52 protein-coding genes and 2 tRNA genes (2 of these 54 only partly in view) are annotated in these 57,206 nt (G+C 58.6%); 16 read left to right on the top strand and 38 right to left on the bottom strand.

Features of this window, described 5'->3' with window-relative positions:
- The 11 genes from ACFOOP_RS10795 to ACFOOP_RS10745 form a co-directional block, all read right to left on the bottom strand.
- Positions 1-1,438: the 5' portion of a winged helix-turn-helix domain-containing protein gene (locus ACFOOP_RS10795; protein ID WP_379880964.1), read on the bottom strand. Its footprint begins 1,160 nt before the window's first position; the window shows 1,438 of its 2,598 coding nt (coding positions 1-1,438); it begins with the start codon at positions 1,436-1,438; its stop codon lies beyond the left edge, outside the window.
- A 112-nt stretch (positions 1,439-1,550) separates the two neighbouring features.
- A complete protein-coding gene (locus ACFOOP_RS10790; RefSeq protein ID WP_379880963.1) occupies positions 1,551-2,042 on the bottom strand; it encodes an Lrp/AsnC family transcriptional regulator in 492 nt (163 codons plus the stop codon).
- Positions 2,043-2,161: 119 nt separating this feature from the next.
- Entirely contained in the window at positions 2,162-3,829 is a 1,668-nt protein-coding gene (locus ACFOOP_RS10785) for a carboxylesterase/lipase family protein (protein ID WP_379880962.1), read from the bottom strand.
- Positions 3,830-3,840: 11 nt separating this feature from the next.
- Positions 3,841-5,166, bottom strand: a complete 1,326-nt coding sequence (locus tag ACFOOP_RS10780; protein WP_379880961.1) for a hypothetical protein — start codon at positions 5,164-5,166, stop codon at positions 3,841-3,843.
- A complete protein-coding gene (locus ACFOOP_RS10775) occupies positions 5,159-6,826 on the bottom strand; it encodes an MFS transporter (protein WP_379880960.1) in 1,668 nt (555 codons plus the stop codon). The genes ACFOOP_RS10780 and ACFOOP_RS10775 overlap by 8 nt, the downstream gene beginning before the upstream one ends.
- Positions 6,827-6,943: 117 nt before the next feature.
- Positions 6,944-7,846 (bottom strand): SDR family NAD(P)-dependent oxidoreductase, encoded by a 903-nt coding sequence (locus ACFOOP_RS10770; protein WP_379880958.1) that lies wholly within the window; start codon positions 7,844-7,846, stop codon positions 6,944-6,946.
- A 68-nt stretch (positions 7,847-7,914) separates the two neighbouring features.
- Positions 7,915-8,610, bottom strand: a complete 696-nt coding sequence (locus ACFOOP_RS10765; RefSeq protein WP_379880957.1) for a TetR/AcrR family transcriptional regulator — start codon at positions 8,608-8,610, stop codon at positions 7,915-7,917.
- A 60-nt stretch (positions 8,611-8,670) separates the two neighbouring features.
- Positions 8,671-10,260: a long-chain-fatty-acid--CoA ligase gene (locus ACFOOP_RS10760; RefSeq protein WP_379881554.1), complete on the bottom strand. Its 1,590-nt coding sequence runs from the start codon at positions 10,258-10,260 to the stop codon at positions 8,671-8,673.
- A complete protein-coding gene (locus ACFOOP_RS10755; protein WP_379880955.1) occupies positions 10,257-11,909 on the bottom strand; it encodes a carboxylesterase/lipase family protein in 1,653 nt (550 codons plus the stop codon). Before ACFOOP_RS10755 ends, ACFOOP_RS10760 begins: the two co-directional genes overlap by 4 nt.
- An 8-nt stretch (positions 11,910-11,917) precedes the next feature.
- The gene (locus ACFOOP_RS10750; RefSeq protein WP_379880953.1) at positions 11,918-13,255 is read right to left on the bottom strand and encodes a spinster family MFS transporter; all 1,338 of its coding nucleotides are present in this window, start codon (positions 13,253-13,255) and stop codon (positions 11,918-11,920) included.
- Positions 13,256-13,267: 12 nt separating this feature from the next.
- Positions 13,268-15,535, bottom strand: a complete 2,268-nt coding sequence (locus tag ACFOOP_RS10745; protein ID WP_379880952.1) for a TonB-dependent receptor — start codon at positions 15,533-15,535, stop codon at positions 13,268-13,270.
- A 118-nt stretch (positions 15,536-15,653) separates the two neighbouring features.
- Between ACFOOP_RS10745 and ACFOOP_RS10740 the strand changes: the two genes are divergently transcribed.
- Positions 15,654-16,433: an SDR family NAD(P)-dependent oxidoreductase gene (locus tag ACFOOP_RS10740; RefSeq protein WP_379880951.1), complete on the top strand. Its 780-nt coding sequence runs from the start codon at positions 15,654-15,656 to the stop codon at positions 16,431-16,433.
- Between the two features lie 85 nt (positions 16,434-16,518).
- Here the strand turns inward: ACFOOP_RS10740 and ACFOOP_RS10735 are convergent, their stop codons facing one another.
- Both ACFOOP_RS10735 and parC read right to left on the bottom strand, forming a co-directional pair.
- Positions 16,519-16,674 carry a hypothetical protein gene (locus ACFOOP_RS10735; protein WP_379880950.1) on the bottom strand — a complete coding sequence of 52 codons (156 nt, stop codon included), beginning with the start codon at positions 16,672-16,674 and terminating at the stop codon, positions 16,519-16,521.
- A 219-nt stretch (positions 16,675-16,893) separates the two neighbouring features.
- Complete coding sequence (gene parC / locus ACFOOP_RS10730) at positions 16,894-19,152, bottom strand: DNA topoisomerase IV subunit A (protein ID WP_379880949.1); 2,259 nt, start codon at positions 19,150-19,152, stop codon at positions 16,894-16,896.
- 95 nt (positions 19,153-19,247) lie between these two features.
- Here parC and ACFOOP_RS10725 point away from each other — a divergent pair, with 95 nt between their 5' ends.
- Both ACFOOP_RS10725 and ACFOOP_RS10720 read left to right on the top strand, forming a co-directional pair.
- The gene (locus ACFOOP_RS10725; RefSeq protein WP_379880948.1) at positions 19,248-19,943 is read left to right on the top strand and encodes a hypothetical protein; all 696 of its coding nucleotides are present in this window, start codon (positions 19,248-19,250) and stop codon (positions 19,941-19,943) included.
- Positions 19,940-20,863, top strand: coding sequence for a hypothetical protein (locus tag ACFOOP_RS10720; protein ID WP_379880947.1), 924 nt, complete (start codon positions 19,940-19,942; stop codon positions 20,861-20,863). Before ACFOOP_RS10725 ends, ACFOOP_RS10720 begins: the two co-directional genes overlap by 4 nt.
- A gap of 75 nt (positions 20,864-20,938) precedes the next feature.
- Here ACFOOP_RS10720 and ACFOOP_RS10715 read toward each other — a convergent pair whose 3' ends face one another.
- Together ACFOOP_RS10715 and ACFOOP_RS10710 are read right to left on the bottom strand one after the other, a co-directional pair.
- Positions 20,939-23,938: a TonB-dependent receptor plug domain-containing protein gene (locus tag ACFOOP_RS10715; RefSeq protein WP_379880946.1), complete on the bottom strand. Its 3,000-nt coding sequence runs from the start codon at positions 23,936-23,938 to the stop codon at positions 20,939-20,941.
- A gap of 135 nt (positions 23,939-24,073) precedes the next feature.
- Positions 24,074-25,657, bottom strand: a complete 1,584-nt coding sequence (locus tag ACFOOP_RS10710; protein ID WP_379880945.1) for an arylsulfatase — start codon at positions 25,655-25,657, stop codon at positions 24,074-24,076.
- Positions 25,658-26,141: 484 nt separating this feature from the next.
- On the opposite strand from ACFOOP_RS10710, the gene ACFOOP_RS10705 reads away from it, so the two are divergent.
- Positions 26,142-26,756, top strand: coding sequence for a TetR/AcrR family transcriptional regulator (locus tag ACFOOP_RS10705; protein WP_379880944.1), 615 nt, complete (start codon positions 26,142-26,144; stop codon positions 26,754-26,756).
- A 9-nt stretch (positions 26,757-26,765) separates the two neighbouring features.
- On the opposite strand, the gene ACFOOP_RS10700 is transcribed toward ACFOOP_RS10705, so the two are convergent.
- The 6 genes from ACFOOP_RS10700 to ACFOOP_RS10675 form a co-directional block, all read right to left on the bottom strand.
- Positions 26,766-27,782 carry a formylglycine-generating enzyme family protein gene (locus ACFOOP_RS10700; RefSeq protein WP_379880943.1) on the bottom strand — a complete coding sequence of 339 codons (1,017 nt, stop codon included), beginning with the start codon at positions 27,780-27,782 and terminating at the stop codon, positions 26,766-26,768.
- Between the two features lie 70 nt (positions 27,783-27,852).
- Positions 27,853-29,166, bottom strand: coding sequence for a spinster family MFS transporter (locus ACFOOP_RS10695; RefSeq protein ID WP_379880941.1), 1,314 nt, complete (start codon positions 29,164-29,166; stop codon positions 27,853-27,855).
- On the bottom strand, positions 29,167-30,117 hold the full coding sequence (locus tag ACFOOP_RS10690) for an alpha/beta fold hydrolase (RefSeq protein ID WP_379880940.1): 951 nt from the start codon (positions 30,115-30,117) through the stop codon (positions 29,167-29,169).
- Between the two features lie 90 nt (positions 30,118-30,207).
- Entirely contained in the window at positions 30,208-32,601 is a 2,394-nt protein-coding gene (locus tag ACFOOP_RS10685; RefSeq protein ID WP_379880939.1) for a TonB-dependent receptor, read from the bottom strand.
- A gap of 160 nt (positions 32,602-32,761) precedes the next feature.
- The gene (locus tag ACFOOP_RS10680) at positions 32,762-33,850 is read right to left on the bottom strand and encodes a helix-turn-helix domain-containing protein (protein WP_379880938.1); all 1,089 of its coding nucleotides are present in this window, start codon (positions 33,848-33,850) and stop codon (positions 32,762-32,764) included.
- Between the two features lie 26 nt (positions 33,851-33,876).
- Positions 33,877-33,961: transfer RNA gene (locus tag ACFOOP_RS10675), tRNA-Tyr, on the bottom strand.
- Between the two features lie 207 nt (positions 33,962-34,168).
- On the opposite strand from ACFOOP_RS10675, the gene rlmB reads away from it, so the two are divergent.
- The 7 genes from rlmB (at position 34,169) to ACFOOP_RS10640 (ending at position 40,334) form a co-directional block, all read left to right on the top strand.
- A complete protein-coding gene (gene rlmB / locus ACFOOP_RS10670) occupies positions 34,169-35,023 on the top strand; it encodes a 23S rRNA (guanosine(2251)-2'-O)-methyltransferase RlmB (protein WP_379880937.1) in 855 nt (284 codons plus the stop codon).
- A gap of 31 nt (positions 35,024-35,054) precedes the next feature.
- Positions 35,055-36,179 (top strand): site-2 protease family protein, encoded by a 1,125-nt coding sequence (locus ACFOOP_RS10665; protein WP_379880936.1) that lies wholly within the window; start codon positions 35,055-35,057, stop codon positions 36,177-36,179.
- 72 nt (positions 36,180-36,251) lie between these two features.
- Positions 36,252-36,875, top strand: a complete 624-nt coding sequence (locus tag ACFOOP_RS10660) for a glutathione S-transferase family protein (protein ID WP_379880935.1) — start codon at positions 36,252-36,254, stop codon at positions 36,873-36,875.
- Complete coding sequence (locus tag ACFOOP_RS10655) at positions 36,876-37,259, top strand: GFA family protein (protein ID WP_379880933.1); 384 nt, start codon at positions 36,876-36,878, stop codon at positions 37,257-37,259.
- Entirely contained in the window at positions 37,260-37,907 is a 648-nt protein-coding gene (locus ACFOOP_RS10650; RefSeq protein ID WP_379880932.1) for an HAD-IA family hydrolase, read from the top strand.
- A gap of 72 nt (positions 37,908-37,979) precedes the next feature.
- A complete protein-coding gene (locus ACFOOP_RS10645; protein WP_379880931.1) occupies positions 37,980-39,629 on the top strand; it encodes an acyl-CoA dehydrogenase family protein in 1,650 nt (549 codons plus the stop codon).
- Positions 39,630-39,959: 330 nt separating this feature from the next.
- Positions 39,960-40,334, top strand: coding sequence for a hypothetical protein (locus ACFOOP_RS10640; RefSeq protein ID WP_379880930.1), 375 nt, complete (start codon positions 39,960-39,962; stop codon positions 40,332-40,334).
- Here ACFOOP_RS10640 and ACFOOP_RS10635 read toward each other — a convergent pair.
- The 8 genes from ACFOOP_RS10635 to ACFOOP_RS10600 all read right to left on the bottom strand — a co-directional run bounded on the left by ACFOOP_RS10635 (position 40,318) and on the right by ACFOOP_RS10600 (position 45,455).
- Entirely contained in the window at positions 40,318-40,824 is a 507-nt protein-coding gene (locus ACFOOP_RS10635; protein WP_379880929.1) for a tetratricopeptide repeat protein, read from the bottom strand. The genes ACFOOP_RS10640 and ACFOOP_RS10635 overlap by 17 nt on opposite strands.
- Before the next feature lie 201 nt (positions 40,825-41,025).
- A tRNA-Pro gene (locus ACFOOP_RS10630) sits at positions 41,026-41,102 on the bottom strand.
- A gap of 112 nt (positions 41,103-41,214) precedes the next feature.
- The gene (locus ACFOOP_RS10625) at positions 41,215-41,715 is read right to left on the bottom strand and encodes a MerR family transcriptional regulator (RefSeq protein ID WP_379880928.1); all 501 of its coding nucleotides are present in this window, start codon (positions 41,713-41,715) and stop codon (positions 41,215-41,217) included.
- Between the two features lie 38 nt (positions 41,716-41,753).
- Entirely contained in the window at positions 41,754-42,071 is a 318-nt protein-coding gene (locus ACFOOP_RS10620) for an integration host factor subunit alpha (protein WP_375204127.1), read from the bottom strand.
- Positions 42,072-42,189: 118 nt separating this feature from the next.
- The gene (locus ACFOOP_RS10615; RefSeq protein ID WP_379880927.1) at positions 42,190-43,161 is read right to left on the bottom strand and encodes a beta-ketoacyl-ACP synthase III; all 972 of its coding nucleotides are present in this window, start codon (positions 43,159-43,161) and stop codon (positions 42,190-42,192) included.
- Positions 43,158-44,249 (bottom strand): phosphate acyltransferase PlsX, encoded by a 1,092-nt coding sequence (gene plsX, locus ACFOOP_RS10610; protein WP_379880926.1) that lies wholly within the window; start codon positions 44,247-44,249, stop codon positions 43,158-43,160. Before plsX ends, ACFOOP_RS10615 begins: the two co-directional genes overlap by 4 nt.
- 136 nt (positions 44,250-44,385) lie before the next feature.
- Complete coding sequence (locus tag ACFOOP_RS10605) at positions 44,386-44,916, bottom strand: YceD family protein (protein WP_379880925.1); 531 nt, start codon at positions 44,914-44,916, stop codon at positions 44,386-44,388.
- Positions 44,913-45,455: a ubiquinol-cytochrome C chaperone family protein gene (locus tag ACFOOP_RS10600; RefSeq protein ID WP_379880924.1), complete on the bottom strand. Its 543-nt coding sequence runs from the start codon at positions 45,453-45,455 to the stop codon at positions 44,913-44,915. The genes ACFOOP_RS10605 and ACFOOP_RS10600 overlap by 4 nt, the downstream gene beginning before the upstream one ends.
- Before the next feature lie 186 nt (positions 45,456-45,641).
- Here ACFOOP_RS10600 and ACFOOP_RS10595 point away from each other — a divergent pair, with 186 nt between their 5' ends.
- Both ACFOOP_RS10595 and ACFOOP_RS10590 read left to right on the top strand, forming a co-directional pair.
- The gene (locus ACFOOP_RS10595) at positions 45,642-46,100 is read left to right on the top strand and encodes an outer membrane protein assembly factor BamE (protein ID WP_379880923.1); all 459 of its coding nucleotides are present in this window, start codon (positions 45,642-45,644) and stop codon (positions 46,098-46,100) included.
- Positions 46,101-46,215: 115 nt separating this feature from the next.
- On the top strand, positions 46,216-46,560 hold the full coding sequence (locus tag ACFOOP_RS10590; RefSeq protein WP_379880922.1) for a hypothetical protein: 345 nt from the start codon (positions 46,216-46,218) through the stop codon (positions 46,558-46,560).
- 83 nt (positions 46,561-46,643) lie between these two features.
- Here ACFOOP_RS10590 and thiL read toward each other — a convergent pair whose 3' ends face one another.
- The 4 genes from thiL to glyA are packed head-to-tail and all read right to left on the bottom strand — an operon-like array spanning position 46,644 to position 49,945.
- Complete coding sequence (thiL, locus tag ACFOOP_RS10585; RefSeq protein ID WP_379880921.1) at positions 46,644-47,627, bottom strand: thiamine-phosphate kinase; 984 nt, start codon at positions 47,625-47,627, stop codon at positions 46,644-46,646.
- Between the two features lie 12 nt (positions 47,628-47,639).
- Positions 47,640-48,122 (bottom strand): transcription antitermination factor NusB, encoded by a 483-nt coding sequence (nusB, locus tag ACFOOP_RS10580; protein WP_379880920.1) that lies wholly within the window; start codon positions 48,120-48,122, stop codon positions 47,640-47,642.
- A gap of 11 nt (positions 48,123-48,133) precedes the next feature.
- The gene (gene nrdR / locus ACFOOP_RS10575; RefSeq protein WP_379880919.1) at positions 48,134-48,607 is read right to left on the bottom strand and encodes a transcriptional regulator NrdR; all 474 of its coding nucleotides are present in this window, start codon (positions 48,605-48,607) and stop codon (positions 48,134-48,136) included.
- A gap of 42 nt (positions 48,608-48,649) precedes the next feature.
- Positions 48,650-49,945, bottom strand: coding sequence for a serine hydroxymethyltransferase (gene glyA, locus ACFOOP_RS10570; protein WP_379880918.1), 1,296 nt, complete (start codon positions 49,943-49,945; stop codon positions 48,650-48,652).
- A 392-nt stretch (positions 49,946-50,337) separates the two neighbouring features.
- Between glyA and ACFOOP_RS10565 the strand changes: the two genes are divergently transcribed.
- The gene (locus ACFOOP_RS10565; RefSeq protein WP_379880917.1) at positions 50,338-50,811 is read left to right on the top strand and encodes a Ros/MucR family transcriptional regulator; all 474 of its coding nucleotides are present in this window, start codon (positions 50,338-50,340) and stop codon (positions 50,809-50,811) included.
- A gap of 85 nt (positions 50,812-50,896) precedes the next feature.
- On the opposite strand, the gene ACFOOP_RS10560 is transcribed toward ACFOOP_RS10565, so the two are convergent.
- A complete protein-coding gene (locus tag ACFOOP_RS10560; RefSeq protein WP_379880916.1) occupies positions 50,897-51,169 on the bottom strand; it encodes a hypothetical protein in 273 nt (90 codons plus the stop codon).
- Positions 51,170-51,484: 315 nt separating this feature from the next.
- Between ACFOOP_RS10560 and sciP the strand changes: the two genes are divergently transcribed.
- Together sciP and ACFOOP_RS10550 are read left to right on the top strand one after the other, a co-directional pair.
- Positions 51,485-51,775: a CtrA inhibitor SciP gene (sciP, locus tag ACFOOP_RS10555; protein ID WP_379880915.1), complete on the top strand. Its 291-nt coding sequence runs from the start codon at positions 51,485-51,487 to the stop codon at positions 51,773-51,775.
- Positions 51,776-51,966: 191 nt separating this feature from the next.
- Positions 51,967-53,064, top strand: coding sequence for a flagellar biosynthesis protein FlhF (locus ACFOOP_RS10550; protein ID WP_379880914.1), 1,098 nt, complete (start codon positions 51,967-51,969; stop codon positions 53,062-53,064).
- Positions 53,065-53,198: 134 nt separating this feature from the next.
- On the opposite strand, the gene ACFOOP_RS10545 is transcribed toward ACFOOP_RS10550, so the two are convergent.
- The 4 genes from ACFOOP_RS10545 to serS all read right to left on the bottom strand — a co-directional run.
- Complete coding sequence (locus tag ACFOOP_RS10545; RefSeq protein ID WP_379880913.1) at positions 53,199-54,428, bottom strand: peptidoglycan DD-metalloendopeptidase family protein; 1,230 nt, start codon at positions 54,426-54,428, stop codon at positions 53,199-53,201.
- A gap of 121 nt (positions 54,429-54,549) precedes the next feature.
- Positions 54,550-55,323, bottom strand: coding sequence for a 5'/3'-nucleotidase SurE (gene surE, locus ACFOOP_RS10540; RefSeq protein ID WP_379880912.1), 774 nt, complete (start codon positions 55,321-55,323; stop codon positions 54,550-54,552).
- 6 nt (positions 55,324-55,329) lie between these two features.
- Positions 55,330-56,028, bottom strand: coding sequence for a phosphatase PAP2 family protein (locus ACFOOP_RS10535; protein WP_379881553.1), 699 nt, complete (start codon positions 56,026-56,028; stop codon positions 55,330-55,332).
- Positions 56,029-56,057: 29 nt separating this feature from the next.
- Positions 56,058-57,206 carry the 3' portion of a serine--tRNA ligase gene (serS, locus tag ACFOOP_RS10530; RefSeq protein WP_379880911.1) on the bottom strand. It continues 258 nt past the right edge of the window, so only the last 1,149 of its 1,407 coding nucleotides appear in the window; its start codon lies off the right edge, out of view; it ends in the stop codon at positions 56,058-56,060.

Here is a 57,206-nt window from a genome sequence, read left to right as displayed (position 1 = left end):
GGATTAGCACTTCCTCACACCGGATCGTTCCCCAGCCCAGCGCATCAAGACAGGCGGGGTCAGAATATTGACGGCGAATGCGGGAATGATTTTCAGTCCAGGATGTGCGGTCCTCATAAAGATTAATCATCGATTCAACGACCAGCCTGTCCGTATCGCAAAGGTTTGGACGCAGCTTGTCAGGGATCAGCTCTGACGCGTCCAGCATGGCGCGCGCCTCCGGGATCTCTCCATATTTGCAATGAAGATAGGCGCGCGCGATCATCAATCGGGCACTTGATGCAACAACATCGTCCGGCAGGAGGCGCAAGGCGCTACGCAACACGCCTATTCCATCGTGCAGTATGATTTTCCAGCCGCCCGCTGCAATGATCAGCTTTTCGCATTCGTCATAGTCCCCGGCATTGGCCGCATAGCGCACAGCCTCAACCAGTTGCTTTTTCTCCGCATGCCAATGGCTCGCCCGCAACTGTATCGAGCTTGCCTTTTCATGACTCTGCCGGATTTGCATCTCGCGAAGATACTCGGCGAAGAGATGGTGCAGCCGATACCATCCGCCCTTGTTGTCCAGCGGCACAATCAGCGCGGCGAACGAAGATAAGGAATCGATGCGCCCCCATGCGCTTGGGGAATCCAGAACATAATTGGTGAGTTCCGGATTGAACCGCTCCAGAAAAGCAAGCGTCAGAAGAAGTTCTTGGGTATTGTCATCCAGAGTCGAGAGAACCTGCTCTGTCAGATAGGAGGCGACGAGCCCGCCATCGACGCCTGCGAGAATCGGCTCATCAGGCGCGGCCCGCTTTTGTACGCGCGCGAGCTGCACCGCGACCGGCCAACCTTCCGTCTGATCGTATATCTCAAGGCCACTATTTTCGTCTGTCACATCACGCAGCGCGAGAAGGGTTTCGTCTTTAGTCAGCCTTAGCTGTTGCGCATCGATTTCAATCGCATCCCCGGAAGCAATCAAGGAAAAAGCATCAATATTCGGCTGGCGGCGGGTGTCGATGAAGATCGTAAATTGTGACAGCGTGTCACGAATAAGACGTTTGGTGATTGCATTGACGGCTTCGCATTCGGCGCTGTGATAGTCTTCCAGAATGAGGACGATCTGACCTTCTTCATCGTTCAGCGAGCGCACAAGTTTTGCCAGAACAGCACTGGTCGAGGCATCGGCGAAACCATCGCGAGCGCCAGTAACGAGTTCATCCAGTTTTATGCCGGCGCGCGATAAGACCAACACAATATAGGCTAGGAACTGTTTTTCGTCGGCCTCGCCCTGTTCGAGAGTCAGCCAGCCATAACGGATTCCCTTTTCGACGGCGTCAGCCGCCCACTGACCCAAGAGAGAAGATTTTCCGTATCCTGCCGGCGCAACAATGAGCGCCAGACGTTTGCTAACCGCGTCACTAAGCTGCGAGACAAGCCGATTGCGCGGCACAAGATCAACTCTTGGCCTGTTCGGTTCAAATTTGGATTCCAATACCCAGGAAACGTCTGAAATATTCGGGTCAACTGTCATCAATGGCCATAAACTCAAAGGGGTGGACGCATTACTCCTCAACAATCACAAGCGCTGAGCTATCCTTGACCTCCTCCATAACCGGAAATGTCGACGTCTGCGCAACGCCCGGCAGATCTGCAATGACATCCCCCAGAAGCGTGCGATAGGCAGCCATGTCTTTCGTCCGCACCTTCAATAAATAATCATACCCGCCCGACAGCATATGGCAGGACAGAATTTGCGGAACTTTTTTGGCCGCAGCGTTAAACCGCTCGAGGCAGTCCCGCCTCGTGCTTTCAAGCTTCACCTGGACAAATACCAAATGGCCGAGATTGATCTTCGCGGGATCAATATCGGCCTGATAGCCGCGAATAACCCCATCGCGCTCAAGCCGGCGAAGGCGTTTCTGACAGGGCGTTTTCGACAGATTGATACGCTCTGCGAGCTCAACAACAGACACCCGTCCGTCGGCCTGGAGCTCGTTCAAAAGCGCGCAGTCAAGATGGTCTATAGAACTACTTTTTTCGTCATGGGTAGGCATTATGGCCTACCCATTATCACCTTATGGTTCGATATGTAAGGTAATTATCCAGACATAGGGAATATCGCCTACGCATTTTTCGGCAAAAGACGCATCACAGGATGGGTGTTCGACCTCCGTCAGTCCGGACAGTCGGCTTTGTCCTCGCATAAGGGAACCGCGTTTATGCCGACACTGATAAACCATTGCTGTCCCGCCTCGCGGCGGCGGCGCACGAACTCTTCATGCATTTCATACATGCCAGGCACCGGGTCGTGATCAGCGACCGGTTCTTCGCCGAACAAAATATAGGACTGATCTTCCGAATATGGGCGCCATTGAGCGCCGCCAGCGCTTTGCGGTGTTCCCGTTGCAGCGAACGAGACCCAGTAATCCATCATCGCGGATGAGAGCGCGGCTTCTTTATCTCCCTTAGGAACGGGCCAGTTTGGCGGAATGGCGGACACATCCCCCACCTTGCCAAATACAAAAGGGAGCTCATTGGCGTGAAAAGCACAGAGATCGCGTTCCCGTGCGGCCGGATAGCAATGATCGAAAATATACATGAAGGCCGGCTGTCCGGACTGCGTTTGCTTGTCCACAATGCGTTCGACAGACCATCCGAAAATGGCGTCGCGCAAGGTGGCGAGCATGGACTCCTCCATGTCCGACGACGGATAGACCTTGAGAAAGTCATCCGCCAGATCGCCATAACCCCGCCGGATCGCCGCTTCATACGCAGCTGCGCTTTCCGGAACCGGCGGCAGCAACGCGCGATAGGCGCGCGCCTCCCCGCTGTTAAACCCGGCGAGCAAGGGCGTCTTCGCCTGCCTGCCTTCATCAAAAGCTTCGATCAATTGCGTCGGGAGCGCCAATCCGTCGATGGTTCCCTGACTGACAAAACCCGCCTTGGTCGCCACATCTGTGATCTTTTGCGCATCTACTGCGCGCAACGCCTCCAGATCCTCTGCGCCGATTGCCGCCGCCACCATGGCGCCAATCGTTTCAGCGGACGGCATTCCATAAGCGGGTTGCGACAATTCCGGCTTTGCGCGAATGCCGGTGCTTTGTGCGATCACTTTATGGAACAGCCCTTCGGCCAACGGGCTGGTCATGAGATAAGTGGTGCTGAGCGCGCCAGCGGACTCGCCCATGATGGTGACATTTTCTGTATCGCCGCCAAACTCTGCGATATTGTCGCGCACCCATTCAAGCGCCGCGATCTGATCGAGCAATCCGTAATTTCCCGAGACGCCATTAGGCGATTCCGCGCTCAATTCCGGATGAGCAAGCCAACCGAGCGGACCAAGGCGATAGTTGACGGACACGAGAACCACGCCCCGGCGCGCAAGTTCCGAACCATCATAAAGCGGTTCCGCAGCGCCGCCGATACGCAAGGAACCGCCATGAATCCATACAATCACCGGGGCGTTTTTTGCATCTGCCGGCGCCCAGATATTCAGCGAAAGGCAATCCTCGGAGGCCTCAATCGGCGGATCATAATAAAGACTGGTTGCGGGCAGCGCCGGTTGCACGCAGCTTGGTCCGAACGACGAAGCGTCCCTTATTCCTTCCCATACTGCAGCGGGTTGCGGCGCTTGCCATCGCAGATCACCAACCGGCGGCGCGGCGAAAGGAATGTTTTTGAAAACATTCAGCGCTCCTTCGCGCTCCCCTTGAATGCGTCCCTGCTCAATCTGGATGATAGGTTCGCCGGCTCCCGAACGGGCGCAAGCGCTGAAAGGAAGAAAGGCTGCGCAAGCCAGCATAATGCGCAAAACGTCTGTCGTGACTTTCATATCCAACATACTGTTTCCTCCTAAAGGACGTGCTGTAGCAGACGCTGAAACGCCGTCGTCGTCTGCGCAACAGATTCTGCAGAAACGCAACGCGCATCGTCATCTTCGACATGATGGAAACGGTGAACGCCAAAGATTCCAGCGACAGGCGCATAGCCCGCCTCTATTATATTGGTCAGCTCCCCCGCTGACAGCGTGTCGCTGGCGTAAGGTGCCTCAAGACCGGCGAGCCCTGCGAATTCCGTTTGCGCCATGGCGACAAGCTCAGGACTGACCACGAGATAGCGTTGGGAATCCGTTCCGGGCAATGGGCGTCGCGACCCGACGGTATCGTGCCAGTCGCGCGAGGCGAGATTGGCGCCGAGATGAAGCCAGAACGCCGTCTCTTCAGGAGGCGGCGCAACGCTGTGAAGAAGTTCCTCGGCGCCCAGATACTGATATTCGTGACCGCTATTGCAAACAAAAGCGAGATCGTAATCGGGCGCCGCTCGGCTCGCCCAGCGCGCAATATGCAGCCAGGCTGCAATGCCGCCGCCACGCTCGCCTGCACAGGTAAACCAGCCCGAACGCGGCGTTGACACCACCAGCCACTTTCCCTTGCCGCGGTTTAATCGCCCGACAAGATTGAACGCCTGCCTGCGTCCGCCCTGCCCGGTCAGAACCAGCGTTCCTTTCTGACCCGTCATCGCCGCCGCGAAAAAAGGCGCCGCGTCATCCGGCGCCATAAGCGCCACCGGTATATCGTAAAGCGGGTTGCGGCCGTCCGTGTTCAGGGCAATGACCTTTCCGCTCGGACCATTGGTGACGATGACGCAGGCTGCGGCGCCGCCCGCAATAGCGGCCTCCACCGGTTTGCGAAGCTGCGGCCAGAACATCGATGACCAGCGACCGAACGGCAAGTCGACCAAAGCGATGGCGCCGTCCAAAGGCGCTGATGAAAGCCCGTTAGCATCAACGCGAACAACAGGCGCAGTGACGCCAGTTTCCGATGTTGTCTGCACAATCGGTTGCGGCCAAAGCGGCGCGCGCGCGTCGCCAACGACAAGCCTCGTTTCGCTGGCTTCAAACCATGGCGCTGAAAAATATTGGCGTTCCGTTTCAAATCCCGCACTGGCGAGTTCCGATTCAAGCCAGGCGCCGCAGGCTTCATCTCCCGCGCCGCCCGATTGTTTGACGCCAAAACCGATATAGCGCTGTAAGTCTTCAGCGACCGCGGCATGCTCATGATCGTATGTGGCGGCTATTGCGGCGGCGTTGACGGGAAGCAACGGCGATGCCGCGGAGGCCGCCAGAAACCGGCGCCGCGTCGTCATGTTCCCGCCGCTTCCGTCCGTAGGCTCAGTCATCAATCTTCCTCCGGAACGTTTCGGGGAGAAACAGGATGCCGACCACAGCCGTCATGCCGGCGATCAAAACCGGATACCACAAGCCGTAATAGATATTGCCAGTCGCCGCGACCATGGCGAAGGCGGTCGTCGGCAGGAAGCCGCCAAACCAGCCATTGCCGATATGATAGGGAAGCGACATCGATGTGTAGCGAATGCGCGCCGGAAATAATTCAACCAACATCGCCGCCAAAGGGGCGTAAGCCGCCGTCACCATCAGCATAATCGCAACGATGATCGCGATGACCAGCGGCCGGTTGATTTTGTCCGGGTCCGCCTCGCTCGGATAACCTGCCGCAACTAATCGGTCACCGACTTCGCCTTGAAACGCCGCTATCTCCGCAGCAAGGCCGGCTTCGTCATGGCCCGACGGATCGGGCGCAGTGATGACAGTCTGCCCAATGCGCACTTCGGCGAGCGTCCCGGCGGACGCGTTGACATTTGAATAGTTGATTCCGTTGCGCGCCAGATAAGCCTTGGTGATGTCGCAACTTGTCTTGTCGAACGTATTCTTTCCGATCGGGTCGAACTGGAACGAACACTCATCGCCATTGGCGACGACGGTGACGGGCGCGTCCTGCACCGCGCGCGCCAGATCGGGGTTGGCCGCATTGGTCAGCGCCTTGAATAACGGAAACAATGTGAGCGCCGCCATGATGCAGGCGGTCATGATGATTTTCTTGCGCCCGATCCTGTCGCTGAGCCAACCAAAAAACACGAATGTCGGCGTCGAAATAATCAGCGCGATCACCAGAAGAATGTTCGATGTCGCCGGATCAACATCCGCGATCCGTTCCAGATAGAACAGCGTGTAGAATTGACCGGTATAGCCGATCACCGCCTGTCCGGCGACGCCTCCCAGAAGCGCGATCAGCACATATTTGAGGTTGGACCAGCGCCCGAACGCTTCAGACAACGGCGCTTTCGAGGTGGCGCCTTCATCTTTCATTTTCTGAAAGATCGGACTTTCAGCGAGCTGCAAGCGTATCCAGAGCGAGATCCCGAGCAGGAAAATTGAAAGCAGGAAGGGAATGCGCCAGCCCCATGATGCAAAGGCTTCCTCGCCCATCACCGAGCGCAAACCGATCACCAGCAGCAAGGCGGCAAACAGGCCAATAGTCGCGGTCGTCTGGATGAAGCTTGTGAAAAACCCGCGCTTTCCTTCCGGCGCATGTTCGGCGACATAGGTGGCGGCGCCGCCATATTCACCGCCAACGGCGAGCCCCTGTAACAACCGCAGCACGACGAGGATGATTGGCGCGGCAATGCCGATGGCGCCATAGCTGGGCAGGAAACCCACCGCGAAGGTGGACAGACCCATCAAGCCCATCGTTACAAGGAATGTGTTTTTTCGCCCAACGACATCGCCGATGCGTCCGAAGACAATGGCCCCGAAAGGACGAATGGCGAACCCGGCGGCGAAGGCCGCGAGCGCCAGAATGAACGCCGTCGTTTCATTAACGCCGGAAAAGAACTGCACGGAGATGTAACTGGCTAGAAGTCCGTACAGATAAAAGTCATACCACTCGAACATCGTGCCGAGCGACGCCGCCAGAATGACCTTGACCTCGCTTTGCTTCAGCCCATGCGTAGTGGACGTCGCATTTTCCTCGACAGCCATCGGCGTTTCTCTCCATCATTTTACACCCTCACCGGTCTTGCGCCGGCTTCGGTGATTTATTTGGCGCGAAATGCGCTAATTTATTATATCGTCGTGGTGACACGACGCCGCTTGGCGCTAGCCAGTCATGGATACGCCTCCGCCAGCGCTTTCCAGCTCACGCTGGCCTTGAGTAAAGCCAGCCTTCGGCGCGACCTCGTTGGTCCGGTCGGTGATCTGATCCCATTTTCCAGCGATGCGCTCGGCCACATCCCCACCGCCGCCGATGAAGGCGCCCTCCGTCAGCGTTATATGGGCGGCGGCGAAATGACCGGCGCCGGCGCAAAGAATCGCGCGGGTCGGCGCCTGTTCCGCCGTCAGGGCGACGATGCCGGGACTCACCAGCCCGGGATCGAGACGTTCCAGCGCTTCTTTCGAGAGCACATCACCGGTCATTTGCGTCGCCGCCGTCGGCGCGAGGCAATTAACGCGAATGTCGTATTTCTCGCCTTCGATAGCGAGCGTCTGCATCAAGCCGACAAGCGCCATTTTCGCTGCGCCATAATTCGCCTGTCCGAAATTTCCGTAGAGACCGGAAGACGATGTTGTCATGACGATCCGGCCGTAGCGCTGCGTGCGCATGATCTCCCACACAGCTTTGGTGCAGATCACCGCGCCCATGAGATGAACATCAACAACAAGACGGAAGTCATCGAGCGACATTTTGGCGAAACTTTTATCGCGCAGGATGCCTGCATTGTTCACAAGAATATCAATCCGGCCCCACTGCTCCATCGTCTGCGCAACCAAAGCCGCAATGCGATCTTCGTCGGTGACCGACGCAGCAAAAGAAATCGCTTCGCCGCCCTGTTCGCGAATTTCGGCGGCGACTTGCTCCGCATTGTTTTCATCCAGATCGTTCACCATCACTTTCGCGCCGTAACGCGCTAATTCCAGCGCGTGGCGACGGCCAAGGCCTCCCCCGGCCCCCGTCACAATCGCAACCAGGTCCCCAAATTCCATTTTACTGACAGCAGACATTCGCCCTCTCGTGAGTTAATGTATTAAACGCGATAAAACAGCCCGTTACCGCGTTCTACACAGATAAATCAGCCTCTTTCCCGCGCCCGCTCTTCGCAGATAGCGTGAAAACCAGCGGTCATGAAGCGCGCCATCCTCTGCCTGACGGCCTCAAAATCATCAGACTTGCATAACCCGTCCGATAACCTGTCGATCCGGCCGGTGCGCGCAAGCGTCAGCATCAGCGCGCCGGAGACAAAATGGTATCCCCAGAAGATATCCTCTTCCGGACAATCGGGGAGCGCTTTTTTCAGAATTTCAATCAGGCGCAGAACCACAGGGTCGAAATAGTTCCCCATGATTTCAGGGCCCCATTCAGGCGAGTTCGCGACCTGCGCCGTCAGGGCGAGACCATTTTTCCATTCGTCCCCGCCTTCGATATAAAGATCGAAATCCGTATCAAGGAAAACGCCAAGCGCGCCTTCCACTGTCGGCTTTCCCTTTGCATCTTTTTCGTATTCATCCAGCGCCATCATCCTGCGCGCGCTCGACACCGGCGCGCGACGATCGAAGACAGCGTCAAAGAGCGCCTTCTTGTCCGCAAAATAGTAATTCAGCAGCGTATGGTGCACGCCGACGCCTTTCGCGACGTCTTTCAACGTAACCCCATAGAATCCGCGCTTCGAAAAGAGATATTCCGCCGTATCGAGAATTTGCTCAATTGACTCGGCTCTTTGTTCCGCTTTGGTCTGTCGCTTCCGCTTCGTTTTTGTCTCTGTAGACAAGGTAAAATCTCTCCATGTTGTCGCCCTGGTCATTATCCATGAAAGGGCGGTTTTGCCTTATCAATTTTTCAGTTCTGCTCTCAGCCGTATCTTATCGATCTTGCCGGTGGACGCCAACGGCATGGTCGGCACACGCACGACTTCATCAGGTATCCACCAGGGCGCCACGCGCGTGCGCAGCGGCTCCAGAAGCTCATCATCCGTTATGGACTGATCCTCCCCCAATTCAACCATCAGGATTGGTCGCTCTCCCCATTTGGGGTCAGCCCGGCCAACAACGGCCACTAATGAGACTTGAGGGTGCGCCCCCACAATCGCTTCAATCTCAGCAGGGTTTATCCACTCCCCACCCGACTTGATCAAGTCCTTGGCGCGGCCCGTGATGATGAGATTGCCGCGATTGTCGATTCGCGCGAGGTCGCCCGTATCGAACCAGCCGTCAGCATCGGTCGCCGACTCCTCATCGCCGAAATAACGCTCCACAACCGCTGACCCGCGAACACGCAGATGACCTTCAACATTTCGCTGCTCAGGCAGCGGGTTTCCACGAACATCCGTCAGCAGAAGATCGACCCCGATCGCCGGACGGCCAGACATCCAGGCCTTCCTTTCAGGATCGTTCGCCGGCGCGCTTGTGCCCAGCGGTGAAAGCTCGGTCATGCCCCAGCTTGTCTGCACAACGACGCCAAGCCGTCGCTCAACACGCTCCATCAGCGCCGGCGGCATTGGCGCGCCGCCAACAACAATGCGCTGGAGCGTTGGAACATCACCGCCATGTTGTTCAAGATGCTCAACAAGCCCAAGCCAGACGGTGGGCACGCCGAGCGCAACCGTCACGCCCTCTTTGTTAATCAATCGCGCAAGGCTGGCGCCATCGGCGAGACGGCCCGGAAGAACGAGCTTAGCGCCGGCGGCGGGCGCCGCGAAGGGAAGCCCCCATGCATTCGCATGAAACATGGGAACAACCGCAAGTACAGCATCGGTGCATGTCAGCCCCATAACGTCGGCTTGCAGCAAACGCAGCGTATGCAGATAGCTTGATCGATGGGTGTAGGTAACGCCTTTGGGCGGACCTGTGGTGCCTGAGGTAAAACACAAGCCGGACGGAGCGATCTCATCGAACTCGCTCCAGCGCGCATTGCCTCTGGCGTCGGTAAGCAACTCTTCCAGCGCATCGGTTGATGCATCCAGATCGGCTGCGCTCCAGTCCGGCGGCCCGCCGTCAATCACAAGAATTTGCGAGACAGACGGTGTCCGCTCGACAACCTGCTTCGCCAGCGGCGCAAGGTCTGCGCTGACAATCAATATATGCGCCTCGGATTGCTTCAGCATGGCGCTGAGTTGAGCCGGCGTGAGGCGGGGATTGAGCGTATGATAGACAGCCCCCAAGCCAATGATCGCATACCAGACCTCAACATGCGCTTGCGTGTTCCAGGCGAGCGTCGCGACACGATCGCCAAAACCTACGCCGCGTCCCGCCAAAGCCGCTGAGACACGCAACGCCCGCGCTCTTAACGACGCATATCCAACACGGTCGATCACCCCGCCCTCGCCCGCAGTCACAACTTCAACATCACCATGCCATTTGGCGGCGTGATCGAGGAATTTGTTCAGCGTGAGCGCATATGGCTGCATTGAGCCGTCAATCATCGGCACCCCGGCGCTTGCGGCGGCAAAGGCGGCGACGCAACGCCGACATTCCAGGTCCAGCCAATATTTGCGGCGCGGCGTCGACACATCACTTCCTCATGCAATTCATACATGCCGGGAAGCAGGTCGGTTGCAGATCCTTCAGGCGCGTCCTCAAAATACATATAGGCTTCGTCATCGGAATAAGGACGCCATGAAGGCTCACCTTTCGCACTTGGCGCGCCGTCCCGTGCGAATGATGACCAGTAACCAAGCATGGCGTCGGACAACCTTCTTTCAGTCGCAGTGTCCGGAATTTCCGGCCAACTCGGCGTCAAGTTATCGATTGTGCCGAATACATAGGGAATTTCACTGGCGTGAAACGCATGCAGCCCGGCCTCGTTCGCCGCCTTGTAGCCATGGTTGAAAATGTAGAGATAACCCGGCTCTCCAATCTCCAATTGCTTGCGGACAAGGCGTTCGGCGGTCCAGCCATACATCGCATCGCGGGTCGTCGCGAGCATGCTCTCGCTGATATTCTCTGAGGGATATTGCTGCAGAAACGCCTCGGCAAGATCGCCATAACCTTCGCGGATCAGATTCTCATATGCTTTTTCCGTCAGCGGTTTTTTCGGCAGCAAAAACCGCAACGACCGGATTTCCCCGCTGTTGAACCCCGCGATCATCGGCACCGACGCCTGTTCGCCGCGATCGAAAACATTCACGAGTTCATCAGGGATCACAACGCCGTCTACTGTGCCCCATGCGACATACCCCGCCTGCTGGGTTTTTCTGATCAGGGTGGCCGCATCCATCTCGCGCAGTGCTTCAATATTGTCAGCGCCGATCTTGTCAGCGATATAAGCGCCGATCGCTTCTGCAGAGGGCACGCCAAAACGCGCTTCCTTCAGCGCCGGCGTTGAAATCATATAGGCGCTCTGGGCGATGGCTTTATGGAACAAGCCTCGCGCAGGCGGCGACGCCATGAGATACATGACGCTCAAGGCTCCTGCGGACTCGCCTGCAATTGTTACATTGTCAGGATCGCCGCCGAACGCTGAAATATTGCGCTGAACCCATTCAAGCGCGGCGATCTGGTCGAGCACCCCGTAATTGCCGGAAATATTATCCGGCGATTCCGCACTTAGCGCCGGATGCGCAAGATAGCCCAACGCCCCAACACGGTAATTGATGGACACAACGACGAGGCCGCTTTCCGCCAGCGCCGCGCCGTCATACATCCGCTGGCTGCTGGCCCCCGAGCGCAATGAGCCGCCATGTATCCACACAAAGACAGGCGCACCCGCTGCATCCTTTGGCTTCCAGACATTGAGCGACAGACAGTCTTCACTCATCGCCTTCAAAGTTTCAGCGTAGATGCTTTCGACATTCGCGCGAAACTGCATGCAGGCGGGACCAAATTCACTTCCGTCGAATTCACCGTCCCAATCAGCGGCCGGTGACGGCGGCTTCCAGCGCGCATCGCCAACGGGCGCCGCCGCATAGGGAATGCCCTTGAAAGCCAGAACCTTATCCTGGGCGACACCCCTAACATCACCTGCTGGGGCGTTTATGAGAACGTCGCTTTTTTCTTCGCTGCTGGCGTGAGCACAAGCGAGAGTCATCGCCAGTAAAGCCACAGCAACTGAACGGAATAACAAAGACATCATGCGCACCCTCAGACTTTACCGGCTTCACGGCGTATCGCCCTTGCAAGAAACAGGAACAACGCCACCGCCAGGAAATAAAACGGGATTAGTGTGTAAAAAGCGAGCTGCAGGGAATTATCCGGATGGGCGTCGCGAAAGAAATCACTCGCCATGCCAAGATAAGTTGGACCGAAGCCAAGACCAATCAAATTCATCACCAGTAATAAGAGCGCGCCGGATAGGACGCGCTGATGCGGCTCCACTTCTTCCTGAACCAGCGCGACCGCAGGCGAAAGATAGAAATAATTGAAGAATGTCGGAACGGCCAGAAAGATCATCGCGAGCGGCCATCCCGGCGCCCAGACAAAACCGAAGAAGAATGGAACAGCGAGAAGAAGCGCCACCGCGGGCACATAGGCATAGGCGGCTTTCGAGCGCTTGCCGAGCCAGTCAACAAGACGCCCCGAGACATACATCCCGGCGCTGACAAAAATGCCGACAAGCAGTGCGTAGTAAAGCGCGACCTCGCTGAGGGTCATCCCCTTTTCGCGCATCAGGAAAAGCGTTGTGAAATTCACCACTGCATAGGTCACGAACTGCGTTGCTCCGCTTGCGAGCGCAATCAGAATGAGCGTCGGGCGTGTGAAAAACATGCGGCAGGTCGACCAGAACCCGGCGGCCGGCGCAGTTTCCACCGGCGCGGATGCGGCCCCTTGCTTGACATCAAGCCCGCCACGCTTTGGTTCGCGCACAAAGAAAAAAACCACAAGTGCCGCGATAATACCGACAACGCCAACAGAAACGAACGCATCGCGCCAGCTATAGGCGGCGGCGATTGAGGCGCCGAATGCAACACCCAGCGCCATTCCGATCGGCGGGCCCATATTATAAAGGCCCAATGCGCGCCCACGCGTGCCCGACGGAAAATAGTCAGAGATAATGGCGTAGGACGGCGGCACGCCGCCGGCTTCGCCAACGCCAACGGCCATGCGCGCAGCGACAAGTTGCGGAAAAGTTCTGGAAAGACCGCACGCGACCGTCGCCGCACTCCAGAGAAAGCAGGCGAACGCCAGGACTTTCACCCGATTGGTCCGGTCCGCGAACCAGCCGACCGGCAAGGCGATTAATGTATAAAACAGCGCAAAATACAGACCGGTAATGCGTCCCAATTGTCCGTCTGTAATCTGCAATTCGTCCTGAATGGGTTTAGCCAGAATCGAAATGAGCTGGCGATCCAGAAAATTCAACACATAGACGAAACACAACGCGCCCAGCACCCACCATGCACGCGCACCGGGCCCCGCTGCTTTTGCGGCGGGGCCCGTAGCAGACGCATTACCCACGTCAAACTTATGCGTAGCGCTCATATTCGTCACGGCTTAGTAGTCGTAACCGATACGAATGCCGATTGTGCGGGGGCGCAGTGTGCTCGCGCGAGCATCGGCAAACGCCTCCGGGTGACGGTAGACAATAGAATGATCGTCGAACAGGTTCTCGACATAGAGCGTCGCTTTGACTTGTTCGCCGAATTCGGCCCCAAGCGACATATTCACCGTCTGGTAGGATTCAGTGAAACCGTAAGTCGGCGTCACCGTCGTTGGATCGCCCGGAACATTCGGGAACTGGTTCGGGAAATCGCCGACATGCCGGGCGTTCACCGCGAAGGAGCCTCTCACATTAGGTGAAATGTAAGTGGTGTATTTAATATAGGCTCCGCCCTGAAAGGCCGGGAATGCAAGCTCGCCGCCGAGAACGGCGCCGGAGATCGCCGCCTCCTCCGGTGTCAGTTCCGTAATTTCCGTATCATTCAACGATCCATTCAAACCAATGGACAGTCCCTCCGTCGGAAACGCAGCAACTTCGAATTCGATGCCCTTGCTGCGCGCCTTCCCGATATTCGTGGCGAACTGAACTGAATCCGATACGCGGTTCGCCTGCACCTGGATGTTGCTCCAGTCGATCAGATAGGCGGCGAGATTGGCGGACAGTTTTCCGTCGAACCAGACGCCTTTGAGGCCGATTTCGTAATTCTTCAATTTGTCGGACGAAGCGCCGTCCGGAATGATGAGGTCTGTGGGGTCGACAACACTGGGAAGCCCCGCCCGCGCGTTGACCGCAGGCGTGCGGAAACCCGTCGAATACGTCGCATAGGTCGTGACGCTATCGACCGGCTTGAACGAAGCGCTGAACTTATAGGACGGGCCGGATTCTTCCCCGACGGCGCCGACTGCCGGTGCGGTTCCTGTAACCGTCAACGGGCCGGGAATGCCGAAGAGTGAGTTGACCAGATAGTTGCTGGTATACCCGCCAGTGGTGAAGCCCTGAACGTCCAGCTTGCCGTAGCGCAAACCACCCGTCATCCAGAAACGGTCGCTGAACCGGTAAGTCACCTCGCCGAAACCTGCAAGCTCGTTGGAGATCGCATGGTTGAAGGTGCGCTGATAATATTCGTCAACAAGCCCCGTCATTCCATTCGCCATGAGGAAGGCCGGATCAGAACGGTAAAAGAGATCTACGTCGCGTCTCTTGTAATAATAGAACAGGCCAGCGACCCATTCCAGCTTGCTGTCCATGGTCGATACCAGCCGCGCCTCTTCAACAAACGCTTTGTCAAAAGCAAATGCATCAAGCGCGAAAGGAATCGCTCCGCCAAACGTCGCGTCGAGATCGATAATAAATGACTGGTTGTAAGACGAATAAGTCGACGAACTGGTGAAGTTCGCAAAGCCTAAATCGACATCCACAGTGGCGTTGATGGAATCAAGGTTGCCGCCATAAATATCCGGCCGGCGTGAATTCCGTGTTTCGCGATCGCCGCCGCCGAGCGCAGGATTGATGAGCTGGGCGTCCTCCGGTTTGCTTTCTTCATGCAGCCCCATGAGACGCAAGGACGCGCCGTCTGTGGGCTCCCAGAGCACAACCACGCGGCCGCCCCAGTTTTTAAGCGTATTAGCGTTGTCGACGCCGGTCCCGATATTGGTGACCCAGCCTTCTTCGTTGCGATAGAAGCCGACAGCGCGCACCGCCAGCTTGTCTTCAACAAGCGGCACATTGATCATGCCATTATAGCGCTGGCGGAAGGAATCATCATCCGTCAGACCAAAGTCGACCAGCGCGGCGGCGTCAAACTCGTCAAGGTCGGGGCTTTTGGTCAGCAAACGCACAGCGCCCGCAAGCGAGCCGGAACCAAACAATGTGCCCTGAGGGCCGCGGAGAAATTCGACCCGCTCCACGTCAAAGAGCGTGGAGTCGAGCTGCGTGGAGTTGCCGTTCGCAGAGATCGGCAGTTCGTCCAGATAGACCGCGACCGAATTTTGCAGGTTCGCCTGGTACCCGTTGGTTGCGATGCCGCGCACGGAAAATGTGTTGAAGTTCGCGGTCGGCTTGTTGAGGACAGCGCCCGGCGTTTCGAAGGCGAGCCCCTCGTAACCGACGATGCCCTTCTCGGTGAGTTCGTCCTGCGAAAATGCCGTCACACTGAGCGGCACATCCTGAAGACTTTCCTCACGACGGGTCGCCGTGACGACAATCCGGTCATCATTCGCCTGGTCGCCAGACGACGCAGCGTCTGTCCCCTGCGCCATCGCAGAAGCGGACAGAACAAAAAAGGCGGCCGCCGACGCGGACGCGAGTAGCGCGTTTTTCATAGACTGTAACCCTCCCGTTCGCCGGTCTTTTCGCCGGCGCACAAACATTGTTGTGATTTCTATATAGCGGAAATTACACTCACTGACAAGCGTGTGAACATCTTGACCGCCGGAGGGAATGGGCGCCATACCCTCTGTCATGTCGATGTTTGCAAAACTGGATGGCAAGACAGCGCTTGTCACAGGGGCCTCAAGCGCCGGTTTCGGGCGCCATTTCGCGCATGTTCTGGCGGATGCCGGGGCGGCGGTCGTTGTATCGGCCAGACGCAAACCGGCACTGGACGAACTTGTTCAGGATATTGTCGGGAAAGGCGGAAAGGCCGCCTCGGTGGCAATGGACGTCACTGACATCGCATCGGTCACCGCCGTCATGAGCGAGCACGGCCCATTTGATATCGTCGTTAACAATGCCGGCGTATCCGTTGGGAATCCGATCCTCGATCAAACGGAAGATGACTATGACTTTGTCATCAACACAAACCTGAAGGGCGTGTGGAATGTCGGAAAGGAAGCCGCGCGCGGAATGAAAGACGCAGGGGTCGCCGGATCGATCATCAATATCGCATCGATCACCGGCCTTCGCCAGGTTCAGGCGATCAGCCCTTACGCCATATCAAAAGCCGGCGTCATACAGATGACAAAACAAATGGCGCTTGAATTCGCCAGATATGACATTCGCGTAAACGCCATCGCTCCGGGATATTTTGAAAGCGACTTAACGCGCGATTATTTCAAAACGGAAAGAGGCCAGGCGTTAATCCAGCGCGTTCCCATGCGCCGGCTTGGCGATTACAAAAGCCTGAACGGTCCCCTCCTCCTGCTGGCGTCAGATGATTCATCATTCATCACAGGCAGCGTCATCGCAGTCGATGGCGGCCATCTGTTAAGCCCGCTTTGATCAATTTGCGTCGTACAGCTTTTCCTGACCGTGGCATGCCTGCGGCCGATCTGACTGTACGACGCATAAGCTGAAAAGCGGATGCTTAATCCGCGGAGTCTTTAAATTTTTCCGTCGCCGAATCCGCCGCCGCCGTAATCGCGTCGCCGGCTTTGCCAAGCATCGAATCTTCACCGTGATGAGCGACCGCGACTTCCGTCAGCACAAGCCCGACCGTGAGAAGAAGTGCGCCGGCAGCCATTATCCTGTTTCCAACCATTGGAGTTCTCCTTCGTGTGCAGCGGGATAAGACGCCGCTGCGCATCGCGCGAGGCCCCTCGCGCGCAAACAAGATTTGCCGCATTGCAACACTTGCCTAGAGGGCAAAATGCCCGGGCCGAAAATAACACGTAACCGCTAAGCTCACGCGATAATCGTTCCCATGGGAACTACTTACCACCCAAGCTACTTGGTGCCCGCCTCAAGCCCCGAACTTCTTCGACGTGGGGAACCCCTTTGGAGCGATCTTGCCCGCCTGCGCGCGCTTGCCCAAATAGGACTTCCAATCATCGACCGTTTGCGTCCGGCCGGAACGATCGGTCCAGGTGAGGCCTTCCTTCTTCGAGAAAAGCTTGGCGTCGGATAACCCGCCATCGTGATATTTCTGAAGAACGACGCCCTTGCCGCGGGTCATCTCCGGCAGTTCAGACGATGCGAACACCAGGAACTTCTTGTTGTCCCCGACAACCGCGAGCATGTCGCCTTCAGCAGGACGGCAGACCGCCGCCTCTGCGCCCGACGCGACATTCAGAACCTGCTTGCCCTTACGCGTGTTCGACAGGCACTCGTCTTCCGGCGCAATAAACCCGTGCCCGGACGATGAAGCGACAAGAAACTTCCGGCCGCCCTCGTAAAGAAACGCAGACACCACCGCATCGTCATTGCCCATATCGAGCATCAGCCGGATCGGCTCGCCATGGCCGCGCCCGCCAGGCAGATTGGCGACATCAAGGGCGTAGAACTTCCCATTCGTGGCGAAGAGCATGAGCTTGTCTGTCGTCTGGGCGTGAACGACCCAGTGCTCGCGGTCGCCCTCTTTATATTTGATCGACTTCGCGTCCTCCACATGCCCCTTCATGGAGCGCACCCAGCCCTTTTCAGACAGGACAATGGTGACAGGCTCTTTCTCCACGAGAATATCGAGATCGATATCTTCAATCGCCGGCGCATCGGTGATGTCCGTGCGGCGCCGTCCAAGGTCCGATTTCGGATCAAACAGTTTTTTGACGTCTTTCAGCTCATCGGAGATTTTCGCCCACTGGGCTTCGTCCGATTTCAATAGAGCCTTCAGGGCTTTTTGCTCTGCGAGCAACTCCTTGTGCTCGGTCTTGATCTCCATTTCCTCAAGCTTGCGCAGGGAGCGCAGACGCATATTGAGGATCGCTTCGGTTTGCACCTCCGTCAGCTTGAAGGTCTTCATCAATTCCGCTTTGGGATCGTCCTCATAGCGGATGATGCGGATCACCTCATCGAGATTAAGATAGGCGATCAGGAAGCCGTCGAGAATTTCGAGGCGTCTGGCGATCTTGTCGAGCCGGAATTCGGTGCGCCTGCGCAAGACCTCCTTGCGGTGATCCAGATAAGCCTGCAACACCTCACGCAGCCCCATGACGCGGGGGCTCCCGTCGGCGCCGAGAACATTCATGTTGAGTGAAAAGCGCGATTCAAGATCGGTGATCTTGAACAGCGATTCCATCAGCGCCGCCGGTTCGATATTACCCGACTTCGGCTCAAGGATAAGGCGGATATCTTCCGCGCTCTCATCGCGTATGTCGGCAAGCGCAGGCAGTTTTTTCGCCTGCATCAATTCGGCGATTTTTTCGATCAGCTTCGACTTTTGAATCTGATAGGGAATTTCAGTGACGACGATTTGGTATTTGCCGCGCCCGAGATCTTCGGTTTCCCAGCGCGCACGCACCCGGAAACCACCGCGGCCCGTCGCATAAGCCTCTTCCATGGACGCCGCATCCTCGATGCACACGCCGCCCGTCGGGAAGTCTGGGCCTTTCACATATTTCAGGAGCGTTTCAGTGCGCGCATTCGGCGTCTTGATCAGATGCAGCGAAGCGTCAATCAACTCCGCCACATTATGCGGCGGGATCGAGGTCGCCATGCCGACAGCGATGCCGCTCGCGCCATTCGCCAGCAAGTTCGGAAACGCCGCCGGCAAGACGATGGGCTCTTTCCCCTCGCCGTCATAGGTCTCGCGAAAATCAACCGTGTCTTCGTCGATGCCATCGAGAAGAAGCTGCGCCGCTTCCGTCAGGCGGCTTTCGGTGTAACGCATGGCCGCGGCGTTATCGCCGTCGATATTGCCGAAATTGCCCTGCCCGTCGATCAACGGAACGCGAACGGAAAAGTCCTGCACGAGACGCACCATGGCGTCATAAATCGCCTGATCGCCATGAGGGTGGAAGTTACCCATGACCTCGCCGACGACCTTCGCGGATTTCTTGAAGCTACCAGAAGGCTTCAGATTCATCTGGCGCATGGCGTAGAGGATGCGCCGGTGGACAGGCTTCAAGCCGTCACGCACATCGGGCAGCGCCCGCGAGGTGATGGTCGAGAGCGCATAGGCGAGATAACGCTGTGACAGCGCCTCATCAAATGGCTCGAGAAAAATCTCGTCAGCGCGAGGCGGCTTGGGCGGTTTGGCGGATTTGGTCTTGGAACGCTTCATGGGCCTAGTCTCTAGCAGAGTCTTGAGGCTCCGCCAGTCCCTCGCGAACCTCTCCACGAAGCTGAACTGGCGGCGTTTTCCCCAGCCGCGCAATCATGTATTCCGGCCCCATGCTCGCATTTCTCGCCGACATCGCCGCTTTCCCACTCCTGATGCTCGCCCTGGCGGGGGGCGCCATGGGGTTTTCTGTAGAAGCCTTCGCCCGCGCCGCCCATTCCGGAGAGGCGCAGACGGCCGCGCTCACCATCGCGTTCCTTGCTGGCGTTTCGGAAATGCTCGGCCAGTCGGTGATTCTCGTGATCAATCGCGTCGCGCTTTACCGGTTTCTGGCGAGCCTCGCCTTCACTGGTTTCACCTATGTGCTGACGGCGCTTGCCTGGGCGCTCTCGGCTGTGGCCGTGGCCCCGCTGACTCGGCTCGGCGTGCTTGGCCCCCATGAAATCGCAGGCGTCTTCGGCGTCGTTTCACTCGCCTTCGCGCCGCGTCTTTTCGGCGTCTTTTCAATCGCCCCCTATTTTGGTCAGGCGCTCGGCAATCTTCTCGAGGCCTTCGCCATGGCGCTCGCCGTCTTCGGACTGCATGCAGGTTTTGGCCTGCCGCTTCATGCGGCGGTTTTTTGCGGCGGCGCCGGATGGCTCCTTTCATACAGCGTCAGAAGTTATCTCGGTCATTTGCTGGCAAAACCGCTCGGCCGGGTGCGGTTTTTTGTTTCCGGATCGGCGCTCGACAAGACGCCAAAGCAGATCATCGAAGATTTGGCGCGGCGTCTCGGCGTTGAGGGCGACACATGATCTCCGACGCGCTTCTTGCAGCATTCGGCCTCGGGATTTTCGCCCTGCTCCTGACGGCGGCCCTGTCGCCGCTCGAAACCTTGAGCTGGTGGGCGGGCTGGACCGAGGAGGAACTGGATGAAACGACCCCGCCGCCGCCGAACCCTGACAGCAAACCTCGGCGCTATATCGTCTACCTCTCCGGCGTCGCGTCTCTGTCAGGCGAATTTCTATTGCCCCGGGAGAGGTCTTTTATCCGCAAGCTGCACAACCGATTTCCCGACGCCGTCATTGTGTCGGATGTTTTTCCCTATTCTCCGAACGGCATGCCGCTTTTGGAAACCCCTCGCCTGTTCGACCGGATCTGGCGGCGCGCTCAGATGTTGAAACTGCGCGAGCGCGAGTCGCTGTTTCACACCCTCATCAACCTGCGCAATATTTTTCAGGTGATGGTTTCCGCGGACCATCGTTATGGCCCTATCTTCAATCAGGGCGCCGCCAATGTCATCGAAACAGCCCTCATAGAGGACGGTTACACCCGTGGTTCGGGCGCGCCGGTGATCATCATCGGCTATTCTGGCGGAGCGCAGGTCGCGGTTGGCGCCGCGGCGTTTTTGAAAGCCCGCCTGAATGCGCCTATCGACGTCATCTCGCTCGGCGGCGTTCTCGCCTCCGACCCCGGCCTTCATTATCTGCGCAAGCTTCACCACATCACCGGCGACAAGGACAATATTGAGCGCGTCGGCGCCATTATTTTCCCCGACCGCTGGAAGCTGATGGGCTATTCCGACTGGAACGCCGGTAAAAAAGACGGGCGCATCGAAATTCACCGGCTGGCGAATATGAGTCACGCAGGCGTCAAAGGCTATTTCGGCCGCCCGCCGGTCAATGGCGTTTCCAATGCTGAACGCACGCTGGAACAAATCGCAGACTTAATCTGACCGCGAAAAGAAAAAGAGCCGCAAGACCGGTTTCCCGGGGCTTGCGGCTCAATTGAACGCTACAGGAGGGAGAGGCTAGAAATTGACTCTCGCGCCGATGACGAAGCGCCGGCCAAGCACGTCATGTACAGACTGGTTCGTCTGCTGTGTGTAGCCAAAGAACGCACTGTAATAGGGTGTGACCGGCGGATCCTGATCAAGCACGTTAGTCATGTTGCCATACAGCTCGATCCCTGCCCCGTTATCAAGTTCATGACGATAGGTGACGCCAAGATCGAGATAGAAGACGCTGTCGACATGATTGCTGCCGATGTCGACGCCTTCGACGAGACTGTTCTCGATCGTGCCGCCACCGATATAGCGGCCTTGCAGAAAGGTTCGGACCGGCCCGTATTCATAAGTGAGGCTCGTCGTGAACTTGAACTCCGGCAGCGCGTAAGCAATGCCGTCGGACTGTTGAAGGCCGATCTGTCCGGCGCGATCAATCTTGTTCGTGCCGGCAAGGGTTTCGGAGTTTTCATCAAGCCAGGTGCCGAAGAATCTCCAGCTGATGGATTCATCGCCGCCAAACAGGCTGATGTCGCGCTGATAGGAGGTCTCAAGGTCGATACCACTGATCTTGGCCTGGTCCACATTGACGAAAACGTCGCCGATCAACACGATCCGGTCTGTCATCGTATCACGGCTGACAAGATCGCAAAGATCAAGCGCGCCTTCTTCACACCGGTCAGCGACCGCTTGCACGCCGAGTTGTCCAATCGCATCGTCGATCTTCACCTGATACCAGTCTGCAGACAGAGAGAAACCGTCGATGAAAGATGGCTGATAGACGAAACCGACGGTGATCGTGTCGGCTTTCTCCGGCGAGACCAGCGGGTTGCCGCCTGAGAAACGGGTCACGTTGATCACGCCGTCACCTGGATAACGCGGGTCCGTAATCGTCGCTGAACCGCCGGTCTTGTCGAAACGCTCCGACAAATTGGCTGCGCGCACGTCGCGCGAATAAGTGCCGCGGAGGCGGAAGTCCTCCGTCATCTGCCAGTCGAGACCGCCTTTCCACGCCCAAATGCTACCAGAGCCTGAATAATCGGCCCAGCGGGCGGCGCCGTGTAGCGTGAGCTGTTCCATCAACGGCGCGTCCGCGACGAGCGGCACGAGCACTTCTGTGAACACTTCCGTGACTGTGCTCTTGCCGTTGATGTTCGAGACTTTCGAATATTGAAGGCCAACGGTGTTGCCGCAATCCGGCGCGCTGACGCCCCTGAGGCCCGCAGCGATCGCTTCCGGATCAGAATCGCAAAGCACCGGATGGCCATTGTCATGGTCAGAAGGCGGATTGGTCGGATCGCGAACGATCTGGCGGATTTTCTCCTCACGGTGCGAACCGCCAAACGCCATGGAAATCGGCCCCGCGCCCCAGCCTTCGTAGACTTCACCACTCGCCGACAGCTCAAAAAGATGCTGCCGCATATTCGTGATGTTCACTTTGGCCTCTTGCGTCGTGTAGGTGTCGGTGACGCCTAGGTCGAAACCAGTGTCTGCGAAATAGATCGGCGTTGTGATCGTGTCGCCGGGCTCATAGCCAACGACCCAGTCAACCGCCGCTTCTGATGCGTTGCCGCGGCCAAAGAGATTGAGCGGCTCGCAGTCGGCGAACGTGTCATTGAACAGCGTCGTTCGGCAAACGATGTTGCCAGACCCGTCATCAACAGCGTCCACGGCGGCGTGAATGCGGTCAACGCGGAGGCCGACCTGATAGGCTTGGCGTTTGTTGCGGCCATACTGATAATAACCATCTACGGACCAGCCGTTCATGAAACCGCCATTCTCAACCTGCCAGTTGAAGCCGCCAGTGATCGAGTGCAGCACACTGTCATCATAAATCCGCATGTCACGGCCAATATCCTCTAGGCTGCCCATGCGTTTCAGCGTGAAGGACGGAATCATCTCATCCATCATGATCTGCCGGACATCGTCTGGCAGGAATGCGTTGTCGGCGAAAATGGTAATCGCCGTCGGCGTGCCATGCAGCGAGCCACGCGGGTAGTTTGGCTGGTTGGTTTTGTTTTGACCGCGGATATATTGCGCAAAAACCTTGAAGTTGTTCGCCAGTTCATAATCGGCATAAGCGAAGATATTATTGCGCTCAACATCCGGATAAAGCGACGGCGCCTCGGCGCCGAGATCGTCGCCGCTGCCGCCATTCGCAATTGAGTGGCGCGCCGGCGGAATGCCAAACGGGAATTGCGACGGAGAGCCGGTGACAAAAGGTTGAATGCCGGACCCGTCAGACAGAAACTCGCTCTGGTCAAGCGACGTGCCCGGCGCGACGATGAGGCCGTCGAAGCTTGAATTGCGTGACACGACATTTGGGTAGAGTTGCGGCACGCCGCCCGCATCATTGATCAGACCCCAACCCTGATACCAGTCACGGTCCTCGTAACTGAAGACGCCGTCCTGATCGAAGAGTTCGCCGGAGACCAGGAAATGGCCTCGATCACCGATGTCCGTTCCGAAAGAAAGAGAGACTTCATAGTTGTCGCCATCGCCTCGCGTCGTCTGGCCCCATTGGCCATGCGCATCAAAACCGGTGAAGTCGGTGTCGAGAATGAAGTTGGTGACGCCCGCCACGGCGTCGGTGCCGTAAGCCGCCGAGGCGCCGCCGGTCACCGTCTCCACCCTGCTGATCATTGCCTCAGGGAACGCGTTGATATCAACGCCGCCGAAGGCCGTTGAAGATATCATCCGGCGTCCATTCAACAATGTCAGCGTGCGGTTGATGCCAAGGCCGCGCATATTGAGGTTGCCGTAACCGCCGCGCAGGAACCATGTTTCTGTAATGGAATTCGGCGTCTGATTGCCGAAGAATTGCGGCAACTGGCTGACGGCTTCAATAATGTTGCCCGGCGCCATAGTCGACAGCAGTTCCGCATCGACCGAAGTTACCGGCACCGGCGTCTGCATGCCCGTCTGTGCGATGCGGGTGCCTGTGACGGTGATGGTGTCCGAGTTTGTCTCGCCATCCTGCGCCAAAGCAGACGCCGCGCCGAGACTGAGCACAGCTCCCGCCGCCACGCAGCAGGACAATCTTCGTTTAAAACTCACCGCCTGTTTGACGGCTCTCTCGCCCCGTATGTTCATGTATGCCTCCCATATATTAGTTTTTTATCACCACCCGACTCCTGAAGCCGGGCTGTTTTCTTCAGTTCGTTAAGGTCGAAGCCCGTTCTCTTCGTGATAGGTCTCCCAAAGAGACAGCATCGCGTTGAGCCGGCGCCGCTCAGTGCTGCTCAAATCATTTTGTTCCTGCGGATCTTGCGCGATGTTGTAGAGGCGCCATGACGCGTCATCCTGGTCTGTGGCGTCCCAAACCAGTTTCCAGTCGCCCTGACGCAGCGCCTTGTGGCCGTAAAGCTCCCACCCCACCGCATCTGACGTGTCGTGAATCGACGCTTGCGGATCCTCCAGCGTCGCGAGGATCGAACTGCCCTTGACGGGAAAGACCGTCCGCCCCCGATAAGCGCCGTCCGGAAGCGACGCATCCGCTAGATCCATAAAGGTCGGCAGAACATCCATCACGGTGACGAATTGACTGTTGCGTTCACCGCTTGAAACAAGATCCGGATAATGCGCGAAAGCAGGCACATGAATGCCGCCGTCAAAGGCCGTCATTTTCGCGCCGTGAAATGCGACAGAACTCGCCCGCGCCCAGTTCGGCCCGTACATGACGTATGAATCGCTGTTTCCGAGATTGTCGTAGGAATTGTCGCAACACTCTGCGACCCAGTCGGAAATGGGCGGCGCAAGATCCCGGCGGATGGCTTCTGGCCCATTGTCAGACATGAAAAAGATGAAGGTGTTGTCGAATTCGTCAATGGATTTGAGATAGTCGATGACACGGCCGATATAGGCGTCGAGCTCGCTCACCATCGCGGCGTAGATTTCCATTTTGCGCGATTCAATCCGCTGTTCTTCTTCCGTAAGGTCTTCCCAGGCGGGCTGTCCTTCGACGGGCGGCAATTCCTCCGCGTCCGCCGGAATAAAACCGCGCTCTTTCATGCTGGCGAAGCGGCGCTTGTATAGCGCTTCATAACCGTCATCATATTGGCCTGAGAATTTTTCAATCGAAGCGCGCGGCGCCTGCAACGGCCAATGGGGCGCCGTATAGGCGAGATAGGCGAAGAACGGTTTATCGTCTTCGCGTCCGCCTTCGATGTAGTCGATCATGCGCTCGGTGTAGAAACGCGTGGTATAGAAATCCTCGCCGACGGTGACCATTTCTTCGCCGTCACGATAAGGCGCAAGGCCCGGCCCGTTCCACGATAAGCCGCCAAGATGCGCGGCGCCGTCAATGGACACAAAAGACTTTTCAAACCCCCGCGCGCGCGGGCCAGTCTCAACCGTATGGCCGAGATGCCATTTGCCGGTCATGTAGGTGTGATAGCCTGCATCTTTCATCAGGTTCGCCATGCTGGCGACACGGAAATTCAGATAGCTTTCATAACCGGGCTGACCTGCTTGCGCCGGATCGGTTGACGGGTTCATCACGCCTAGCCCGGCAAGATGACTATCCGTTCCTGACATCAACATCGCTCGCGTCGGCGAACACGCCATATGGGCGTAAAAATTGGTGAACAGCATGCCGTTTTTCGCCAGAGCGTCGATATTCGGCGTTGGGATTTCGCTTCCGAAGATACCAAGATCTGCGTAACCAAGGTCATCGGCGACAATGAGGAGAATATTGGGGCGTTTTGTTTGCGTATCGCCAGAGGGTGCGGACGCGCTCCTCTGCACTGGCGCTTGTTGCGCTGCAGTTTGAGATGCATTTTCGTCATTCCCACTCTGGCAGCTTGCAGCCAGAACAGAGAAGACGCAGACAAACGCGTTACGGATGGATTTCCGGCGCCGCACTATTCCCTCCCGCTGCGAGGCGCCGCCATTTTGCTTTTATTGGTCTTAAAAGCGCGCCGCAGATCGAATGTCACCGCCCGGTCCGGCCGCCTTTGACGGCAATCGCGGATAAGGCGTTATCGTTTCAATTCAGAGGGGCGCCCGCGGGAACAATGCATTTCGAACCAGGCCGGGAGCTCTCCACATGCGGCGCACCGCCGCTCCCATCTGGCTCCCTTTGCATGACCCGCCGAAATGACGCAAAAATCCATTTGGATTGAAACGGAATATTGCGGCAATGCGAACAGACCTCCCACCGGGTTGCCCCTCATGTGAATATGAACTCATATTCACATAATAATGTCAAGGAGGGGGTGAGAGTACGCTTATGAACGAGACGGTCGAACGTCTTCCCCAGCAGAACCGCAGTAGGGTCACAGCCGAAAAATTCATCACAGCTGCCTTCAAGATGTTGGAAACGCAGACTTTTGCAGAACTCTCCGTGGGCGAGCTTGCCCGGAGCGCCAAGCGGTCCGTTGGCTCATTTTACCAGCGCTTCGGCAGCAAGGAGGAGTTTCTGAAAATCCTTATCGTAGATTTTCTTGAAACCGGAATCGGAGATGAGGCCGCCGCCGTCTGGAAAGGAAAGAGCCCAAAACAGGTTTACGCCAAGTTCCTCGAAGACACCTATGACCGGATTTTGAGCCACCGGAATCTCTGGCATGCAGTCCTTGAAATGTCGGCCAGCGATCCAAGCTTCTGGGCGGAGTTCGGACCTTATCGTGATCGCCGCCTTATGGATTTGATGACCGCCATTGAGGCCGCTTTGGGAAGAAAACTGACGCAAACCGAAAGCCGGAAGCTCGCCATCGCGGGCCAGGTTTTCAACAGCGTGATGAATAATCAGATCATCAATAGCCCCGGACCTCTTACGCTGGATGATGCGCAATTTTTCCCGACCATGGCCAAGATTGCGCTCGATGTGGCCGATCTTGAGGATTAGGCCCCGCCGTCACTTCGGTTCCGCGTTATCATAGACCAGCCGAAAGCCAATGTGATTGGTTCCCAGCCCCGTGTCTTGCGCGTGCCGCGCCGAGGGTCTGTAACGCATGCAATAATTTTCCGCACACAGATAGCTCCCGCCTTTGACGACCCGCACGGCGACGCCCGGATTGCGCGGATCGTAACTGCGATCCGCCGGCGGCCCTGAAAGCGAGCCCCCTTCCCCATCCTCATGCCCGGGAGCATACCAGTTTGCAGTCCACTCCCAGACATTGCCAATCATGTCGTACAAACCAAAGGCGTTTGGCTCAAAACAGCCTGCGGGTGCGACGCCCTCATAACCATCGCGTTTGGTGTTCTGGACGGGGAATATACCCTGCCAGGTGTTCGCCTCTTCTGGCGGCGCCGAGCGCATTACCGCGTTCGCACCGCCAGCATTCGCTGCATATTCCCATTCCGCTTCCGTCGGCAGACGCCCCCTCGCCCATTGCGCAAAGGCGAGCGCGTCTTCAAAGGCGATTTGGGTGACAGGCTCTGACGCAGACGCGGCTGGGTTATTCGGACCGCGCGGATAACGCCAATTTGCGCCGGGCACATATTTCCACCAGTTGAAAGCGCTAAGCGACATATTCGGGGACGGCTGAAACACCGCGCCGCCAGGTTCAAGCACCGCCGCGTTTACAATAGGAGCACCCTCGAAAGTCTCCTGATTTACAGGCTTTTCTGCAAGTGTGACATAGCCGGTCGCCTCAACGAACGCGGCGAAACGCGCTACCGTGACCTCAGCCGGATCGATCCAGAAGGATGACACGGCGACCTGATGCGCGGGCCCCTCTTCCGGATAAGCGTCATCAGCGCCCATCGTAAAAGCGCCACCCTTGATGAAAACCGGTTCGGATGGTGCGAAGCAGGCGCTGTCTTCAGAAACCGATTGAGACGGAGACTCTTCTGTGCGATCGCAGCTTGCGGAAAAAATCAGCGCCGCCAGCAATAGCGCGCATACTCCAATTTTTTTCTGCGTGACCATATCGATGCGCGCCCTCTCCGGCTGCGCAGGCTGTCAAGATCACCCAGAAACGTCAAGCTGGCGGCCAGTACTAATGCACCCAGTCTTTTTTGAGCCTGCGTGACGTCAGGAAGAACAGCCCGGCGGCGATCACGTAAAAAACAGTTCCGCAGAGGATCGCATAGCGCAGGCTTTCATCGCCAAATTCGGCTTTAAGACTGTCCGAGATCGCGCCGATGGCGAGATTGCCGACGCCGATGCCGATAAGATTGTTGATGAAGAGAAAAATAGCTGACGTCGTGGCGCGCATATTCGGCGGCGCCAAATGTTGAAAGGCGGAAAGAACAGGCCCCAGCCAGACAAGGCTTAGCGCCTGAATAACCAGGAACGCAGGAAAGGCGATCCAGAGCGTGGGCGCGGTGACGCCGACCACGAAAAAGGGAATGGTCGCCGCAAAAGCAAAAGCCGGCACCAGGGCGTAAGCGCCCTTGCTGCGCGCGCCAAAGCGGTCCGCCATGGACCCGCCGAACCAGATCCCGACAATCCCGCCAAGCAGCAGGATCGCAGCGTAAAAATAGGATGCATAGAGAAGCGGGCCCGGATTTTCCGGCACCAGAAAGCCCGGCATCCAGGAAAAAAATCCCGGCAGCGCGTCGCCATAGCTCCGTACAAAGAAGGATGGCAGCCAGAAGATAAGGCCGTATCCCATCATCGACGAACTGGCGGCGCCGAGCGAAAGTCCCCAAAAACTCGGCTTGCCTATAATCGTGCTTAAAACTTCGCCAATAGGCGCTGGCGCCGACGGAGCGCCGGCGCGATCAAGCCCGCCGCGCTTGGGCTCACGCATGGTCAAGCGAAAGACCGGTACAATCGCAATGCCGGCAAGACCGACGATCAGAAAAGCCTCGCGCCATCCCAGATAACTGGTCAACACGCCGCCCAGAAGAATGCCGAGCGCCGACCCGATGGGAATGCCGAAGGAATAAATGCTGAGCGCCCGGGCGCGTTTTTCCTGCGGGAAATAATCGGAAATGAGAGAGTAAGCAGGCGCAACGCCGCCCGCCTCCCCCACCCCGACGCCAAGGCGCGCAAGAAACAGCTGCGTAAAGTTTTGTGCAAAACCGCACGCCGCCGTCATGGCGCTCCACACCGCAAGCGCAATTGTCATGATCCACACGCGGCTCTTACGGTCGGCAAGCATCGCGATGGGAATGCCCAGAAAAGTGTAAAACAGCGCGAAAGCCAGTCCGCCCATAAGACTGAGCTGGGTGTCGGAAAGCGCAAGCTCCGTCTTGATCGGCACGGCCAGAATGCCGACGATCTGACGGTCGATGAAATTGAACGTGTAGACGACAACAAGCGCAAACAGCACATAAGCCCGATAGAACGGTGTTGGCGCCTTCATTTATTCATCCGCCCCATCGCCAAGGCCAAGCAGAAACGCCCGCGCATCGGCGACCGTTTCACCGGGCGCTTCTTCCTGCGCCGCATGGCCAACGCCGGGATAGGTGATGAGTTGAGCATTGGGCATTAAAGCCTCCATGCGCCGCCCCTGCTCGATCGGTATCACCGCATCCGCTTCGCCCCAGAGAATGAGTGTCGGCGTTTCTATTTCCGTAAGCAGTGCTGAAGGATCTGGCAGCGTAAACTCTTCCAGTGATTTAATCATCGCTGCGCCATTGCCTTCACGACGCATCATGTCACGCATGGTCGCAAGACGTTCGGGCGTCAGTTTGGTATCGTCGCCATAGATGATGCCGGCGCTCGCCGTAACGCCGGCTTCTGGCACCGTCATAAGATAGGCTTTCATCGCCGCCGGAATTTCCGCTGGCTCGTCGCTGACGCCATTGAGAGAAAAGACACCGGGAGAAATAAGGATCAACGCCGCAGTGCGATCGGGATGGTCATGCGCGAAACGCCAGGCCGCCAAGCCGCCGAGAGAATTTCCGGCGATGAAAACGCGGTCGATGTCGAGCGCATCCAGCACATCGCCCACAAAGGCGGCGCGTTCCGCCGGGGCGTAGCGCTCTTTCGGGTCGGGGCCAGTGAGCCCGTGTCCCAACAGGTCGTAACGCACCACACGATAATCGCTTTTCAGCGCCGCCGCCCACGCATCCCAGGTTTCAAGACTGTGCGTAAAACCATGGATAAGGACGATAACAGGCGCATCCGCCGGGCCTTCTTCGCGGATACGAACCCGCGCACCGGCGACGTCGACGAAACGGTCAGCATCGGTGAAATAAGTCTGTTCGAGACTATCGGCCGGCGCGCCTTGGCTCGCGCGCCAGTAAAAAACGCCCGCGGCGCCCGCGATGATCACAGCAAGCACAATTATGGAGAAAAGAAGTTTTTTCATCTTGGCCCTGCGCCCCAAGAAGTGAAGGAAAAACGGGGCGGCGGCAAGAACGCAAGCCGCCGCCCCGCTTCGCGAGGAAGGGATTTCTCCCTAGAACTGGACCTGTACTGTGCCGGTGACGGTGCGCGGCGGGCCATAGAACCCTGTCAGCACGCCCTCAAGACCAAGTGTCGAGGTTAGCGGCGTCGCCAGGCTGCCATCCGGGTTCTGGGCGACGAAGTTGTAACCGGCAACGCGATATTCACGGTCGAGAAGGTTCTTGCCATGAATGCCGATCTGTAGCTTGCCGTCCTCTGACGTCCACACCAGACTGGCGTCAAGCAGGCCGTATCCGCCCTGATCGAGATAGGGGTTCGGCACTTCGAACTGGTTCGTGCGCGATTTATAGGAGGTCTGGGTGATGAACGACACCTCGCCGCCGCGCCCGAAGAAATTCGCCGGATGAGTGTAGTTCGTCGTCAGCGCGCCTGAAAATTCCGGCGTATTCTGAACCACACGCTGATCGGCGACATCCACAGTTCCGACAAGGAACTGAGTGTAGTCCGCATTGATCCAGCCGCCGCCCCAGCCGATAGAGAAACTATCGCCGCCGCCAAAGAGATCCTCGGCGAGAAGCGCCGTCCCTTCCCACTCGACGCCATAGAATTCAGCGCCGCCGGCATTGGTAGTTACGCCGATGAAAGTCGGCAACATGGTGACCGGATCCGTTCCGCCTTGCGAACCGGGGATCTGGACATTCGTGTAATCAGCGTAAAACAGCGCCAGATTCGACGTCACGCGGCCGTCGGCGAAACGCGACTTCCAGCCGAGTTCGTAGGAGTCGACCTCTTCCGGTTCGAACAGGAAGAACTGGAAGATGTCGTCAGCATCAACATCGCCGTCGCCGTCGAAATCCACCGTCACCGAACTTGACTGACCGCGCGGATCGAAACTGCCGCCTTTAAAGCCCTGACTGTAAGACGCGTAGAGATTGTGATCGCCATTCGGGCTCCACGAGAGCGACACGCGAGGGCTGAAATCGGTGAAAGTTTCCTCGCCGTCAAAATCGGACGTCGTGGCGATAACTGTCGATGTCGTGCCGCCAAGCGCCGGCGAGTTGCCGCCAATATAGGTTTGGCGAAGAACGGTCGAGGAACGTTTGTCGCTGGTGTAGCGCCCGCCCAAAGCGAGTTCGACGCCCTGAACGCCGATGATTTCTTCAAGATCGAATGTGATGTCGCCAAAAATCGACCAGGACTTTGTGTCCACATCGCCGGTGGTGTTGGCGTTCAGTCCGGGCAGCGGCCCGAAGGGCGGCGGGGTCAGACTGCCGGTCAGGTCGAGAACCACGTCGAATGTGTTGAAGGCGTTGGCGTCGATATAATAAAAGCCGAGGACACCTGCGACGGCGTCGCCTTCATAAAGAAGCTGCAGTTCTTCGGTGAACTGTTCGTTTTCGTAGATCGCCGGCACGTCGACGTCGGCCGCTGGAAGTGCGTCAAAATCGATCTGCGTGAAGGTGTCATCCTTGCGCCAGGCGGCGATGTTCTTGATGGTCCAGTTATCATTGAGGGCAAGCTCAACATGAAGCGCGGCGCCATATGCATCGGCTTCATTTTCGCCGGTAATGCCGCCGCGCGAGTCGTAAACGTCATCAAGCACCGGAGCCCCGGAGAAGAGGCTCGGAATCAGGCGGTGCCCGCCTTTGGAATTCGACTTGTCCTTAAGATAATCGCCGGAAAGCCGCACGAACAGGACATCATTGTCATATTCGGCGCTTCCACGGAAGGCGAGGAGATCTTTGTCGTAGTTCTCCTCGCCTGTTGTCAGATTTTCGCCGAACCCGTTCCGCGAAAAGTAAGCAACCGATCCCCCCACTGCAAATTCATCCGTCAACGGCATTTCGGCCGTGCCGACAACATCAAACTGACCATAGGTGCCGCCAGAGGCGCGCAGTTTGAAACTTGGCTCGTCGCCAAGGCGCTTGGTCACATATTTAATGGCGCCGCCAACACTGTTGCGGCCGTAAAGCGTACCTTGCGGTCCGCGCAACACTTCGATCCGCTCCACATCATAAATGTCGAGCACTGCGCTTTGCGGACGGTTGAGATAAACGTCATCCACATAGATGCCGACTCCTGCTTCGAAACCGGCGACCGGATCCTGCTGGCCGACGCCGCGAATGAAGGCGGTGAGCGTCGAGTTGGTGCCGCGCGACACTTCAAGCGTCAGGTTCGGCACTGACTGACTGAGATAGGTAATGTCCTGCGCGCCTTGAAGCGCAAGCTGTTCGCCGCTGACCGCCGTCACTGCGATTGGAACATCCAGCAAGGTTTCCTCACGGCGCCGGGCCGACACGATGATAACGTCGCCCGAAGCGGCGGACGCAGTGTCCTGCGCATGGGCCGCGCCGGCCCCGGCGACAATGCCTGCACTGGCGCAAAAAGCGACCAAACCGGCGCTGCCGGCGGTTTTCAACAAGGCGGATTTCAGGCGTGATTTCATAATAGCCTCCCTAAACGTTCGTATTGTTATTTTTTCCCACGGTAGAAGGGATTGGCGCGGCGCAGAACGACCCTAGCGCTCAGACTAACAAGACAATTTCGCTCAATATGGGCTTTTCAAGATCGAATATGTGCGCCGCGAAATGGCTGACCGAGCGCCCTTAAGCCCGGTTTGTAAAGGCTTTCGGGGTGAGGCCGTTCCAGTCCTTGAAGGCGCGATTGAACGCGCGCGCCTCGGAAAATCCCAGCGCCTCGGCGACATCGGAAACGGACTTCCCTTCTGCAAGAAGCCGCTTTGCGGATTCATTCAGGACTTCCTCTCGCAGGGCGCGAAAAGTGAACCCCTCAGCGGCGAGCCGACGGCGCAAGGTGGCGACAGAAAGCCCCATCTGCGCCGCCACGTCGGGCTGTTCAACGACACCGCGCGCGAGCGCGTCGCGCACCCGGGTCGCTGACGGATTGATCATCCCGAGGGCTGCGTGCTTGCCGGCCACAGTCTCAACAATCATCTGATAGACCGCATTGGCGGTGAGCGCATCCGGCGACGGCATGCGGATCGGCGCCAACGCAATGTCGCGGTCGAAAGAAACTTTGTAGACATCTGCGCCAAAACGCATTGGCGCATCCCAGTAACCAAGATGGCCGCAATCCCCTCCCGGGCTCGGGCGGCGAATGTGAAGTCCGGTGATCGCGTCGCGCGCCGATGGAGAAATCACCATGAGAAGGCAATGCAGAAAGGTGAGAATGCATTCGCACTGAAAATAAATGTCCTCTGCCGCCGCTATGCCCGCATAGGGAAAGTCACGGTCATCAATCAGGTAATCGACCGCAGAGTGACGCTTCTCGACCTGGTTGAACTGGCCGCCATGGAGAAGATTGTACGACTTCGCTACGACGCCCATCACTTCGAAAAGATTTTTGCAGTCGGAAAGATGGGCGAGTACGAAATCCGTGCTGCCCGGCAGTAATTGCCGGGAAGAAAGATGCAGTGTTTCGTCGCCGATGAGGATCGAAAGCCGGTTTTGCAGGCGGTAATAGTCCGCAAGTGAAATGAATTCATTGCGGCCATTATCAAGCAGGCGTTCGGGCAGATTGAGGGCCGAAAACAGCTTTTCAACGTCCACACCGGACGCGCGCGCGCTGTCGACGAGCGGCGTCACCCGCTCAAAGCGCACTGAAATCGTATGTTCGCCAGCCTCATGCATGAAGGCGACTGTGCCGCATGCCGGCTGCGGCGTCGAGAAGCGCATGGAGTGCGATTGATGCGCGGAACTAATGGTGGAGGGGGTTGGATTCGAACCAACGTACGCTAAGCGGCCAGATTTACAGTCTGGTGGATTTAACCACTCTCCCACCCCTCCACGAGGCCCTCCAGAAGGCGCTGAAACCACAGCCGGGACCGGCCGGATTTCAACCAGGACGAAAACGAAAAACCGGGCTGCGCCCGGCGCTCCGCAATCGGGAGAACGGGGTCTATAGCGGCGCTGCGCCGCCTTCGCAACCGCCCCTGAGGCCGCATGACGCAATTTCCTGTTTCCCCTTGAATAAGAACCGGCTAGGCCATCGCCATGACCCAAAAACACCGCGCCAAACCGAGAAAAAAGACCCGGAAGGACGGCGCTGCGCCTGGCCCCGGAAGCGACCGTGGCGCGCGGCCCGGCCCTGCCCCGCGAAACAAGGGAACGGTCCCTAAAGGCCAGGATGGCGTCTGGCTTTATGGCCGCCACGCCGTCGCGGCGGCGCTCGCCAATCCCGGCCGCAAGATCAACCGCGTGTTCGCCACGAAAAACGCCGCCGACTGGCTCAAGGACCATGGCGCCGCCGGGGCGGCGCTTGCCCGGCTTGAAGACATCAAACCGGACGAGATTGACCGGCTGCTTCATGACGGCGCGGTGCATCAGGGTCTCGCCGCCCTCGCCGAAGACTTGCCCCGCGCGCGCCTCGAAGACGTTTGCGCTCCGGCGGAAAAACACGCGCCGGTTCTGATCCTCGACCAGATCACCGATCCGCAGAATATCGGCGCCATGTTTCGCGCCGCCGCCGCGTTCGGCGCAAAGGCGGTGATCGTACAGGATCGCAGAACGCCGCCGCTCTCGGGCGCCCTCGCAAAAGCCGCCGCCGGCGCTATTGAAATTCTGCCCTGCATCGAAGTCGTCAATATAGCGCGCGCCATCGAGGCGTTGCAGGAGATGGGATATTTCTGCGCCGGACTTGCGGGCGAAGCGCAAACGGAGATCGCCGCCCTGCCCGATGCGCCGCTGGCGCTCGTCATGGGCGCGGAAGGCGCGGGCCTGCGCCGTCTTGTAGCGGAAAAATGCGACCAGCTTTTCCGCATCCCCATTGCGCCGGACATGGAAAGCCTCAATGTCTCAACCGCCGCTGCGGTCTCCCTCTATGAAGTCAGGCGCCGGATAGCGCCCTGAAAACGCGCGGCGGAAAAACGGAGAAACGACGATGTTCGGACGTTCACTCAAGCTTTTTCGCATTCTCGGTTTTGACGTGCGCGTCGACATCAGCTGGACGTTTTTCGCCCTGCTGATCGCCATGTCGCTGGCGCTCGGGTTTTTCCCGGCGGTCTATGAAGGCTGGCCCGCTTCGACCTATTGGTGGATGGCGATCGGCGGCGTCATCGGCGTTTTTTTCTCCATCGTGATTCACGAATTGTCTCACTCTGTCGTCTCGCGGGCTTTCGGCACCGGCATGACCGGCATCACGCTGTTCCTGTTCGGTGGCGTTGCGGAAATGAAAAGCGAGCCGGAAAGCGCCAAGGCGGAATTCTTCACCGCTATCGCCGGCCCCGCGATCAGCATTGTGTTGGGTGTCGTATTTTTGTGGCTCGCCTCTTTCGGCGGCCCAGAGCCGACGCCGGTGAGCGGGCTGGTCGGATATCTCGGCCGTCTCAATTTCGTGCTCGCCGTCTTCAATCTCATCCCTGCTTTTCCCATGGATGGCGGGCGTGTCTTGCGGGCGACCCTCTGGGCGATGAAAGGCGATATTCGCTGGGCGACCAAATGGGCGTCGGGTCTTGGCGGTCTTTTCGGTTTTGCGTTGATGATGGCCGGGCTCTGGGCTGCGTTTGCAGGCAGTCTGGTTGCAGGGCTCTGGTGGTTCCTGATCGGGATGTTCATCCGCGGCGCAGCGCAATCTTCTTATCAGCAAATGGAAGTCCGCCGCCTCATGGGGGGCGTGAGTGTGCGCGACCTGATGCATAAGGACGCCCATGTGGTTCCGCCCTCGCTTACGCTCGCCGAGCTTGTGGACCGCTATGTCTATGAATTCCAGCAGACGGCGTTTCCCGTCAGCGAACATGGCGCCTTCATCGGAGTCGCCGACACGGCGCATGTGAAGTCCACGCCCCGCGAAGACTGGAGCCGGCTTACGGTCCGGGACATCATGACGCCGCCAGACAAAGCGCCCCTTGTCGATCCCTCGCAGGACGCCATTGTCGCTTTGCAATCGCTGCAGCAAAGCGGCGCAGACACGCTGATCGTGGTGGAGGCGGGCCGCGTTCTCGGCACGCTTTCGCGCGGCGATGTCATGAAGCTTCTCGGTCTCAAAATGGATCTTGAGTCCGCGTAACACGGCGCCGGAATTTCTTTGCAAGCGGCGCTGCGAAGGCGTTAAGCTGTTTTCACTAAAAGGGAGAAAGTAATGGCGAAACCCGTACTTTATTACTGCCCGCGCACCCGGGCCGACACCACCATGTGGATGAATGTGGAGCTTGGCGAGGTCTGCGACATTGAAATCATCAATCTCAAAAGCGGCGCCCACAAAAGCCCGGATTTCGTCAAGATCAATCCCATGGGCAAAGTCCCGGCGCTTGTTCACGACGGCGTAGTGGTGACGGAAAGCGCAGCGATCTGCGCTTATCTCGCTGACGCTTTTGCGGATAAGGGATTTTCGCCGGCGCTGACTGACCCGAAACGCGGCGCCTGGTATCGCTGGATACTCTTTGCCCCCTCCTGCATCGAACCGATGATGCTCGACAAGCTCGGCGGCGTGAAACGCGAAAACGCGATGTCTGCCGGCTATGGCACGGAAGAAGATGTTCTGAAGTCGATCGATGTGATGCTTTCTGACGGCCCCTATATTCTCGGCGACAAGGTGAGCGCCGCGGATATTGTCATGGGATCGCTGTTGAATTTCGCGATTATGTTCGGCGCTATCGAAAAGAAAGGCAAAATCGCCGACTATGTGGACCGCATGACGGCGCGCCCGGCCTTTGCAAAAACGCAAGAGATCAGCGCCAAACACGCCGCCGATCTCGGTCTTTAAATGAGCGCGGAGACACATCTTGCGTCGTGCCAGTGCGGCGCGGCGCGCGCCGAAATGACCGGCGCGCCAAAATTTGTCAGCAACTGCCATTGTGCGGCGTGCCGCAAGGCGACCGGTGGAGCGATTTCCACCTGGGTCGGCTTTGACGACAGCCAGGTGCGTTGGCTGACGGAGAAACCGTCTTACTATGCAAGCTCGGCCGGCGTGAAGCGCGGCTATTGCGCCAAGTGCGGCACACCCCTCACCTATGCAGGCGAGAAATGGGCGGGCGAGACCCATTTCCTGATCGGCGTGATGGAAAAGCCGGAAAACTATACGCCGCAAGGCGAAGTGTTCGCCGATGAAGCGCTTCCCTGGGCGCAGCATATTGAAGGCGCAAACTAAGTGGCGTTTGAAGCGGTGATCTTCGATTTCGGCGGAGTCTTTACGACCTCGCCCGTGCAGAATTTCGCGGAATTCGAACGCCGCCACGCCTTGCCCGAAAAATTCATCGGCGGCGTGATCAAAACGAACATCCATGACAACGCCTGGGCGAAATTTGAACGCGCGGAAATATCTCTCGACGATTTCGACGACGCCTTCGCCATGGAAACAAAAGCTGCGGGGTTTGAAATCAGCGGCAAGACGCTGATCTCGCTTCTGTCCCTGCGCTTTCATCCGCAGATGGTGGACGCCCTCGCCCGGGTTAAAGCCGCCGGGTATAAAACCGGCTGCATCACCAATAATCTGCCGAAAATCGATTCCAAAGGCATGCTGGCGCCGGACGAAGCGCGCGAAACAGTGACGCGCATTCACGAAAATTTCGATCACATCATTGAATCGTCGAAGGCGGGCGTTCGAAAACCAGAACCTCGCATATACGAAATGATGTGCGACGCGCTTGGCGTAGCGCCCGAGACTTGCATTTTTCTCGACGATCTCGGCGTCAATCTGAAACCTGCGCGCGCTATGGGCATGACGACGATCAAGGTGCCTATCGGCGATGTGACGCCAGCCATCGCAGAGCTTGAACGGCTTGTCTTCGCGGCGTGATCGCTGCAGGGAAACATTGCGGGCGCCCGCGCGCGCGCGCACAATAGGCGAAAACCCACAGGGAAGCCGCCCATGTCTCACTACCGCCCCCGATCCGACCTTCAGACCCATGAGGTCGCCAACCAGCCGCCGCTTTTTGAAAATGTGAATTTCTTCGACAGCGATGCGGCCCTGAAAGAAACCGTGGGACAGCGCGGCGGCAAACATCATGAAAAACAATTGTCCGCCTACGGCGCATCGCTTGGCTCGGCGGAGATGGTGGAGAACGCCCGCCTCGCCAATCAGAATCCGCCGAAACTCATCAGTTTCGACCGTTACGGTCATCGCCTCGACGAAGTGGAGTTTCACCCCTCCTATCACGTGCTGATGGAGCTGGGCCTGTCGTCGGGCTATTCCTCGCTCGCCTGGACCGCGAAAGAAGGCGGCCATGTCGCCCATGCCGCCATGGTCTACATGCAGGCGGGGTCGGAACCCGGCGTCGGCTGCCCCATGACGATGACCTATGCGGCGGTTCCCGCCCTGCGTCATGCGCCGGACGCGGCGAAAGAATGGGTCCCGCGCCTGACCGCCGGCCAGTATGACAAGCGTTTTATTCCGGCGGCTGAAAAACGCGGCGCGACTATGGGCATGGCCATGACCGAGAAACAGGGCGGCTCCGACATTCGCGCCAACACGACCACTGCAATGCCTATTGGCGGCGACGACTATGAACTGACCGGCCACAAATGGTTTTGTTCGGCGCCCATGTGCGATGCGTTTCTCACGCTGGCGCGCACGGAGGCGGGCGTCACCTGCTTTCTGGTTCCCCGATGGAAACCCGATGGCGCCCGCAACGCCTTTCACATCATGCGCCTGAAAGACAAGCTCGGCGACCGCGCCAATGCCTCGTCGGAAATTGAATATCACGGCGCTTATGCGGTGAAGATCGGCGACGAAGGCCGCGGCGTTCGCACCATTATCGACATGGTGCAGCATACGCGGCTCGATTGCATCGCCGGTTCCGCGGGCGGGATGCGCGCCGCGCTGGCGCAAGCGCTCTGGCACACGGCGCATCGCTCCGCATTCCAGAAAAAACTCATCGACCAGCCGGCGATGATGATGGTTCTCGCCGATCTCTCGCTCGAATCCGAAGCCGCGGCGGCGCTGGCGATGCGCATCGCCCAGAGCTTTGACAGGATGGATGATCCGCGCGAGGCCGCTTTCATGCGGCTGGCGACACCGATCGCCAAATACTGGATCTGTAAACGCCAGCCCGGCGTTGTTTATGAGGCGCTTGAATGTCATGGCGGCGCGGGCTTTGTCGAGGAAGGCGTCATGCCGCGCCTGTTCCGCCAGTCGCCGCTGAACGCGATCTGGGAAGGGTCCGGCAATGTTATCGCGCTCGATATTCTGCGCGCCATTGGCCGCGAACCGGACAGCCTCGACGCCGTCAGGGAGGAAATTCTTGCCGCGCGAGGCGCCAACCCTGCGCTCGACCAGCATCTCGCGCGCCTTGATAACTGGATGAAACCCGGCGCCCTCAATGAAGCGACGGCGCGGGCCTTCGCCGAGGACATGGCGCTCGCGCTTTGCGCCGCCGCGCTGAAACAAACGGCGCCCGATTATGTGTTTGACGGCTTTTGCAATGCGCGTCTCGACGGCGCGCAGCGTTCTTACGCTTATGGCGGCGTCACGGCGAAAATTGGTGCGCGCGCCATCATCGACCGTGCTACTCCACAATGAAGCGCCCATAGGCGATACAGCTCCTTCTCCATTTAGAGAAACGGAGTGTAAGGCCCGTGGGCAAGTGGTGGATAAGTCTTCACCAAAGCTCAAAAAAGGGGTGTTTTTCGCATGAGAGGATATGCTTTGACCTTACCCGCTCGCCCTATGCGTGCGCCGTAATTTTCGGAGCGATGCAGCCATGTTGTGTCGTCATGAACAGGATGCGCGGGGTGCGCGTGGTTAAGCGCAATCCGATCAATTCCCTTAAATCTCTCTCAAGAGCCGATTTCTAAATTGTCCTTACGGACCTGTAAGAAACGGGCCTGTTATAAATAGGGACGCAAGACCATGACGCGCCGCGTGGACATTTCTTCCTACGCCGCCATTCCTGCAATCCTTGCGCTTGCGGGCGTCGCGTTTTTGTTGAAGCCGGAAGAGCTGCGCCGCGACCCCTTGCTGGAAACGCAAGGGCTGATGGGCATCGCGGCGAAATATGAAGTGATGTATGCGCGCTGCGGGGATAGCCCGGATGATGTGAGTCAGAATAACGCCAGCTATGTCGGCGGGTTCTCGCGTCAGTTTCCCGCGCGCAGCGACGAAGACGCCGCCCTGTTTGTCCTGAAAGCCCGGCCGCAATGCGATGTCGCCAGCCTCTATCGCCTTGACGGCAAGGTCGCGGGCGCCGATCACGCCCGCTATCGCCGGATCAAAATCGAAGTTTAGGCGCAGCGGGAAGCGGCGGCTCATCCAGATGAGCGCAGGCCTCGCCGCCAATCAACACACAGGCGCGAGTGTATGCGCTTTCAGCCTCGGCGGCATCCTTCGCGACGCCCTTGCCGGTCTCGTACATGCGCGCAAGATTATAGCACCCATTTCCATCATCATAATCACAGGCAAGACGGAAATAGAGCAGCGCCTTCGCATCGTCGCGATGCACGCCTTTCCCTTTTATCTCACCGCCCCACAGATCCTTGCGGGTCTCATGCTCGCGTCCAAGCTCATTGCAGGACGCGCCGACACGGGTGGCGCATTCATGACGAAGGTCGCTCAATTGCTTGAACCGGGTTTCGACGGGATCAGCGTCCACCGTCTCTTCTTCGGCGGCATGCGGGTCCGCGCCGCTGTCAGAACTACTGACAACAGCCACAGACGCGGCGCCTACGCCGAGACTGGCAAGCCCAGCGATGATACCGCCCAACGGTTGGGAGACCATATTAACGCCCCGAACTCAAACCGAACACAAAACAGCACGCAGTTGCGAAATCATTCGCAAAGATTTGCCTCTGAAACCTTAAACAAAATCACCGCTTTTAAGGGGCTCATGATTACCTTCGCGGTAACCATGGAAACGCTTTTGCGCGCCGCGATTTTGCGCACACAGCTTTCTGTAAAATCAATTCCGGAGGGAAGAAAATGGTCGGAGCGGCGGGATTCGAACCCACGACCCCTTGACCCCCAGTCAAGTGCGCTACCAGGCTGCGCTACGCTCCGACCTCTCGCGCCGGGCCAAAACCGCCACGCGCGAGCGCGTCTTATAGGCGCCCGGTCGGGACGGAGCAATGGTCAAAATCGGATAATGCGGCCAGTCTTATTCCCGCCTGGCCTATTCCCGCTCAGCCTCAATGGCTTCGAGCGCGAGCGACGCCTGATCGAGGGCGTCCTGCACGCCTTCAAGCCGCGTCAGCAGCGCGGTCAGGGTGCGGCGCAGCTCCGGCGGCAAGGGCGCCGCTTTCAATGCTTCAGCCTCCCCCAGTTCAAGGAGGTCGGCCTGCGCCGGCGGCTCACTCTCGCCTTCCAGCACCGGGCGCACATCGGTTGATTCCCCGGCGGCTGAACGGCGGCCAAGTTCGGAGACATATTTGACGCCTTCGTCCTTGAAAATTTTCTGGACGCCTTTGGTAGTGTAGCGCTGTTCGTAAAGAAGGACGCGAATGCCCCGCAACAGATCGAGATCGAGCGGCCGGTAATAGCGCCGCCCGCCGGCGCGGCGCATGGGGCGCACCTGACCGAACACTTCCTCCCAATGACGCAGAACATGCTGGGGCACATCCAGCTCTTCTGCGGCTTCAGAGATCGTGCGGAACGCTTCGGCAGATTTCGCCACAGAGGGAACGCCTTCGTCAGTTCAGAAAGGAAGTCAGCCTACTCGGCGGCTTTCGCCTGCCGGTGGGTGTTGTTGATCTGGTCTTTCAGCACATGCGATGCGCGGAAGGTGATGACCCGCCGCGGCTCGATCGGCACCTCTTCGCCGGTCTTCGGATTGCGGCCCATTCTGAGCTTCTTGTCGCGCACCGAAAACGTGCCAAAGGATGAAATCTTGACGGTCTCGCCCTTTTCGAGCGTCTGGGCGACCTCGTCCAGAATGCGCTCTACAAATGCTGAAGATTCATTTCGCGAGATTCCTAAGGAGCGATAAACCGCATCCGTCAGATCCGCTCTGGTGATGGTTTTTCCGGCCATGGTTTGCCTATCCGCCTCAATCCCCAAATTAGCGCCAAGGTTAACGGCTAGACGCCTGTTTGGTCAATAAGCCTTTGAAATATATTGCCTGTTTTTTAGACGGGCCAGCTCGGGCGCTTCAGGCGCGCATCAATGCGGCGCCCCAGGTAAGCCCGCCGCCCATCGCCTCGAACAACACCAGATCGCCGGTCTTGATCCGCCCGTCAGCAACGCCCGCGCAATAGGCGAGCGGGATCGAGGCCGCTGAGGTGTTGCCCTGCCCGGAGATCGTGGAAATCACCTGATCGGGCCGCAGATCGAGCTTTTTAACGACCCCCTGGATGATCCGCTCATTGGCCTGGTGCGGCACGAACCAGTCGATCGCGGTGACATCGACCTTGGCCTCGGCGCAAACCTGAACCATGGCGTCGGAAATCCGGGTCACCGCCTCGCGAAAGACCTTGTTTCCCTGCATCCGCACATGACCGGTCGTCTTTGTCGAGGAAACGCCGCCATCCACATAAAGCAGGTCAACCATGCGCCCGTCGCATCTGAGATAACTGCCCATGATGCCGCGATCGCCCGCTTCCTCCGCGGGCTGAGCTTCCAGAACGAACGCCCCGGCGCCGTCGCCGAAAAGAACGCAAGTGCCGCGATCCTCCCAGTCGAGAATGCGCGAGAAGGTTTCCGCGCCAATCACTAGCGCGCGCTTGTGCTGGCCTGAAATCAGGAACTTCTCCGCCGTCGACAGGGCATAGACGAAGCCGGTGCACACCGCCTGAATATCGAACGCCGCGCCCTCGCCCGCGTTGAGTTTCGCCTGCACGATGGCGGCGGTAGACGGGAATGTGAGGTCCGGCGTCGTCGTCGCAACGATGATCAGGTCGATATCGTCCGGCGTCAGGCCGGCATTATCAAGCGCCGCTTTCGCCGCCTGCGTCGCGAGATCGGAGGTCAGCTCCCCTTCTGACGCAATGTGACGTTCGCGAATGCCGGTGCGCTCGCGAATCCACTCATCGCTCGTATCCACGCGCTTTGAGAGATCTTCGTTCGTCAGGATTTGTTCAGGCAAAAAAGCGCCGCATCCGCACAGCACTGCTTTCAAACTCATACCGCCGCCGCTTTGATTGTAGTCTCGCTCGCCGATGCTTCGGCGATACGCTGACGCCGGCTCATCACTGATTTCACTGTAGACGCCACTTCTTCGCGGAAGGGACGCGCCGCAAGGCTCGCCGCCATGTTGACCGCGCTCGCCACACCGCGCGCATCGGCCCCGCCATGACTCTTCACCACGACCCCGTTCACCCCGAGGAAAACGCCGCCATTATTCGAAGACGGATCGATGCGATCCTTCAATTTCCGCAGACCCGGCGCCATCATCAGCGCGCCAAGCTTGGCGTTGAGCGTGCCGGTCAGCGTCTCTTTCATCCAGCCGCCGAGCAGCCGGGCGGCGCCCTCCGCCGTCTTCAGGGCGACATTGCCGGTGAAGCCATCCGTCACGACAACGTCGACCGTGCCCTTGGAAATGTCGTTGCCTTCAACAAAACCCTTGAACGCCATATCCGGGTCCGCCTCGCGCAAGACGCGCGCGGCGGTGCGGATCAATTCATGGCCTTTCAGATCTTCGGCGCCGACATTCAGGAGACCGACCGTAGGTTTGTCCACATTCATCAGCGCACGGAAAAAAGCCTCGCCCATGATCGCAAACTGAACGAGCTGATCCTCATCCGCCTCCACATTGGCGCCGACATCGAGAACGACACAGCGCCCGCGCGGCGTCGGCCACAACGCCGTCACGGCGGGGCGTTCAACGCCCTCGATCATGCCAAGCTGCTTGCGCGAGACTGCCATCAGCGCGCCGGTATTGCCGCCGGAGACAACCGCCTGCGCATCGCCTTCGGCGACCGCCGTCACCGCCGCCCACATGGAGGTGTCGCGTCCGCGCCGCAAAACATGCATCGGCTTGTCGGTCATGGCGACGACATTATCGGCGTGGCGGATTTCTGCGCCTGAAAGATTTGAATGACCGGCGATCAGCGGTTCAAGCTTCGTTTTATCGCCGAAGAAAATGAATCGCGCCTTGAGGCCATGCTTCACAGCATGCGCGACGCCGTCGACGACAGCTTGCGGACCGGTGTCGCCGCCCATGGCGTCGACCGCCAGCGCCAGATCAGGCGCGGTTGCCTTGGCTTGTGTCATGGACTTGCTCAACCAGCCGCTTCCATTGCTGTTTCCATTGCCAAAACTCAGAATATGAGCCCCCGCCGCTGCATGCAACGCGGCGCCCATTGCGCCTTTTGGCGGCCCTTATAGCCCCTTCGCGGGCCACGTAAACCTATTGATTATCATCACTTTTTCCGAGGGCCTGCTTGAGGCCCGCGAAAGGCGACGCATTCTCTTTGGGCGCATAGGCTTCTGCGAGGCTTTTCGCGCCTTCCTTGCGCGGAAACGGCTCCATGGAGAGGGAAAGCTGCTGCACGAGAAGCTCCCCGAGGTCGAGCGTTTCCCCTTCAAGAAACTCGGGCGCGTCGAGGTCTTCCTCTTCCACGTCATCATTCTCAGATGGAATGCGGGTGAAATCGATCTCGAAACTCTCCGCGATCGTCTCTGGCATATGCTCCAGACTGGCGACGCATTCGCGCGTAAGATCGGCGGCGATGTCGCCGGTGATCCGGACCCCTGTTTTGGAGGCGGTCACTCTCATCTCGCCCTCAAGTTTTTCCACAGAAGGCGTTTTCAGGCGCTTTGCGATCATTGCCCGCTCCGTCTCATTGGAGGAAAGCTGAAATTTTTTCCCCGCGCGCCCGACATCGTCGATATCGATTTCATAGCTGAATTCCGGCGCGGGACTGTCGTTTTGCGTCATGCGGGCGCTCCCTCTTCCACCGCCGGGAAAACGACTATTCCGCCTGCGATGCGCGCGCCCGGCTGATGTTGAAGATGGGCGTCGGCGCGGCGCACATAGTCAGCGAATTGAGGCGCCGTTTCCGCCAGCTCTTTTTCAAAGATATTGCGCGACAACGCTTTCGCCAGTGAGTCGTCAGAGACGCCTTCTTTCATCGCCTCTTCATAGGCGCCGATGCGGCCATAGAAATTCTCGGCGAGCTTGCGGATTCGCTTGCCCACCTGAAGGTCGCCGACGCCGAGCTCGCGCAAGCTGTCGTCCAGATTCTGGAACATGGCGTCAAACAGACATTGGCTCACTTTTTTCGCCGCCTCATCGCCGCGCAGGCGGCGCATCACCAGCCAGACATGGAGCGCCACCATCTCGAACCGGCCTTCGACCGTGTCCGGCGCGCCAAGCCGGGCGTACAGCGCCGGGCTCCGCGCCTGCTCGACGGCGGCGGCGTAGAGTGCGCGGCCCGCCTCCAGAGCCGGGTCCTTTCTGAACAAGCTTTTGAACATCAAGCGTTTTCCTTCACGCCGCGGACGCGCTATAACCGCGCCCGCAAGGGGGGTATCGAGGATTTGCGGCAATTTGAAATCACTGGTAGATCACTGCTATCCATGGGGCGAGGTATTCCCGCCAGCCCCCGGGATCAAGTCCCGGCATCAGGCCGGCTCGTGCCGCAGCAGCGTAAAGAGAACCCGATGACCCGATTTTTCCTTGCCGCCCTTGGCCTTCTCATGCTTCAGGCCTGTGTTTCCGTGCGCTCCAGCCATGGATATGTCCTTGAAGCGGACCAGAAAGAGCTGAAAGCGGAAATCGGCTTCGACACCAAGGATTCGGTGCTCGCGAAATATGGCGAGCCGTCGATGATCGGCGTCTTTGACCGCAACGCCTGGTACTATCTTCACTCCACCGATCAGACCCGCGCGTTCTTCAAGCCGAAGACCAAATCGCGTCAGGTCATCGCAATCCATTTCGCCGATGACGGTTCGGTTGAGGAGTTCAAGGAATTCGATCTCGCTGACGGCGAGGACATCCGCCTTGTTCAGCGCGAGACGCCAACCCGCGGCCGCGAGCTGAACTTCTGGGAGCAGCTCCTCGGCAATGTGGGCGCCCTTCCCGCCTCGCTCGGCGAAGAAGGCCCGGTTCCGGGGCAGTAAAAGCCGCCTGATCTTCACAGGCTTTTTGACCCGCTTCGCAATTGACCTGCATCAATCGCAGCGCCGTCATGATCCGTCATGCTGAACTCACCCTTCCTGGAAAGGAATGTTCAGCATGAGACTCTTCCGCTTACTGAAAGTCGCCGTTGTTTTCGGAACCATCGCCGCGATGACCAGCGGCTGCTGGTATCATTATCACTATCGCCACGGTCCGGCGCCGGTCGCGGCCAGCGTCTCTTATATTCGCGTCACGCCGCCGCCGCCGCACCATCGCGCCCTGCCGCCAAGACCGTCACCCTCCGCCGTCTGGATCAGTGGCTACTGGCGCTGGACGGGCGTCGAATTTGTCTGGTCGGACGGGTTTTGGGAACGCAATCCGCCGCCGAATAAAGTCTGGAGAGACGGCCGCTGGGTGCATACGCATCAGGGATGGTATTGGGTTCCCGGTCACTGGCAGTAGGAGTGGCGCCATTGCCAGGCTGGCTGCTGTTGAGCGTTTACGCCCCGGTCAAAAGCAAACGCTCAGATCGAACATAAACAGCTTTATTTTCTGAAATGATCGTAGCCGGTTTCGGGAACGAGGATCGGCGCCCCGCTTTCATCAAGAAACAAAACGCCGTCGCCGCGCGTCAACGAACCGATGCGGGAAACCTCCGTACGCGACGCTTTCGCCGCCATGACGACAGAGCGGCGCATGGCCGGCGGCGCGGCGAAAAGAATTTCATAATCATCGCCGAACCCTGCAAGGCTCGCCAAAGCTTTCCACCGGTTCTGTTGCGCCGCGACCCAATAGGCCGCGCCCTGAGAGCGCGGCGTCGCCACCGCATCTATCTCGGCGCGCAGTCCATTGGCGCGCGCAAGATGGCCGGCATCCGCAATCAGACCGTCGGAAACATCAATCGCGGCGGTCGCAAGCCCAGCGATCGCAGCGCCCAGCGTCAGCCGCGGCTCCGGAAGATGATAGCGCCCGGAGAGCGACGCTTTATCGACCGTAGTGAATTTGAATTCCTTGCGCAAAGCCATCAGGCCGAGACCAGCGTCGCCGATGGTGCCGGAAACATATAAATCATCGCCAAGCGACGCGCCGGACCGCGCGGTCATCCCCTGTTTTGGCGGCGCGCCGAAGAATGTCGCCGACAGCGTGAGCGGCGCCGCCTTCGCCGTGTGCATGGTCGTATCGCCGCCATACAGCGCAATGCGGAAATGCTCCTGATCCTCGGCAAGTCCCCGCGCGAATAATTCTATCGACGCCCGTTTCACATTCTGCGGCCAGACGCAGCCGAGAAAATAGCCGATGGGCTTCGCGCCCTTGGCCGCGAGGTCGGACAGATTTGCACGGATCAGTTTCCTGGCGACAAGATCGAGCGGATCCTTGGCCAAGAAATGCACTCCCGCAACAAGGAGATCTTTCGTGACCACAAGATCACGCGCCTCCAGCAGTGCGGCGTCATCGGCAAGGTTGAACGCGCCCGGCGCATCTTTGGTCAGGGGAGCGAAAACGTCGCGGATGATATCGAATTCGCTCATGCAGCCGTCTGGTCAGACCTTCACTTCGTCGCTGCGCGCTTCCTTGGCCGCGGCGTCGAGAACGGCGTTGATGAACCCCGGCTCGTCGCCGTCGAAAAAGGCGCGCGCAATATCCAGATATTCGTTGATTACAACTTTAAAGGGAACATCCGGGCGGCGGATAAGCTCATATAACCCGGCGCGCAGAATCGCCCGGGCCGTTGCATCGAGACGGGCGAGCCGCCAGCCCTCGGCGAGCTGGCGTTGCAAATAGGGGTCGAGCCTTGATTGCGTCTCAACCGCGCCGCGCAGAATATCGGCGAAGAAGGCGGCGTCGGCGGCCTGGAGTTTTTCACCCTCCACCTCACCGCCCAGCCGGAAATCCTTGAATTCGCGGATGGTCGCCTCAACGCCCTGACCGCCCGCCTCCATCTGGTAAAGCGCCTGCACAGCGGCGAGCCGTGCGGCGGACCGGGGCGGCGCGCCTTCTTTGGTTTTCTTTTGGTCAGAAGCCATGGATCTGATTCTTACTCTTCTTTCGGGGCCGGTTCAGCGTCATCCATACCGCCAAGAAATTCGCCGAAGTCCTTCGCCTCGCGGAAGTTTTTGTAGACCGACGCATAGCGCACATAAGCGACGTCATCGAGCTTGGCGAGACCTTCCATGACCAGTTCGCCAATCTTTTGCGATTCAATTTCGCTTTCCCCGGTCGCTTCGAGCTGGCGGACAATGCCGGAAACCATCTGCTCCATCCGCTCGGGCTCGAAGTCGCGCTTGCGCAGCGCCACCAGGATCGAGCGCATGAGCTTGTCCCGGTCGAAAGGCGCGCGCTTGCCGGTGCTTTTGATCACGACAAGTTCGCGCAGCTGGACCCGCTCAAAGGTGGTGAAGCGGCCGCCGCAGGCCGAGCACTCACGGCGCCGGCGCACGGAGGCGCCGTCCTCCGCCGGACGGGAATCTTTCACCTGGGTGTCGTCGCTGCCGCAAAACGGACATCGCATGGGGCTGTTCTCCCAAATCTCAGTCCGGCGGTTCTACGCGAGTCAGCGGTAAATTGGAAACCGCCCAGTCAGGGCCCGAACCCGCTTCCCGACGGCCTCTTCCACGGACGAATCAGCTTCGCCCCTGGTGGCCAGCGCATCGAGGACCTCGGCCATCATCTCGCCGACTTCCTTGAATTCGCCGACGCCAAACCCCCTCGTGGTGCCCGCCGGCGAACCGATACGGATGCCGGAGGTGATCGTGAATTTTTCAGGATCGTAGGGAATGCCGTTTTTGTTGCAGGTGATGCCAGCCGCCTCGAGGCTCGCCTCGGCGGCGTTGCCCTTGACGCCTTTGGGACGCAGATCGATCAGCGCGAGATGGGTGTCGGTGCCGCCGGACACGACGGCGTAGCCGGCATCGACCAGAGTTTGTGAAAGGACATTTGCGTTGTCGATCACGGCTTGCGCGTAAGTCTTGAATTCCGGTTGCAGCGCCTCGCCAAACGCAACCGCCTTGGCGGCGATGATATGCATGAGCGGGCCACCCTGAATGCCAGGGAACAGGCCGGACCGGATCTTCTTCGCCAGCGCCGGATCATTGGTCAGCACCATGCCGCCGCGGGGCCCGCGCAGGGTCTTGTGCGTCGTCGTCGTGACGACATGCGCGTGCTCAAGCGGATTGGGGTAAAGCCCCGCCGCCACGAGCCCGGCGAAATGCGCCATGTCGACCATGAAATAGGCCCCGACGCTGTCGGCGATCTCACGGAAACGGCGAAAATCGATGATGCGCGAATAGGCGCTGCCGCCAGCGATGATCATCTTCGGTTTGTGCTGGTTCGCCAGCCGCTCGACCTGTTCAAAATCGATGAGATGGTCGTCCTCGCGCACCCCGTAAGAAACGCAGTTGAACCATTTGCCGGACTGGTTAACGGGGCTGCCATGGGTCAAATGTCCGCCCGCAGCGAGGTCCATTCCAAGGAATGTGTCGCCGGGGTTCAACAGTCCCATGAACACGCACTGGTTCGCCTGACTGCCTGAATGCGGTTGTACGATCGCTTCTTTACAACTGAAAAGCTTAGTCGCGCGGGCGATAGCGATCTCTTCAACCTCATCCACCTGCTCGCACCCGCCATAGTAGCGCTTGCCCGGATAACCCTCGGCATACTTGTTCGTAAGAACCGATCCCGCCGCTTCCAGCACCGCCTTTGAGACAATGTTTTCCGATGCAATCAGCTCAATCTGGTCGCGCTGCCGAGCAAGCTCGCCCTGCATGAAGCGGAAGACATCGCCGTCCTTGTCGGCGAGCGATTCGGTGAAGAAACCTTCGGGAAGGCGATAGGATTGGCTGGCGCTCATCGCGGCGGCTCCTGACTGCGAAAGAGCCCCGGGCGGGGCTCAACAAACAGCGGCGACATATAGTGGGACATGACGCGAGCTGCAATGCGAACCACAACCTTCCTTCAGGAGAAGGCGGGATTTATCGCCGCAGTGGTGAGCTGGAGTATAGCTGGGATTAGCCTGAGTAATGACCAAAATGAGAACGCAACTCAACATATTACGTCTACGATTTAATGCGGCGGCGCGCCTGTTCCGCTTGCAGCGCGAAGCGAGAAGCGCTACCGCGTTAGCGGGGCAGAACAAACCCGGCGCTGCAGTCCTTACGGCGTCAATGACCCGCGGAATTCCGGGAACAGCATGGGGCGGCTAGAATTGCTGTCTGCGGAACCTCCGCATTGGAGATGACTAGAATGGCAAGTAAGAAGACGGATTCTGTCGAACAAAACGATGCAATCCAATTGGCGGGGGAGATTGTCGCCGCTTATGTCGGTAACAACTCTGTAAAAGCTGATGAACTCCCTGCCCTGTTGAACAATGTCTACGCAGCAGTGGCTGGCCTCTCGGAAGAAGGCGCGGCGTTTATCACTAATCGAGAGCCTGCAGTGCCGGTGGCGAAATCAGTGACACCCGATTTCATCATCTGTCTTGAAGACGGGAAGAAACTGAAAATGCTCAAGCGCTATCTGCGCACGCATTATGATCTGTCCCCTGAAGAATACCGGCGAAAATGGAGTCTGCCTGCGGATTATCCGATGACCGCTCCCAACTACGCCAAATCGCGTTCACGTCTCGCCAAGGAAATCGGCCTTGGCACAGCGGCGACGTCTTCCGGCCGAAAACCGGCCAAAAAGAAGGCCACGCGCCGCAAAAGAAAATCCACCTGAGGGCTTTCTTGATTTCTGAATGACGGCGTTTTATCGCCCGTGAGGTCGGCTGTCTTGAGCCGTCTCACTGGCGGCGCCTCACATCTTAGATGCCTGCAGCCTGCTTCCCGGCCTGTGACAAGGCTCGCGTAAGGCGCTCATCTCTTAACAAGGTCGATGCAGTCGAAGTTACAACTTTATCTATCATCAGGCATTCGGCATTTTTTTGAATTTTTCTTACAGAAATTTTCGCTATCTTTATCACGTTTTCCTCGCGCACGCCGTTAACCAGGACGGTCCTGAAGCGGGACTTTTCGCTGTCCTTTATTGAAACGAACAAGCGGTCGGGCTGTTGCAACTGACGGCCTGTCGGCGCCATCGCGCCCCCGACGCATGACCGCATCCATGCGCTCCAGCCTTGATATTACCGGACAAATCGCTGCGCAGCGGAGCCGCGGCGCACACCCATGACGCTCACGCCAGCACCGGCGCCGACGCCTTACCCGGCCGGCGCATTTTCATCCTTGATGCGCAATGAAGTTAAAATTGTAGCGTATTGAGAAAGTGGAAACCGTGTTTTTTCACGAACAATCAACCACTTAGAGAAGCTTTTACCTTGATGCTTAGGCGTTTTTTTACAGCGCGCGCCTACTGTCGCCGATAACGAGTTGTGTATCACAAGGTTATTGATCTCATGTCTGTCGTTGCTGACACTGCCGCGCCCTCTGAAAAAACCGATGCCTATGTCATCGGTCCGGATGGCACGCCGCTGACTTTGCAGGACCTCCCGCCGCCGACCACAAAGCGCTGGGTTATCCGCCGCAAGGCTGAAGTCGTCGCCGCCGTGCGCGGTGGGTTGCTGACGCTCGAAGAAGCGTGCAACCGCTACACCCTCACTGTTGAAGAGTTTTTATCCTGGCAGAAAGCCATCGACCAATTCGGCCTGCCGGGGCTTCGCGCAACGCGCGTCCAGCAATACCGATAATCCCTCCTAGACTTTTCGGTCTTCGAAAACCCGTCGCGGCTCAGCCCGGCGGGTTTTTCTTCATCTTTGCGCGAAGAGCCCGGTTTCCGCCCTTTCGCGGCCTTGGAACAGAGCGCTCCTTCGGGCTATGTTGTGGGCTCGTGTTTTTCGGGCCAGATGGCCCCAGTAGCCCAGCCGGTGCAAGTTCGCCTATGATGAAATTCATCGCCTCTGACCTCGACGCGGCGAAGGCGAAGGCGCAGCGCGCGCTGGGCGACAGGGCGGTGATTGTCTCCGTCCGAAACCTGCCGAGCGGCGATATTGAGGTCACCGCCTCCGACAAGCCCGCCCCCGCCGCACCGGAGCCGGCCCCCAAGGCGCAGTTCGCCGGGGCCGCACGGGACGCCGTCGATGAGGGTCCATTCAAAATGGGCGCGGGCGCGAGGCTCAACGAAAATATCGAAACCAAATTCTCCGCTGACGCCCTGTCGAAGCTTTCAGCCAAGCTCAGCGGCGGCAAGGCCGGGCGCAGTCTCGATATGTCCGACGCGACGGTGCGGGCCATGGCGGAAATCCTCGCGCCTCACGGCATTGGCGAGCCTCTCCTGGCGGCGCTGATCGAAGGCGCGCGATCCTCAACCATTGATGAGGATCTCTATCGCCTTGAAACCGGTTTCCGGGAGGTCTTTACCTACGCGCCCTTGCTGCTCGCGCCGACCGCCCCGGTGATGCTGGTCGGCCCTACCGGCGCCGGCAAAACCTCGACCGGCGCCAAGCTCGCCGCCGCCGCCCAGGAAAGTGGCGTTCAGGCGACGATGATCACCGCCGATGTGGGCCGCGCCGGCGCCATCGACCAGATCAAGGCCTATGGTGAGGCGCTGGGAGCGGATTATTTCATCGCAGAAAGCCCGCTCGATGTTGCGCAGATCCTGCGCAGCCACCGCCCCCAGGGCGCGGTGATTTTCGATACGCCGGGCGTCAGCCCCTATGACTCAGGCGACATCGCCGCCTTGCGCTCTTATCGCGAGGCGGCGGACGCCGAGCCTGTGCTCGTCCTGCCCGCCAGCGGCGACGCCGACGAATATGTGGACTGGGCGCTGGCGTTTAAGGAAATCGGCGTCCGGCGCTGCATCCTGACGAAATTCGATGCAACCAAGCGCGTCGGCGCCGGCCTGCGCGCGGCGTTCGAAGCCCGGCTCGGCCTTGCGCATTTTTCCGAGACCGCCTTCATCTCCGAGGGTCTGTTGACGGCGAGCCCGGAATTTCTCGCGCGGCGGCTCATCGCCTCGCGGCCCGGCAGGTTTGGCTGATCCGTAGAAAAGAAAAAGGCGGACCAGAAGTCCGCCAATTTGATACGCAACGTTTTTTGTTCTTTGTACTGAATACGCAACTATTGCTGAAAGCCCCCGCTTTTTGTAGGCGCGTATTGGTAGGACCGCCTCTATTAAGGTTCGCCGAGCAGCGCAACCGGATCGACGGCCTCGCTTTCCTGACGGACTTCGAAATGGAGTTGCGGCGTTGTCACGGCGCCGGTCTTGCCGACCTTGGCGATGACCTGGCCCTGACGGACCTGATCGCCCTTCTTGACCAGCATTGAATCATTATGGGCGTAAGCGGTGACAAATCCGTCGGCGTGTTTGACGAGCAGCAGATTGCCGAACCCTTCAAGCTCCGACCCGCGATAGACAACCTGCCCATCGGCGGCGGCGCGCACAGCCGTGCCGGCGGGCGCAGCGATATTCACGCCGTCATTGCGGCGGCCGAGATTGCCGGCGCCATAGGCGGAAATCACCCGGCCATGCACGGGCCAGGCGAACATTGATTTCGACGCAGTCGCAGGCGGCGGCGTATAGGAAACATTGCGCGTGATCTCGGCGACATTGGCGGGCGCTTTTTCATTGCTCGCCGGTGAAGGCGCAGCGGCGGCTGCGACGCGCGCAGACCCCACCGGCGCCTGCGGGACCAGAACCTGCTGGCCGGGCTCCAGCGCATAGGGCGCGCGCATATTGTTGGCCGATGCGATGGTCGACACCGGCACGCCGGTCTTGCGTGAAATCGCGTAGAGCGTATCGCCCGCGCGCACGGAATAGAGCTGGTCTTTGGCGACGACGCGGCGTGTCGATGTGGACGCCGCAGCCGTTTGCGCAAGCGTCGTCGTGCGCGATGGCGCATCGGCGACCATGGCGGCCGCGCCGCTGGGCAGTTTCAACGCCTGTCCGACTTTCAGCGTGTATGGTTTTTTGAGGTTGTTCTCGTCGATAATGGCGGACGGCGAGACGTTAAAGCGGCGCGCAACGGCGTAAACCGTGTCGCCGCGCTGGACCTCGATATAGCCCTTCGCCTTGTGCAAATGCGCCGGCGGCGTTGCCGCGGCGGTCCGCAGCGACGCTTGCTGCGCGCGCGCAGTATCGTCGAGATAGACGGCTGAGACCGGGCTCAATTGCACCGGCTCGATTGCGCCAGCGGGGTGCGCCTTGAATTCAGGCTGGCGATAGACGGGCGCCTGCGCTGCGTGCGCCACCTGGCGTTCACGCTTGATCTCATCTGGCGAATGATAAACGCGGGTCTGGCGAGCCGGGTCCGAGCCGTACACCACAGGCGCATGATTGTGGGAGCCGCAGGCGGCCACCGCCAAAAAAGTTCCCGTTAACAACGCTGCACGAACGGTGTTCATCGCCCCTCCTCGCCAAGAAAATGCGGAAAAAACGCCCGCTGGACTATCCGCCGATTCGAAGCGACGTTTGTCTTCTTTGGTTAACGAAGGGTTAATAATCACCCAATTCGTTAAGGATTTGTCAGGCTTTTTCTCCCCGCGCCGCAATCGTCTTAGCCAGCGCGGTGCGCGCCTCAATATCGGTCAGCGAAAGATGCAGCGGCGTGATCGAAATCCGGCCATCGTATATCGCGCGCAAATCGGTTCCTTCAGGCGGATTGGAAAGCTCGCCCGTGAAGCCGTACCAGTAATAGCTCCCACCCCGCAGATCCTGGCGCTCCTCCGCAAAGAGCTGCACCGCGTCGCGATGGCCCTGCGCCGTCGCCTCGATCCCGGCGACGTCCTCGGGCGCCCGGTCCGGGAAGTTGACGTTCATGACGACATGTTCCGGCCATCCCGCGTCGAGCAGCATCCGCACGATTTTCGCACCATGCACCTCCGCCGTCTCCCAGCGCGCCTTGTCACGAGCAAGCCGCGACAGAGAAAGGGCGATCGACGGCACGCCCATGGACATGCCCTGAAAGGCGCCGGCGATGGTGCCGGAGACGGTGACGTCTTCAGCGAGGTTCTGGCCGTTATTAACGCCGGACAAAATGAGGTCAGGCTTTTCGCCGCCGAGCACTTTGTTGATGCCCATCAGGACGGCGTCGCTGGGGGTGCCGGTGACAGCGTAACGGCGCTCATCATATTGGCGCAAACGGATGGGATGGGCGAGCGTCAGCGCCCGCGCGGCGCCGGACTGTTCCTCCTGCGGCGCGCAAACCCAGACATCGTCAGAAAGCTCGCGCGCAATGTGAACAAGACTTTCGAGCCCGCGCGCATAAACGCCGTCATCATTCGTGCAGAGAATACGCATCCAAACCTACTCTTTTCCAGCGCCCGCCGTTTCCTTCTTATCGTCCAGAAACTTCCAGGCGAAAAGCCACCAGAGCGCCGCCCAGGCCGCGCCCAGCGCCCAGCCCGCGATCACATCCGTCGGCCAGTGTACGCCGAGATAAACCCGGCTCGCGCCCACCATCATCGTCACTAGCACAGCGTAAAGCATGATCAGCGCGCGTTCGCGTTTGCGTTTGTGGAAGCGCGCCAGAAGCGCGCCAAGCGTCAGATAAATGACCGCGGAATGCATGGCGTGACCGCTCGGGAAGCTTAAGGAGTGCACCTCCACAAGCTGCGGCACAAGTTCGGGCCGCGGACGGCCGAAACCAATTTTCAGGCTTTGACTGAGAATGACCCCGGTGATCGAGGCGCCGGCGACGACAAGCGCGTTTTTCCATTTGCTGGTCATCAAGAGATAGATGACGACGCTGAACACAATGAACGTGAGGACAAAAATTCCGCCAAGCGCGGTAATGTCGCCCATACCCTGATCGAACCAACCGGGGCCGATGGGATCGCCCGGGTCGCCCGGCGTCCTTAGTGATAGAATGATGCTTTCATCAAAGACATGGGTTTCGCCTTCATTGGCCTCGTCGGCGATGCCAGCGAAAACAAGAAGACCGAGCGCCGCCACCGCGAATGCGGCGAGCGCACTGATTTCCGCGCGGGCGCGGGTCAGCGCCATGCGAACCAAAGGATGTTCCGTCAGAAATTTTATTTGAGCGCCTCGATTTTTTCCACGCCGCCCATATAGGGTTTCAACGCGTCCGGCACGGCAACGGAACCGTCCGTCTGCTGATAATTTTCCATAATCGCGACGAGCGTGCGCCCCACCGCAAGGCCGGAGCCGTTGAGCGTGTGGACTGGATTGAGTTTCTTTTTCTCGCCTGCAACGCGGTAGCGCGTATTCATGCGCCGTGCCTGGAAGTCGCCGCAATTGGAACAGGAGGAAATCTCGCGATATTGCCCCTGCCCCGGCAGCCAGACCTCGATGTCATAGGTTTTCTGGGCGCCGAAACCCATATCCCCCGTGGAGAGGACCATGGTGCGGAATGGCAGGTCGAGGCGTTTCAACACTTCTTCCGCCGCGCCCGTCATACGTTCATGCTCGTCTTTCGACTGATCCGGCGTCGTGATCGAAACGAGTTCGACTTTCGAGAACTGGTGAAGGCGGATCATGCCGCGCGTGTCGCGACCGGCCGAACCTGCTTCAGAGCGGAAACATGGCGTCCATGCGGTGAAGCGCAGCGGCAATTCCTCCTCGGTCAGAATATCGCCATTGACGATGTTCGTCAGCGAGACTTCCGCAGTTGGAATGAGCCAGTGGCTAAAAGCGTGTTCAGCTAAACGCTTCTGAATCGCATCCTTATACTTTTTAAACTCGCCAATTGTACTGCCTGCGCCAACTTCTTTACGAATGTAATCAACCACTTCTTCAGCCGTACGCATTGAAGATTCAGTCTTGAACAAATCTTCCGCAAACTTCGGCAATTGCCCGGTGCCGTAAAGCGCGTCATCCTTGACCAGCAGCGGCGGGTTGCATTCGGTGTAGCCAAATTCGCCCGTATGCAGATCGAGCATGAAAGACGCGATGGCGCGTTCAAGCCGCGCGAGCTGGCCTTTCAATAGGACAAAGCGCGAGCCGGACATTTTCGCAGCGGTCTCGAAATCCATCTGACCGAGCGCTTCGCCAAGATCGAAATGTTCCTTGGCGTCGTTCAGCCGCTTCGGCTCGCCCCATTTTCTGATCTCGACATTCGCGGCTTCGTCTTCGCCTTCCGGCACATCCTCGGCGGGGATGTTCGGAATGGTCGAGAGAATATCGCGGATCTCATCCTGCTTTTTCTTCTGGATGTCCTCAGC

The organism is Hyphococcus aureus (genome assembly GCF_042643165.1).
Lineage (GTDB): Bacteria > Pseudomonadota > Alphaproteobacteria > Caulobacterales > Parvularculaceae > Hyphococcus > Hyphococcus aureus.
The sequence above is the reverse complement of the archived record's forward strand: the minus strand, read 5'-3'. Positions and strand labels throughout refer to the sequence as shown.

Coding starts and splice junctions, on each gene's coding strand:
- ACFOOP_RS10790 (WP_379880963.1), bottom strand. CDS start 2,042: ATGCCTACCCATGACGAAAAAAGTAGTTCTATAGACCATCTTGACTGC.
- ACFOOP_RS10785 (WP_379880962.1), bottom strand. CDS start 3,829: ATGTTGGATATGAAAGTCACGACAGACGTTTTGCGCATTATGCTGGCT.
- ACFOOP_RS10780 (WP_379880961.1), bottom strand. CDS start 5,166: ATGACTGAGCCTACGGACGGAAGCGGCGGGAACATGACGACGCGGCGC.
- ACFOOP_RS10775 (WP_379880960.1), bottom strand. CDS start 6,826: ATGGCTGTCGAGGAAAATGCGACGTCCACTACGCATGGGCTGAAGCAA.
- ACFOOP_RS10770 (WP_379880958.1), bottom strand. CDS start 7,846: ATGTCTGCTGTCAGTAAAATGGAATTTGGGGACCTGGTTGCGATTGTG.
- ACFOOP_RS10760 (WP_379881554.1), bottom strand. CDS start 10,260: ATGATTGACGGCTCAATGCAGCCATATGCGCTCACGCTGAACAAATTC.
- ACFOOP_RS10755 (WP_379880955.1), bottom strand. CDS start 11,909: ATGATGTCTTTGTTATTCCGTTCAGTTGCTGTGGCTTTACTGGCGATG.
- ACFOOP_RS10750 (WP_379880953.1), bottom strand. CDS start 13,255: ATGAGCGCTACGCATAAGTTTGACGTGGGTAATGCGTCTGCTACGGGC.
- ACFOOP_RS10745 (WP_379880952.1), bottom strand. CDS start 15,535: ATGAAAAACGCGCTACTCGCGTCCGCGTCGGCGGCCGCCTTTTTTGTT.
- ACFOOP_RS10740 (WP_379880951.1), top strand. CDS start 15,654: ATGGGCGCCATACCCTCTGTCATGTCGATGTTTGCAAAACTGGATGGC.
- ACFOOP_RS10735 (WP_379880950.1), bottom strand. CDS start 16,674: ATGGCTGCCGGCGCACTTCTTCTCACGGTCGGGCTTGTGCTGACGGAA.
- parC (WP_379880949.1), bottom strand. CDS start 19,152: ATGAAGCGTTCCAAGACCAAATCCGCCAAACCGCCCAAGCCGCCTCGC.
- ACFOOP_RS10725 (WP_379880948.1), top strand. CDS start 19,248: ATGTATTCCGGCCCCATGCTCGCATTTCTCGCCGACATCGCCGCTTTC.
- ACFOOP_RS10720 (WP_379880947.1), top strand. CDS start 19,940: ATGATCTCCGACGCGCTTCTTGCAGCATTCGGCCTCGGGATTTTCGCC.
- ACFOOP_RS10705 (WP_379880944.1), top strand. CDS start 26,142: ATGAACGAGACGGTCGAACGTCTTCCCCAGCAGAACCGCAGTAGGGTC.
- ACFOOP_RS10700 (WP_379880943.1), bottom strand. CDS start 27,782: ATGGTCACGCAGAAAAAAATTGGAGTATGCGCGCTATTGCTGGCGGCG.
- ACFOOP_RS10695 (WP_379880941.1), bottom strand. CDS start 29,166: ATGAAGGCGCCAACACCGTTCTATCGGGCTTATGTGCTGTTTGCGCTT.
- ACFOOP_RS10690 (WP_379880940.1), bottom strand. CDS start 30,117: ATGAAAAAACTTCTTTTCTCCATAATTGTGCTTGCTGTGATCATCGCG.
- ACFOOP_RS10685 (WP_379880939.1), bottom strand. CDS start 32,601: ATGAAATCACGCCTGAAATCCGCCTTGTTGAAAACCGCCGGCAGCGCC.
- ACFOOP_RS10680 (WP_379880938.1), bottom strand. CDS start 33,850: ATGCGCTTCTCGACGCCGCAGCCGGCATGCGGCACAGTCGCCTTCATG.
- rlmB (WP_379880937.1), top strand. CDS start 34,169: ATGACCCAAAAACACCGCGCCAAACCGAGAAAAAAGACCCGGAAGGAC.
- ACFOOP_RS10665 (WP_379880936.1), top strand. CDS start 35,055: ATGTTCGGACGTTCACTCAAGCTTTTTCGCATTCTCGGTTTTGACGTG.
- ACFOOP_RS10660 (WP_379880935.1), top strand. CDS start 36,252: ATGGCGAAACCCGTACTTTATTACTGCCCGCGCACCCGGGCCGACACC.
- ACFOOP_RS10655 (WP_379880933.1), top strand. CDS start 36,876: ATGAGCGCGGAGACACATCTTGCGTCGTGCCAGTGCGGCGCGGCGCGC.
- ACFOOP_RS10645 (WP_379880931.1), top strand. CDS start 37,980: ATGTCTCACTACCGCCCCCGATCCGACCTTCAGACCCATGAGGTCGCC.
- ACFOOP_RS10640 (WP_379880930.1), top strand. CDS start 39,960: ATGACGCGCCGCGTGGACATTTCTTCCTACGCCGCCATTCCTGCAATC.
- ACFOOP_RS10635 (WP_379880929.1), bottom strand. CDS start 40,824: ATGGTCTCCCAACCGTTGGGCGGTATCATCGCTGGGCTTGCCAGTCTC.
- ACFOOP_RS10620 (WP_375204127.1), bottom strand. CDS start 42,071: ATGGCCGGAAAAACCATCACCAGAGCGGATCTGACGGATGCGGTTTAT.
- ACFOOP_RS10615 (WP_379880927.1), bottom strand. CDS start 43,161: ATGAGTTTGAAAGCAGTGCTGTGCGGATGCGGCGCTTTTTTGCCTGAA.
- plsX (WP_379880926.1), bottom strand. CDS start 44,249: ATGACACAAGCCAAGGCAACCGCGCCTGATCTGGCGCTGGCGGTCGAC.
- ACFOOP_RS10605 (WP_379880925.1), bottom strand. CDS start 44,916: ATGACGCAAAACGACAGTCCCGCGCCGGAATTCAGCTATGAAATCGAT.
- ACFOOP_RS10600 (WP_379880924.1), bottom strand. CDS start 45,455: ATGTTCAAAAGCTTGTTCAGAAAGGACCCGGCTCTGGAGGCGGGCCGC.
- ACFOOP_RS10595 (WP_379880923.1), top strand. CDS start 45,642: ATGACCCGATTTTTCCTTGCCGCCCTTGGCCTTCTCATGCTTCAGGCC.
- ACFOOP_RS10590 (WP_379880922.1), top strand. CDS start 46,216: ATGAGACTCTTCCGCTTACTGAAAGTCGCCGTTGTTTTCGGAACCATC.
- thiL (WP_379880921.1), bottom strand. CDS start 47,627: ATGAGCGAATTCGATATCATCCGCGACGTTTTCGCTCCCCTGACCAAA.
- nusB (WP_379880920.1), bottom strand. CDS start 48,122: ATGGCTTCTGACCAAAAGAAAACCAAAGAAGGCGCGCCGCCCCGGTCC.
- nrdR (WP_379880919.1), bottom strand. CDS start 48,607: ATGCGATGTCCGTTTTGCGGCAGCGACGACACCCAGGTGAAAGATTCC.
- glyA (WP_379880918.1), bottom strand. CDS start 49,945: ATGAGCGCCAGCCAATCCTATCGCCTTCCCGAAGGTTTCTTCACCGAA.
- ACFOOP_RS10565 (WP_379880917.1), top strand. CDS start 50,338: ATGGCAAGTAAGAAGACGGATTCTGTCGAACAAAACGATGCAATCCAA.
- ACFOOP_RS10560 (WP_379880916.1), bottom strand. CDS start 51,169: ATGGCGCCGACAGGCCGTCAGTTGCAACAGCCCGACCGCTTGTTCGTT.
- sciP (WP_379880915.1), top strand. CDS start 51,485: ATGTCTGTCGTTGCTGACACTGCCGCGCCCTCTGAAAAAACCGATGCC.
- ACFOOP_RS10550 (WP_379880914.1), top strand. CDS start 51,967: ATGATGAAATTCATCGCCTCTGACCTCGACGCGGCGAAGGCGAAGGCG.
- ACFOOP_RS10545 (WP_379880913.1), bottom strand. CDS start 54,428: ATGAACACCGTTCGTGCAGCGTTGTTAACGGGAACTTTTTTGGCGGTG.
- surE (WP_379880912.1), bottom strand. CDS start 55,323: ATGCGTATTCTCTGCACGAATGATGACGGCGTTTATGCGCGCGGGCTC.
- ACFOOP_RS10535 (WP_379881553.1), bottom strand. CDS start 56,028: ATGGCGCTGACCCGCGCCCGCGCGGAAATCAGTGCGCTCGCCGCATTC.